Below are 57,671 nucleotides of genomic sequence, written 5' to 3' on the forward strand. Positions count from 1 at the left end.
ATTTGGTAAGTTGTGCTGTGATTTATTGATAATTTGTATTTTCATTTTTATTTTAAAATTTTAAGGATTACTTTTTATTCATAATTCCTTTGATTGTGTCTTTTTCATTATAATAAACAAAATACATAAAGCCTAATAATAACGGAACTCCGACAAAATAATTTTCTCTAAACCAATAAAAAGAAATAGCTGAAAATACGATAGAAATTCCTAAATAAGCTCCAATTTTGTTCATATCATAAGGTATCGGATAATATTTGTTTCCTAAAACATACGAAATAAGCATCATGCTCCCGTAAGCTGAAATCGTTGCAATTGCTGATCCGTAATAACTGTATTTTGGAATTAATAAATAATTTAAAAGCAATGTTACAACAGCACCAATGATAGAAATGTATGCCCCTATTCTTGTTTTGTCTGTCAGTTTATACCACACAGATAAATTGTTATAAATTCCTAAGAAAAAATTAGCCAGAATAATCAAAGGAACAACTTTCATCGCTTCCCAATATGATTTATTATCTAAAAGGAGAAACTTTAGAATATCTGCAAAAACAATTACACCTAATAAAATTAAAGATCCCAGGATTACAAAATATTTAGTGATTACAGCATAGGTTTGTGGAGCATTCTCATTTTTTGCATGACTGAAAAAGAAAGGCTCTATACCCAGTCTGAAGGCCGTAGCAAACAGCACCATAAACAATCCTAATTTATAGCAGGCCGAATAAGCTCCTACTTCTGATTTAGCCAAATTTTCAGGCAATAAATACCCTAATAAAATTTTATCAAAATGCTCGTTAACGGCAAATGCAATTCCGGCAACAAGAATTGGCAAACCATATTTCATCATTTTTTTCCATAAAACAGGATCGAATTTTCTACCAAGCGAAAGATAATTTGGTGAAAGAACAATGAATGTAGCCAGACTCGCCAGAAGATTGGCTATGAAAATATAGGCAATCTGGAAATTTTCGATATATAAATTGTCCCAGACAGAATTGGGATTATCAGCTGCAAGTTTTGGTAAACAGAGTAAGAAAAAAATATTCAGTAAAAGATTTATAATTACATTTCCAATTTTAATGGCTGCATATACCATTGGGCGCTGATTGGCTCTCAGTTTAGAAAAAGGTATTAAAACCAAAGCATCCAATACCAAAATCCAAACTGAATAGGTGACATATTGGGTATCAACTTCTGCCCAGTTTGCCAGTGTATTTCTAAAAATTAACGCGGCGAACAAAAATCCAATTGAAGTCCAAAATACTGATATCGTTGCGGTTGCAATTACATTTTTTTTATCACTTTCGGCACTGTAGAATCTAAAAAACGCTGTTTCCATACCGTAGGAAAGAACCACATTAAAGAAAACCATCCACGACAAAACAATTGAAACTTCGCCATATTCTGCCGTTGGTAAAATACCTGTATACAGTCTCACTAATAAAAAACTGAGCATTCTAGGTAATACAGTGGCTAATCCATAAATAGCAGTCTGTTTGAATAGATTTTTATATAATCCCAAAATATTTTTTGTATAAGTTTATAAAACAAAAATAACCATTTCTTTGGTTAAATATTGCTTTGTTCTTCTAATAAAAGTACAATTATCAAATTAAAGACCGATTAATTTTTGATATTAAAGAAGTGAAAAGACTTTAATCTAAATTGCTGATTTTTAATGAATAATATCGATACATCTGCTCTGAAATTACATATTCCATCAAAAAAATTTAATCTTTCTCTGTTTGTCATTAATACAGTTTAATGTATAAACATGTGAAATATGTAAATAATTATGAAAAATTATGTAAGATTTTTTTCTTACACTGTTCATAAATTTGCTTCACAGGGATTGAGAAAGCTAAATACAACCCTTATAAAAAAGGAAGCACTGGGACTGATAAAGCTTGTTTGTTCCCATAAAAGACAAAGCAAAAAGGGATTGATTCTGCTGTATTGTAACCCTAAAAAAACAGAGCACTGGGACTGATAAAGCTAGTTTGTTCCCATAAAAGACAAAGCACAGGGATTGATTCTGCTGAAATGTAACCCTTTAAAAAACAGAGCACTGGGACTAATAAAGCTAGTTTGTTCCCATAAAAGACAAAGCATTGCAGATTCATCTAATAAGTCTGTTTAACAATTTTATAAAATGGTATTGATTCTCAATTTTTTGGGGAAGTTGAGGATCACCATTTTATAAGTTTAATTTCTAAAAATATCTACACTATATAAAAAATGCCGGCATATTGTTGGCATTTTTGGTTTTTATAGAAATTTTATATTTCGAAAATCCTGAATAAAGTTATTAGCATAACTTATGCCTGAATCAGAATTTTAATGTAATATAAAATTTAAGAAATCATTAATTTAAATAATTTAAAGAAATTAATCACCTGTATATCTTTAACTTAGCTTTTATAACTTTTCTTAATTACATAAATAAAATGAAATATCACTAAATATGGGTATTGTGGTTCTCATGTTATTTATAAATATTTGCAATAACAAAACAGAATGATTCTATATAATACAAGGGATTAATTTAGCTGACAGTGACCCTTAAAAAAAACAAAGCATTGGGTATTATTAAGCTATTTTGTTCCCATAAAAAACAAAGCATTAGGATGAGAGCTGATAACCTACTAAAAAAATAAAGCATTGGGATTTATGAAGCTAATTTGTTCCCATAAAAAACAAAGCATTAGGATGAGAGCTGATAACCTACTAAAAAAATAAAGCATTGGGATTTATAAAGCTAATTTGTTCCCATAAAAAACAAAGCATAATAGGATTAACCAGCTGTGTAACCTAATTAAAAACAAAGCATAACAGGTATTTAGCTATTTGTGCCTAAAAACAAAGCAAGGGATTAAATCAGCTGTGTAACCCTAACAAAAAAAAACAAAGCAATGGGATTAATAAAGCTAGTTTGTTCCCATAAAAAACAAAGCAAAGGGATTGATTAAAGCTAAAATGTAACCCTATAAAAGACAGAGCATTGGGATTAATAAAGCTAGTTTGTTCCCATAAAAAACAAAGCAATTGGGATATTTCCACCAAAATCTTTAAAATGGGACTGATTCTTGGGAAAAGAATTCTCAGGAATCACCATTTTAAAATCTAATTTAAGAATAATGGGGAATTCTTAAATACAAAAAGAGCCTGCAAGTAATTGCAGGCTCTTTTGTATTTACTTTTAAAACTCTATCCGTTCAATGCTTCTGCTCCACCAACAATTTCTAAAATCTCGTTAGTAATAGCTGCCTGACGTGCTTTATTATAAGTCAGTTTCAATTGGTTTCTTAATTCAGTTGCGTTGTCAGTTGCTTTGTGCATTGCTGTCATACGCGCTCCATGTTCTGAAGCAAACGAATCACGAATACCTTTATATAATTGTGTCTTTAATGATTTTGGAATCAAAGTCAAAACAATTTCTTCTTTTGAAGGTTCGAAAATATAATCTCCGACAGAAACTGATTTGTCAGCTTTAATTGGAGCTAAAGGCAAAAACTGCTCAACCTGAACAATTTGAGTCGCAGCATTTTTAAACTGATTATAAACCAATTCAATTCTGTCGTACTCTCCAGATAAAAATCTTTCAGTCAGATTATCAGCAATTGCAGCAACATTATCAAAAGTCAAATGATCAAAAATTGCATTATGATGACCGTGAACTTTATGAGTTTTAGCCAAAACATCGTTACCCTTTTTACCAATAGGAAAAACATCAACCTGTTTTCCTGCGTAAAATTCAGTACGGTTTTTGATTTCTTTGATTACGTTTGAATTGAATGCACCGCATAAACCTCTGTTAGAAGTTATTGCTACAAGCAATACTTTTTTTACTTCACGTTGTGTTGTGTAAGCCCCTCCTACTTCACCTTCAAGTGTAGCAGAAAGATTTTGCAGCAACTCTGTTAATTTCTCGGCATAAGGGCGCATTGCAGTGATTGCATCTTGTGCTTTCTTAAGCTTTGCAGCAGAAACCATTTTCATAGCCGATGTGATTTGCATCGTCGATGAAACGGAAGTAATTCTATTACGGATTTCCTTTAAATTTGCCATCTATTAATTAGAAAATGCGACAATTTGAAAATTAGATAATTAAAAAATGCAGAAACATTCTCTAATTATCTAATTTACGAATTATCTAATTAGTTATATTTTGCTGAAACTTCTTTTGCTGCTTTTTCAATAACATCAGTAATGTTGTCATCTAGTTTACCAGCTTTCAATGCGTTAAGCGTATCTTTATGTTTACTGTTTAAGTAAGAAATGAAATCAGCTTCAAATTCTTTTACTTTATTTACAGGAACGTTTCTTAATAAGTTTTTAGATCCGGCGTAAATAATTGCAACTTGGTTTTCAACAGGATAAGGATCATTTAAACCTTGTTTTAAGATTTCAACGTTTCTTTTTCCTTTTTCGATTACGTTTAAAGTAACAGAATCCAGGTCTGAACCAAATTTAGCAAAAGCTTCTAATTCACGGAATTGAGCCTGGTCTAATTTTAAAGTTCCGGAAACTTTTTTCATTGATTTAATCTGTGCATTACCTCCAACACGAGATACAGAGATACCTACGTTGATTGCAGGACGAACTCCAGAGTTGAACAAATCTCCATCAAGGAAAATCTGACCATCTGTAATCGAAATTACGTTTGTTGGGATATAGGCAGAAACGTCACCAGCCTGAGTTTCGATAATTGGCAAAGCAGTTAATGAACCACCACCTTTTACGATAGACTTGATAGAATCTGGTAAATCGTTCATGTTTTTAGCAATACCATCATCAGCGATTACTTTACAAGCACGCTCTAATAAACGAGAGTGTAAGTAGAAAACGTCTCCAGGATATGCCTCACGTCCCGGTGGTCTTCTTAATAAAAGAGAAACCTCACGGTAAGCAACAGCTTGTTTAGATAAATCATCATACACAATAAGTGCAGGACGGCCAGAATCTCTAAAGTACTCTCCAATTGCAGCACCTGCGAAAGGAGCATAAACCTGCATTGGAGCTGGATCAGAAGCATTTGCAGCAACAATAACTGTATAAGCCATTGCACCTTTTTCTTCTAACATTTTTGCGATTCCTGCTACAGTTGAAGCTTTTTGTCCAATTGCAACATATATACAGAATACAGGTTTTCCTGCATCGTAAAATTCTTTTTGATTTAAGATTGTATCGATACAAACAGTTGATTTACCTGTCTGACGGTCACCGATTACAAGCTCACGCTGACCACGACCTACAGGGATCATAGCATCTACTGCTTTTACTCCTGTTTGTAATGGTTCAGTTACCGGCTGACGGAAAATAACACCAGGTGCTTTTCTTTCCAAAGGCATTTCGTATAAGTCTCCACCAATTGGTCCTTTTCCATCAATTGGAAAACCAAGAGTATTTACTACACGACCTACCATTTGCTCACCTACTTTAAGAGAAGCAATACGTTGAGTTCTTTTTGCTGTTGATCCTTCTTTGATACCAGTTGATGGTCCTAAAAGTACCACACCTACATTGTCTTCTTCAAGGTTCAGTACAATAGCTTCAAGTCCGTTTTCAAATTCAACTAACTCACCATATTGTACATTAGACAGCCCGTAAACACGAGCAATACCATCCCCTACCTGAAGTACCGTTCCTACTTCCTCTAGCGTAGCACCAGATTCAAAACCTTCTACTTGCTTTCTTAATATTGCTGAAATTTCAGCAGGTTTGATTTCCGCCATCTTAATTTATAATTTAGACACTTTTTGTGTTATAAAAACTAATTACTTAACTCTCTCTTTAATACTTGTAATCTGTTTGCAACTGAAGCGTTATATTGCTGATCACCTATTCTTAAAATAAATCCTCCAATAATTGCCGGATCTACTACATTTTCAATTGTAATTTTCTTATCTGATAAAGTTGCAATTTTAGCTAAAACTTTAGCTTCTAAAGCAGCGTCCATTGGGATTGCTGTCGTCACTTTTGCTACTTGTATTCCGTTGCCTTCATCAAATACTTTGCTGTATTCTACTGCAATTGCTTCTAAAATTTCAAATCTTTTGTTTTCGAATAATAAATGAAATAAACCTTTTGTTACACCATTTACATTTGCAAAAACTTCCAAAAGAGCACTCTCTTTAACTTCAACTGTTGTTGTTGGGTTTTGAATAAAGTTACTCAATTCAGTATTTGTTTCAATTGCCTCAGCAATTGATTTCATATCGTTATTAACAGCTTCGGCAACACCTTTAGAGTTTGCTAAGTCCAGAATTGCTTTTGCATAACGAATTGCTGCTCTTGTACTTGCCATAATCTTAGTTTAGCTTTACGTCACCTAACATTTTCTCAACTAATTTAGTTTGAGATTCTTTGTTAGATAATTCTTCTTTCAATAATTTCTCAGCAATGCTTAATGATAAAGTCGAAACCTGAGATTTCAATTCAGCCATAGCAGCATTTTTTTCACTTTCGATAGCCGCTTTAGCCTGCTCGATCATTTTTTGACCCTGAGCCTGAGCTTCGTTTTTAGAATCAGCAATCATCTTCTCTCTCATTTCGCGAGCTTCTTTTAACATAGCATCACGTTCTGCACGAGCTTCGTTTAATATTCTTTGATTATCTGCCTGAAGATTTTCCATTTCTTTTCTTGCATTTTCAGCAGAAAGTAATGCATCTTTAATACCTTGCTCCCTAGTATTAACAGCATCTAGAATTGGTTTCCAAGCGAATTTTTTCAACAAAAATATTAATCCAACAAATATCAATATTTGCCAAAAGAACAAACCGAACTCAAACTGATTTATTAACTTATCCATTATATATGATTATAAATTTTAATTGATGTTTTTTTAAATTGCATTTCTGAAAAGCAATTTTTAATGTTTTAATTTAAACAATAGTTACAACCAACCGTTGCAACTATTGCTTTTGTGTTTTAATTAAGCAGCGAATAATGCAGCGAAACCAATACCTTCAATAAGTGCAGCAGCGATAAGCATAGCTGTTTGGATTTTTCCAGAAGCTTCAGGCTGACGAGCGATAGCGTCCATTGCTGAACCACCGATTCTACCAATTCCTAATGCTGCTCCGATTACGATTAATCCTGCTCCAACGATATTTGGAATTTCCATAATATATATAATTAAAAATTAAACATTCAATTTGATTTTTAGACTTTAGATTTAGACTTTAGATTTTTGCAAATCTGAAATCCGGATTCTGAAATCTAATTTTTAGTGGTGTCCCTCCTCTTCGTGGTGGTGCTCCTCTACTGCTGAACCAAAATATAGTGCAGACAGCATTGTGAAAATATAGGCTTGTAAAAATGCTACCAGAATTTCAAGTATAGAAAGTACAAATGATAATCCGAATGATAATGTACTTCCGATCCAGCTTTTAAAAATGAACATTAAACCAATGATACTCATTAATACGATGTGACCAGCAAAAATGTTTGCATACAAACGAATCATTAACGAGAATGGTTTAATAAAAACCCCCAACAACTCAATCGGTGCTAAAATAATTCGCATTGGTTTTGGAACTCCCGGCATCCAGAAAATGTGACCCCAGTAATTTTTATTTGCTGAAAAGTTTGTTATTAAGAAAGTAAGGATTGCTAAAGCAAACGTAACTGTAAAGTTTCCTGTTGCGTTAATTCCCAGTGGCGTTAATCCGAAGATATTTAAAAACAATACAAAGAAGAAAATTGTTAACAAATAGCTCATGTATTTTTTATAATGTTTTTCTCCAATGTTTGGAATTGCAACATCATCACGAATAAAAAGCACTAAAGGTTCAAAAATTCTACCAACTCCAGAAGCAATTCCTCCGTTTTTAGCATATGATTTTGCCAAGCTTGTAAATAACCAGAACATTAACAAAGCGGCAACCATAATAGAAAGTACCGTTTTTGTAATTGAAAAGTCTAAAGGACGAACATTTGTTGGGTGACCTGTTTTTTCATCTTCTGAAATTGTTCCCGTAGCATCTGTTCTGTAAATTTTTCCATCGTGGTGATTTATCGCGTAATAGTTACCATTTGATTCCGCTACTGAATGACCATGATTAAATTTTGAAGAAGAAAAAATATGAAGGCCATTATCCCAAATTATAACCGGTAATGGAAAACCATAATATTTACCAGTTTCATCATCCTGAGTTAAAGTAAAATCATGAGAGTCCAGAACGTGGTGACCAATAAATGCCTTAATCTTAGATTTAACATCTGTCGGTTCTGTATGATGTCCTTCTGAAACGGCTCCATGAGCTTCTTCAGTTTGAACATGCGCTGAGTCTTTTTCAGTATTTGAAAAGCTCATTAGTGGAAGACAAGCTATTAAAGCTGCAAGAATAAATCTGAGTGGTTTGTGTGAAATCACCATATCGTGGAAAATCTTATTTTTTACGTTTCTAAAATTTGGTGCAAAGGTACATTTTTTATTAATATTAAAAAGGATATAAAAAATTATTTTTGAACCTTATTATACAGAATCACTGTTTTATAGCTTTTTATTTAATAATCCGACAGTTAAAAGCGTCTCAAATAACAAAAACAAAATAAATGTTACAAAAAAGTTAGTTTTTTCAACAGATACGTTATGAATTTTATCGGATAAAATTGGCTTTAATATTAAATAGGACAAAAACATTTGAATAAAAGTTCCCAACATAAAAAACATTCCTATGCTGTCAAATTTATCCTTTTCAAGCTTTAATAGTACCACTAATAAAATTGTCGCAAATACTGAAAAGATTAAATACAAAATTTCCAGGCTGTAATGAAAATTACTGTCGTTGACTTTTAAAAAATAAAAAGCTACCTTATGTATTATATAGGTAAAGAAGATGATAAAAAATAAATATAAAAGAGGTTTGTAATTTTTTAAAGGCATTTTAAAATAATTTTATGCAAAGATGCAATATTTATTTAAAGCTCTTTAAAAGTAAAATTACTTTGTTTTATTGATTTCGTTCACCTGTCGAATAACGTTATACAGAGCAAGACCTACACCAACCATAACTAAAATCTTATTATAGTAAATTTTTGGACTCGGATGGTTTTCGTCCAGCCACGTTCCTAAATATGAAAACAAAAAAATAATAACACCCATTTGAATCGGAATATTGATGAGTGCAATCCATTTATTCCTTTGTTTTTTATTCGGTTCCTTTTCCATCTTCTAATAGTATCACCGGATTGGAATTTAGCATTGTACATGTAGCCGTAAACTCAGCTCCTGGCTCGATAGACAATTTTCCTACTGCCACTTCACCGTGAATACGTGCGGTTGCTTTTATATTAAGAACTTCTAAAACTTTTAGTTTTCCCTGAAATTCTCCTTCAATATCTGCATTGTGGCAAATAATTTCTCCTTTTAAAACGCCTGATGGTCCGATAACTAATTTTCCCTGTGAAGTAAAATTTCCGATCAGCTCTCCATCCAGTCTGAAATCAGCTTTAGAAACTATATCACCAATGATAGAAGTTCCTTCAACAATTCGGTTGGTTTTTCCTAAAAGTTCTGTTCCGCTTTTTTTTGCTTTTTCAAACATGATTATGGAGTTTTTGGCGCTAAGTATGTCTGAAGATTTTTCTTCATCTGAACTATTTTATAATTCTCACTTGAAATAATAATGAACGGATATGAGATTTTATATTTTTCATCATCTCTTAAAACTCCTGCAACATCTCTTGCGTAAGCTTCAGATTTTATACCGTGAATTGCAAAAAAGCTTTCGGTTCTATTGTATTTGTCAAAAGAAGTGGTTAATCTTTCAAAGTTCTCAATTAGTAAAAAAACCTTAATCGCTTCTTCAATTTTCTTAGCTGTTTTCGTATCGTTTTTATCAACTAAATATAAAATTTTCCAGCTTTTCCCATCGACATTAGTAAAATCAAGTTTTTCGAGTGTTGGAATCTGTTTTTCTAAAAGTTCACGTGCGCTTTTACCCTCTTCACTGTTTGGATAATTATCAGCAACTTCTTCCATGGCTTTTTTATAGGCTGCCAAACCATTCACTTTTCCTAACGTATTGGCTTTTAACAATTCAAATTTGGAAACAATCTCATCTCCTGAATATTGATTTATTAAGTTGTCGATATTGTCCAATACTACGTCAAACTGTTCATCCAGAAATAATTTATACCATTTTTCATATTCCTTTTCAGGTGACAAATTTGAACCGTTTTCTGGATTTGTATTGTTTAAAATCTGGGCATATCTCGAATTTGGGTAATTGGCTGTAATATCAGACTTTATCCTTTCTGCTCTTGCCGGATTGGTAATCTGATACATTTTATACAAATTGTACATGGATGGCAAAATCCATTTTTCTTCCGGATTATTACGAAGCAATTGCTCAAATTTACCACTGGCCAGATCGTATTCCTTAAATTTTTCTTTATAAATTAAACCTAACTGATAGTAAGCAAAATTGCGTTCCTTACCAATACTATCCATGGCAATCTGAGTAGTTGGAAGTTGTTTTTCGTAAAAATCTGTTGTATATTTTTCGATAACAATTAAATCTTTCAAAGCATTTATAGAATCCTGTTTTATACTTATTGAATCTGTCAATGCTGTATTTGCATTAGACCTTGAAGCTGATAATCTCCAGTTTCCTGTTAAGGCTCTGTTGCCCCACATTTTTTTAAACTGTAATTTACCGTAAGCAACCGTTGATGGATTATAAAAATAAAAAGTACTTGCAGCATCGTTTCCTGATGGAGGATTGAATGCTCCGGTTGCACCTACAGGGGAACCATTTCCTGCTGACTGAGGATTAACAGCTTCCGGTGCATTGTTTGAATTTGTGTTTAGTTCGATATTTGCTAATCGTTCTTTCTCTTTTTCTTCTAAGATTCGTTTAGCTTCGTCTTTCTTTTTTAATTCTGCGATATAATTTTCGAAATAGGCTTTTCTTTCTGAATCCGGTAAGCCTTTTACCTTAATAATACTATCATTGCGTTTTGCAATTCCTTCGTATTTAATAACGTTGTCTAAGTTTTTTCGGTTTTTTTCGATAAAAGCAAACTCCCTTGTTTTGGGATTCAATTTTGCTAATGTACTGTCGTAATATTTGGCAGCCATAGTATAATCTGTATTTTTAAAATACATGTTACCGATATTTCTATAAGTCGAAGCCTCCAGATAAGAATCTTTTGAATTTCTGTCTAATGATTTATTATAAAATTCTAACGCATTCTCCTGTTGTTTCCTTTTATCATAAAAGACGCCCATTTCATAAAACAGAATATCATAATAGGGTCTGTTTTCACGATCCTTTACCAGCTTATTATACGTTTCTAAAAATATAGTATCATTGTCGCTTTCATAGTCAAACAGTTGTGCTTTTTTGGCATAAGCCTGCATCATATATTTTCGATCGGCTTTACGGTTCATATCGATTACACCGTCATAAAAATATGTAGCACTGTCAATTTTTCCTGCTTCCTGATACATTTGCCCCAGAATAAAACGATATCGGGCTTTGTCTTCGTTTATTTTTGAAAATTTTTCAGCAATCTTAAGTCTGCTAACAGCACTGTCTTTTTGCTCCAGATTTAAAAAAGCCTCAGCCAGCAAAGCATTTGCATCAGAAAATGTTTGATGTTTTAAATCTGTATTTTTTAATAAAAGTTTTATATTCTTTATTACAATTGCATCATTTCCTAAACGCATGTTGGTTTTTTCACGCCAGATTTTAGCGGTGTAAATATTACTGCTGTTTGGATATTTGTATAAAATATAATTGAATGCTTCAAGTGCGGGAATAAAACGCTGGTCGTAATATCGTGCTTTTCCGAGCATTAAATAAGCCTCATCAATCTGGGTATTTTTCTCTCTCCCGCCAATATTCATCGAATGTTTCTGAATTGCTTTTGTTGCTTTGGTTTCAGCCAGTTCAAAATCAGGATTTTTGGTTTTTTCCTTTTCAGAAACATCATCATCGATTTGCATTTTTTCAATCGGAAGCATTTCCCAGAAATTGTCCTGATCATTTCCTTTTATCGTTGCTAACCCTTTATCCAAAGCAATTCCACCGTTGTACAAAATGTTATACTTTGTACTTAAAGCATGAGAATTCCTTGCCAAAAAAGTGTCTCTTTTGGTAGAACAGGCTATCAAAAAAAATATAAAAACAAATGGAAAACTATATTTCAGCGCATTCTTTTTCAATAGAAAAGAGTTTAAATCAATTAACTTCTAAAAAGGTTTTTTAGTATATGACCGGTAAAAATACGCTTCTTTTTGAAATATAGAAATTTAAACCGCAAAAAACGATTCCAGCTCCTGTAAGGTCTCTTTTGAGGTTTGAATATCTTTTACAACTTCCCCTTTATTCAAAGCTACAATTCTTTCGCAAACCTCGACTGTATGCTGCAAATCATGACTCGAAACCAGAACGGTAATATTTGGATTTTCGGCCAGTTCTTTTATGATTTTTTTTAACCGGCTTACTGTGGTTGGATCTAAATTGGCAAAAGGCTCATCGAGAATAATCACTTCAGGATTACCAATAAGTGTGGCAATGATTCCAACTTTTTTCTGATTCCCTTTTGATAAATCACGCAGGTATTTTTTGTTCTTTAAAATTTCACCATTAAAAAATTCTTCATGCTGCGCTAATAAAGCGTCAACATCTGCTTTATTCTGATGACGCAAATCTCCGATAAAATAGAAATATTCCTCTGGAGTTAAATAACCGATCAGGAAGCTTTCATCTAAAAATGAGCCTGTAAAAGATTTCCAGTTTTCGTTTGTATTGACCTGAATATTATTGCTTGTAATATTTCCTGTTGAAGGCTGAATCAGATCCAGCAATAAACTGAAAAAAGTAGTTTTTCCAGCACCATTATTTCCTACTAAGCCAAAACTTTGTCCTTTTGGAATTTCAAGATTATTTATGTTTAAAACTGTAGTTCCGTTATATATTTTTGAAAGTTGGTTTACTTGTATCATTACTTTTGGTTTAATTGTTAATTTGTTTAATTGATTTTCAATCGGATAAAAATTATCAAATTGCCACATTTCTAATTACTAACTCTTCTGTTTGTAAGCGCTGATCGTGCTGTATTTCTCGATTTTGTATCTTTTTTCAATTATAGAAAAAACGGTATTTCTAAATACAAAACCTAAAACCCCTGCTCCTGCAACCAGCAATAATCCAAGGGTTTTGTCTCCCAAATAAAGCCCGGTTCCATAAAGTCCTAATGGCAATAATAATTTTGGCAGTGTTAATAGCATAGCACTTAAATTGAATGCTTTTTTATCTCCAAAAGCACCTCCGGCATTACTTAAATCAATTGGTGTTTTGGTAAATGCTCCGCCAAGAAGTACCAAATGTGAGTTGACTCCAATATTGTAAATTGCACCAACCACAATCGTCAGGTAAACTTCCCATCCGTAAAAAAGATAAAATGATGCTAAGATTGTAGAAATAAAAGTTGCAATAACAATCAGCCACCATTTTGAAGTGATGTATCCCCGATACGGAATATTCTGGGTCATCATGAGTTGATAATACGAACTGTCCCAGCTTGGTACAAACTGCCCGAAAACAAATAAAAAACCGCCTGAAACGAATATTCCGGCAAAAATGTACATGATTTCAGGCTGATGCGAATTACCAAAAAAGATCAATCCGTAAAACAAAAAGAGAATACTCATAAAAATTGTCGTTTTGGATCTTTTGTTTCTTTTAATCAGCTTAATATCATTTTTAAGAAATGTGCCTAAAGTACCGAATTGATTTAACCATACAAGGTTTTCAGTTGTCGCAATATCTTCTTTTTTAGAAAGGCCTGCGTCTAAAAATAAATTGTTTTTAAAATATTTGAATGTAAAAATATATAAGCCAATTAATGCCAGAAGCGGAATTAAGAATAATCCTTTAGAAGCATAAAATGACTGAAAAACCGGTCCTGTGAAAGAAGTAATATCAAATAATTTATAATATTGTGCAACACCTAAAGCCAAAGCAATTCCGACAAAAACAACAAATAATTTATCAATATTACTCAAAATAATATTCAAAAAGTTGTTGATATATACTATTGAAAAAGCAGCTATCAGCCAAAAAAGAATTCCCAAAACATCATAGCCTTCAACAAATAATACGATCGAAAAAGGAACAAAAAACAGAGCATGCGCCCAGTTAAAAAACGATATTGCTGTTTTGCCCAAAGAGAAATGTACAATTGCAGGTTTCTTAAGAGGCAGTACCAATAACGGTTTAATATTTAATACCGGAATGGCCTGCATTAACAAACGAATCACTAAATCAAATAAAAAATAATAAATCAAAAATTTGTTGATGGTAACCAAAGGTTCTAGATTCATTTTTTTGAGTATGTAGAACGATCCCACTCCCATTCCGATAAAAATAAGGGAGAAATACACCATCAAAAAACCTATTAAAATTTTCATTGCCAGATTTGCACCAAATGATGCTGATCTGGTAAAGGCTTTCCATTCGAGATAAATAAACTTTTTAATCATGGTTCTTTGGTTTTCAGTTTTGTAGTAAGAGATCAAATTTAGCGAAACGTTACAAAAAAAGTTAAAAAAAATAGTTTGGTGCCTTTCAATTAGCTGCTGTTTGCTACTTTTGCATAAAATATCATATCATGCCTTCATTCTTAAAACTCATAATTAAAGAGGTAAAACGCGAAACTACAGATGCTGTTTCCATCCTTTTTAATGTTCCTGAAGAACTAAAACCGGACTATAAATTCATTGCCGGACAATATATAAACTTAAAATTAACTCTTGACAATCAGGAAATCCGTCGCGCTTATTCCATTTGCTCAGGCCCTGAAAGCGGAGAATTGCGAATTGCTGTAAAAGCAGTTAAAAATGGTCTTTTCTCCCAATTTGCAAATACAAAATTAAAGGCCGGAGATGTTCTTGAAGTTGGTCAGCCGGAAGGCAAATTTACTTTTGAACCGGATGCTGAAAGACAAAAAAACTACGCAGCTTTTGTTGCCGGAAGCGGAATTACGCCGGTTCTCTCTATTATAAAATCGGTTTTAAAAAGTGAACCAAAAAGTACTTTTGTATTGGTTTACGGAAACAAAACTCCTGAAGAAACTATTTTTCATCAGGAATTACATGACCTTCAGCTACAATATGTAGGACGCTTATTTGTACATTATGTATTTAGCCAGGCCAAAGCCGAAAATGCTTTGTTTGGAAGAATCGACAAATCGGCTGTAAATTTTGTATTGAACAACAAGCACAAAGAATTAGAATTTGATAAGTTTTATTTGTGTGGTCCTGAAGAAATGATCAATACAGTTTCCGGAATTTTAAAAGAAAAGAACGTAAAAGATTCCGCTATCAAATTTGAGCTTTTTACCTCTTCATCTCAGGAACAGGAAATCAAGGCGTCACTAGAAGGACATACAAAAATTACTGTTTTGGTTGATGATGACGAAGTTACTTTTGAAATGTCCCAAAAACAGACTATTCTGGACGCAGCCTTAAAACAAGGCATCGACGCTCCATATTCCTGCCAGGGCGGAATCTGCAGCAGCTGTCTCTGCCGTATCACTCAGGGAAGTGCAGAAATGACGAAAAACTCAATCTTAACCGATAAAGAAATTGCTGATGGTTTGGTACTTAGCTGTCAGGCACATCCAACATCTGAAACTATTTATGTAGATTTTGATGATGTATAATCATTGAAATTTCTAAAAAATAAAAAATTTCCAAATCCCAATTTTTATGTTGGAATTTGGAAATTTTTTTTCACCGTTTAATAACAAATTTTAAATTTTATTCGAAACAAAATTATAAAGTGATTTCATACATTTACGGCTCTAAATAATTAACTTATGAAATACTTTTCGTTTTTGTTTTTGTTTATCTACTCTACAATTACTTTTTCTCAAAACGAATATGAGACGTTTATCAATAAATATGAGGAATTTGCTTTTTATGCAAAACCTGATAAAAACAATATACTTTCTAAATATTTTTCAAAAAGAATTCATTCTGATTTACTTAGCCATTATAAAATTAACGATACAATAAAAACCAAAAAATTCGTTTATCTGACTTTTAAAATTGACCCACAAAACAAAATAACCAATATTATTGTCAATTCGCCATACTCAGAATTAAACAAAAATATTCGTGAAGCCTTTATAAATTATAATATTGAAGATTTAAATATTCCCGAAAAAAATCAACTGAACACTTATACGCTACAGATTCTTTCCACAGAAGGAGATAAAATGATTATTAATTGCAGCACAAATGTTGTCTTTGATAAACTTCCTGTTTTTGAAGGATGTGAATCTGCTGTAAATAAAACGAAACTATCCAATTGCCTTCTGAACAAAATTTCTGAACATGTAGCAAATAATATTTCATCTGTCGAAATTAAAAAAGCAAAGGTATTAGGATCATTAAATTTACGTGTAAAATTCTCAGTAAACGAACAAGGGGAAATTGAACAGGTAAATTGTAAAGCGCCAACAGATAGTTTGACCAAAGAATTAAATCGGGTAGTAGCAATCTTTCCAAAAGCCAAAATTCCAGCTACCCGTAATGGTAATCCAACCAGCTTTGTTTATGAAAAAACCATTTCTCTTGAAATAGAATCTGACAATGAAAAATATAAAGAGGAAGTGAATCAATATCAAGAAAGTTTTTTAAATGTAAGTGACGAATTTCTAAACCAAAATACCGAATTGGCACTTCATTTTAAAAAATATATAAGTGTCGAAGAACTTGATAAAATTCTTCTCCTAAAAGCCCCGATTAGTATCTATTTTAATATTGACAAAAAAGGCAAACCAATAAATTTTAGAACCAATGCTTATACATCAGAACTTAATGATAAACTTATTGGGGTTTTTAAAAAATTTCCATTTGAAAAATTAAATATAAAACCTGTAAATTCAATAGATTCTTACGGCTATCCTATAATAATTAATAGATTTAACAAAAATATAATTGTGTCTAGCGATAAACCGTCTGTTCATACACCACCTGTTTTTGATAAGGATTGTGAATCATCAAATTCAAAAGAGTTATACGATTGCATGAATCAAAGCATTAAAAATCTTGTAGTTAATAATTTTAAAAGAACTATCCGAAATAAAACAAAACTTGTTGGTGTCATCAATATCCGTTTTTCGTTTCAAATAGATGATAAAGGTAAAATCATAAATGTAAAAGCATTTGCGCCTAATGCAGAAATTTGCAACGAGCTCGAACAAATAATAAAAAACATTCCTGATGTTTATAAACCTGCTTATCTAAACGGAAATGCTATAATTACAACCCGTAAATATTCTTTTGGTTTTAATGTTGGAAATAATATTATTGATGATTTTAAAAATCTGAGAAAAACTCATGGGCCAAAATCCCATTTTTGAAATTATACAAAAATTCCAATTATAATAAGGATTGGATTTTTTGTATCACTGCTGATGGCAAAATCGTCCTCATTGCATCTTCGTAACCTTCAACTATTTTATTTCCGTAGACAGAAGTTGGCAGTTTAGGATATTGCTTTCTGTCTGAAGTTAAAGCATTTTCTAAACTTTGGTTAAATGGCAAAAATCCGGCGTATGGATGTGTTGCGCCCCAAAGCGTTACCACTTTTACACCCAGCATTGCAGCTATATGTGCGTTCCCGGAATCCATAGAAAGCATAACGTCCAGATTGCTTATCAGTTTTAATTCCTGTTGGAATTTAATTTTACCGGCTACATTAATTACATTTTCAAACGGTTCTGAAAGTGAATCTAAAATCGCAATTTCTTTTTTTCCTCCGCCAAAAAGTAATATTTCATAATTTGGATTTTGTGCCAGAATCGAAATAACTTCTGCCATTAAATCTATCGGATAAACCTTAGAATCATATTGTGCAAAAGGTGCAATTCCGATTAATTTTTGATAATTCCCTCCAATTAAATCTGTAATTTCAGCGCTTAAAATGGCTTTTTCAGGAAACTCAGGATTTGATAAATCTAAGGGAAAACCCAGTTCTTCAAATACTTTTGCGTGCCTTTCAAACATGGTTGGTAATTGTTTGAAGATTTTGTTTTCAGCACGGGTCAATTCTTTTTTCCCTTCTCTTCCTTTATCAACAATTGCTCTTTTTTTTCCGCTTAAAGCGAAAAGTAAACTCACAACCTTAGATCGCAAAACATTATGAAGATCTGCAAAAGCATCAATTTTAAGTTTTTTCAGATCACCGAATAATCGCAAGAGTCCGGAAAATCCTTTGTGTCTTTCTTTTTCATCAAAAGCAAAAAACTCTAAGTTAGGAATTCCGTTAAAGAAAGGTTTAAAAAACGGACGCGAAATGACAGTCAGTTTAACTGTTGGATATTGTTTTACAAAAGCCCGTAAAACAGGAACCGTCATGGCGACATCTCCCATTGCGGATAGTCTCATGACGGCTATGTGCTTGATTTTGGTGGACAAGTCTGCCAAATTATTTTTTATTTTGATATAAAACCGGATTCAGTTCATCGTCATTGTACATTTTCATTTGTTTGTACACTTTCATGAATTTATCCCCATTTTCGATATCAGTCAGTAATTCTTCAATTGCTGTAGATAAATCTGTTCTCTGCTCTAAAAGGACGTTTAATTTTTCCTGACATTTATCTCTGTGTTCCTCAGTCGCTTCAGCACGTGTAGCTTCTTCCTGCATGTGATAAATTTTTAATGCCAGAATCGACAATCTGTCAAATGCCCAGGCGGGACTTTCAGAATTTATTTTTGCTCCGTCCTTAGCTTTTATATGGCTGTATTTTTGCAAAAAGTAGCTGTCAATATATTCTACCATATCAGTTCTTTCCTGATTTGAAGCATCGATTTTTCTTTTTAAAGTTAAAGCTGCCACAGGATCAATTTGCGGATCACGAATAATATCCTCGTAATGCCACTGAACAGTATCAATCCAGTTTTTCAAATACAATAAATGTTCAAATTTATCCTTTGGGAAAGGATTATTTATCGGTTGGTCAACACTATCAAACTGATGATAATCCCTGATGCTTTGTTCGAAAACTGAATATGCTAATTTTGAAAACATGTATTTATTTTTTAGAGTTACAAAGATACTTTTTATACTTTTATAGTAGGTAAAAAACCTTTAATTTTTCATTTCCAGTCATAGCGATCGATAATTCTAAAAAAAATATTATGAAAATCCATTATATCTCTGAAAATAATAGCGTGCTAAATCATTTTTTAGGACAAATCCGAAACATAAATATTCAGAATGATAGTATGCGTTTTCGAAGAAATATAGAACGAATCGGTGAAATTATGGCTTACGAGCTGAGTAAAGTTTTATCTTATAAAAATGTCGAAATCCAAACTCCGCTTGGCATAAAAAGAACAACTGAAATCGAAACTGATTTGGTTTTATGTCCCATTTTAAGAGCCGGATTACCACTTCATAATGGTTTTTTAAACTATTTTGACCATGCAGAAAACAGCTTTGTTTCCGCCTGCAGGCATCATCCGAATAATGATGATAATTTTGAAATTTTAGTCGAATATCAGGCAATTTCAAATCTAAACGATAAAACAGTTTTGCTTCTTGATCCGATGCTGGCAACTGGTCAGTCGATAGTGGCTGTTCATAAAAAATTAGTTCAGAGTGCTGTTCCAAAGGAAATTCATATTGCTGTTGTTATTGCCGCACCTGAAGGAGTTGCTTATCTTGAAAAAAATCTGCCAGACAACTGTCATTTATGGGTTGCTGCCTTAGATGAAAATTTAAACGAAAAAAATTATATCGTTCCCGGACTTGGAGATGCCGGCGATCTTGCTTACGGAAACAAATTATAGCTGAGAAAAAAAAGTAAAGAGACTACAGCAAATAAGGACATAAAATACAATCTCTTTATTTAGTTTTTGCTGCATATATTCTATAGTACTCGAGGCCATAATTGTTAATGGCGTAATGCTAAACAATAATAAATCATTGCTTTTGTCTGCCGAAATAAGAAAAACAAATATCGCTATAAAAAAACAGGCTACTACTTTTTTGTATGAAGTATGAACAATTTGTGGTCTGTTTGATAGTGTTGTTACCATTGAAACTACAAAAAATAAAACTACTGCAACATAGATTGAAAATGCTCCATTTTCGTAATTGTTTTTAAAATACTCAATCCTTAAATCAATAACTGCCCTGTCCTGTATAAATTTTATCGCGTCAAAATTGAAAATTAGAGAGATCATTAAAAATAATAATGCAACTGCTAAAAGGGCAATAAAAGGCAATACCCAATTTCTGTAATCACTTGAAACGTGAAAAATAATGGATATAAAAACTAATATCAGGAAAAGAATACACCAAAACTGAAACAAGGAAGCCACTAAAATCCAAAAAGAAGCATCAAATATTTTCTCTTTTGAAGCTTTTAAAGATTGTAAAGAAATTAATCTACGAAGCGCTAATAACAGAAAAAAATTAGCATATATGACATTTGGATTATTGAATATTGTTGGAAAAAACAATAGCAGCAGTAAATAGGATAATATCGCATACCCGTTGTCTTTACTGAGTCCATTTTTTTTCACAATAAAATTTATCAGAAAAAAAGAAGCCAGTACAAAGCAAAATAAACTTATTTTTTGAAACACCAAAAAATAAGAACTCATCCATGAGGGTTCCTGAATTTGATACAAAAAAAAGAAAACCAGTATTAAAATTACAACCAAAGAATAATTTAATGGTGTAGATTTTTTAAAAACACTTGTTATCATAAGGATATTTTATACTTTTGCGTTTGTAAAGATACTACTTGTTTAAAAGGTAAGAACTAACAAGTTGAAAAAAGATTCTAATAATCGAATTTTATCTTCAAAGCATTACACAACAATAAATAACATATAATTTTTAAAATTATGACAGCATTTTTCGAAGGAATTCAATACTTATTCGTTAACATTTTGTTTGCTCCTCTTGACTTTTTACGTCGTTTGGAATTGGTTACATGGTTTGGTGCAAACACGATCAACTGGATTTTCATGATTATCTGTTCTGCAGCAATCGTGTATTGGATTAAACAATTACGCATTTTTGATAATGCAGGAACAGAAAACCAGGATACAACAGCCCATTCATTTTTAAAATAAAAACCAAACCCTTTAATTAAAAAGGGCTGGTGAGTAATTTAAATTAAATCGAAGCCGATATCTTTTCTAAAATACATCTTATCAAAGCTTAGTTTATCTATGTTTTGATAAGATTTTTTTATGGCCTCCTGGAAATTATCTCCGTATGATGTTATTGCAATTACACGTCCTCCATTAGTAACGACATTTTCGCCATCTAATTTTGTCCCTGCGTGAAAAACTATTGAATCAGTAACGTTTTCTAATCCAGAAATTACTTTCCCTTTTTGAAAATCTTCAGGATAGCCGCCAGAAACTACCATTACAGTTGTTGCGCTTCTTGGATCAACTTCTAAATTAAAATCTCCTAATTTCTGATCTGCAACAGACAAAAACAATTCAACCAAGTCAGATTTCAATCTGGGAACCACAACTTCTGTTTCAGGATCTCCCATTCTTACGTTATATTCAATAACGATTGGTTCGCCTTTTACATTAATAAGACCAATAAATACAAATCCTTTATATTCGATTCCGTCTTTTTGGAAACCTTCGATTGTTGGTTTTACGATACGGGTTTCAATTTTTTCCATTAAAACTGCATCTACATAAGGAACTGGAGAAACCGCTCCCATTCCGCCTGTGTTTAAGCCTGTATCTCCTTCTCCGATTCTTTTGTAATCTTTTGCTGTTGGAAGAATTTTATAGCTTTTTCCGTCTGTCAAAACGAAACAGCTTAATTCGATTCCGTCTAAAAATTCTTCGATAACCACTTTTGAACTTGCTGTTCCAAATTTTGCATGAACCAGCATATTTCGTAATTCTGTTTTCGCTTCCTCAAGATCCTGAATAATCAAAACTCCTTTTCCGGCTGCTAATCCGTCTGCTTTTAAAACGTACGGAGGCTGTAAAGTTTCTAAAAACTCACATCCTTTTTCAACTGTTTCGGCAGTAAAACTGTCGTAAGCTGCAGTTGGAATATTATGTTTCATCAGGAATTCTTTTGCGAATTCTTTACTTCCCTCTAATTGAGCACCTAATTGAGATGGTCCGATAACCGGAATATGTTTTAAACTTTCGTCATTTTTAAAATAATCATAAATACCCTTTACCAACGGATCTTCAGGACCTACGATTACTAAACTTATATTTTCTTTCAGCACTAAAGCTTTCACCGCTTCAAAATCTGTTGCAGATATGGCAACGTTTTCAGCAATAGCAGCAGTTCCTGCATTTCCCGGTACTACAAAAAGTTTTTCGCAAAGCGGACTCTGAGTCATTTTCCATGCAAATGCATGTTCTCTTCCGCCCGAACCCAATAGTAAAATTGTCATGGTGTTGTTTATTTAGTTGTGGTGCAAAAATAATCGCTTTTAACGTTAAATAATAATTTATTTTACTTACTTTTGACGTTAGTAATGCGAAAGGTATGATAATTTCATTTGGATCAAAAGAAACTGAAAAAATTTGGAATGGTATTGTTGTCAAAAAACCTTCAATTGAAATACAGCAAATTGGAAGAAGAAAACTTAGAATGCTTAATAACTCACAAAATTTAACCGATTTAAGAATCCTTCCTTCTAACCGTTTAGAAAAATTAAGCGGAAATTTAAAAGATTTCTACAGCATTAGAATTAACAATCAGTGGCGTATCATTTTTTGCTGGGAAAATGTAAATGCATCAAATGTTGAAATTGTTGATTATCATTAAAAGATTTAAAAATGGAAAAATTAAAAAACATACATCCGGGAGAGATTTTATCCGAAGAATTTTTGATTCCTCTGAATATTACTCCTTATCGCTTGTCTAAAGATTTGAAAATCCCACAAACCAGAATTTCTGAAATAATAAAAGGTAACCGAAGAATTACGGCTGATACTGCTTTGCGTTTAAGTCAGTATTTTGGAAATTCAGCTAAGTTTTGGCTAGGACTTCAGGACGATTTTGATATTGAAGAAGAAGAATCAAATAAAAGTCAGGAACTAAAATCAATAAAACGTTACGATTTAAAAGAAGCCGTTTAAATGATTTCTCTCTTCGATATTACACTTCGTATAAATGGTTTTCCTATCAGGGAAGCTAAAACCGAATTGAATAAAATTGTTCATTTTTCTGAAGAGGAATTTGCTGTTTTTCTTCAAAATAAAAAAAAAGAAATTGTTGATTTTCATCTCAAAAACAATTCATTTTACGCAGCATTAGCCGGAAATACAACTTTTGAAAACTGGGAAAATCTTCCTATCCTGAACAAGCAAAACTTGCAGAAACCCCTTGAAGAAAGACTTTCAAAAGGTTATTCTAAAAAAAACTTCTACCTCAACAAAACATCCGGATCTAGCGGAACTCCTTTTATTTTTGCCAAAGATAAATATTCGCATGCTTTAACGTGGGCTTCCAATATGATGCGTTTTGGCTGGTTTGGCATTGATTTTAACCATTCGTACCAAGCACGTTTTTACGGCATTCCGATGGATTTTATTGGATATCAAAAAGAACGTTTTAAAGATTTCCTTACGCATCGTTTTCGTTTTCCAGTCTTTGATTTATCTGATGAAGTTCTGGAAAAATTTCTGGAAAAATTCAAAACTAAAAAATTCGATTACATCAATGGCTATACAAGTTCTATTGTTTTGTTTGCCAAATATTTAGAACAAAATAACATTGTTTTAAAAGAAATCTGCCCGACATTAAAAGCTTGTTTTGTTACTTCGGAAATGCTTTTTGAATCAGATAAAAAATTGCTGGAAAAGCAGTTTGGTCTTCCGATAATCAGTGAATACGGCGCTTCTGAACTGGATTTGATAGCTTTTGAAAATCCGCAGGGTGAATGGCAGGTCAATGCTGAAACGCTTTTTGTTGAAATTTTAGATGAAAACAATAATCCTGTCCCAAACGGAACCGAAGGCAAAATTGTGATTACATCTTTATTTAACAAAGCAAATCCCTTCATTCGATATGAAATTGGCGACATTGGAATTCTGGATGAAAAAAGCACACCACAAAAACCAATTCTGAAAAAACTAATTGGAAGAACCAATGACGTAGCAATTTTGCCTAGTGGTAAAAAATCGCCTGGCTTGACATTTTATTATGTAACCAAAAGTATAATTGAAGATGACGGAAATGTAAAAGAATTCATTATCAAACAAACCAAATTAGACACCTTTGAAATTGAGTATGTTTCTGAAAAAGAATTAGTTTCAGAACAAATTCAAAAAATAAAAGAAGCAATAAATTTATATTTAGAACCAAATCTAAATTTCACTTTTACCCGAAAAACCGTTTTAGAAAGAACCAATCGCGGTAAACTAAAACAGTTTAAATCAAATATTAAATAAATAAAATCTTACATTTGTTTTTTAATTAAAAACTTATGCACAATCAATCGTTACTTCTGAAGAAACAATTTCTAATAAAATATATTTTATCCGCGGTCAAAAAGTGATGCTTGATCGTGATTTGGCTTCCCTTTATGAAATAGAAACTAAAGTTTTAAAGCAATCTATTAAAAGAAATATCTCCAGATTTCCAGAAGATTTTATGTTTGAACTTACTAAATCAGAGTTTGAAAATTGGAGGTCACAATTTGTGACCTCCAATTCCGATAAGATGGGCTTGCGTCACATTCCAATGGCATTTACAGAACATGGCGTTCTAATGCTTTCAAGCGTCCTAAAAAGCGACAAAGCAATCCAAACGAATATCCAAATTATGAGGATATTTACGAAAGTGAGACAAATGCTTTTGGATACAACTGAAATTAAAGTCGATATACTTCAGATTCAAAAGAAGTTAGAGAATCATGATAAAAATATAGAATTGGTTTTTTCTTATTTGGATGAATTAACTGAGAAAAAAGAAAATGACAAGCAAAGAGTAAAAATTGGATATAAAAAATAATACTTCAAAGTCAGTTTGCGATCTTAGGTGGATTTAAATCTTCTTTATATATTGTTGTTTTACAATCAACTGTGTATACAAAAACCGAATCATGAGCAAAACCGAAAACACAAAATTATGCCCGTGGAATTCTCTGTAAACACCAAAATTGTGTTTAATGAGTTTGAATTTTGAAGAAGAAACTGAATTCTTTCTGATTCTGTAAAACGCTAAAGATTCCGGGACAGGTTTTGCCGTTTTTATTTGTTCTAAAATGGTAAGCCAAATTCTCCAATCCTGGCGTTTTTGCGACGTTTCCAGAATAATTTTTCCAAAATAATCCGCATCGTAAATGGCAGTTAAATTACCTACATAATTACAGAAAAATACTTGTTTATAAGTTAACGGATTGGGTGATTCAACTCTTCTGTTTAAAGCATTTCCTTCTTCATCAATAGAATCGTAAAAACTAAAAGTAAAGTGCAAATTATTCGTTTTTAAAAACTGAATCTGCTTTTCTAATTTCTCGCGAAACCATAAATCATCAGCATCTAAGTAGGCAATATATTTTCCTGAGGCTTTTTCTAAAGCAGCATTTCTCGCAAAACCATTTCCGTTATTTTCCGGTAATTTAAAGAGTCTTATTCTGTTGTCTTTTTGAGCAAACTCTTCAATTATTGCAACTGTAGTATCAGTTGAAGCGTCGTCGGCCAGAATCATTTCCCAGTTTTGATAACTTTGATTTAATACTGACTGCAGGGTTTCCCGAATGTATTTTTCGGCATTATATGTGGGTGTTATGATAGAAACTAACTCACTCATCAATATGCTTTTTCATCACCTTTAATAATGTGGTAAATCGTAATTACAATAATTTTCAAGTCTAATAAAATCGACCAGTTTTCGATATAAAAAATATCATATTTGACCCGGTTTATAATATCGTAATCGGTTTCGATTTCTCCCCGAAAACCTTTTACCTGAGCCAGACCTGTAATACCGGGTTTTATAAAATGGCGCACCATAAACTTATCAACTTTAAGTATATATTCCTGATTATAACTTACAATATGTGGTCTAGGCCCGACTACAGACATTTCCCCAATCAAAACATTAAAAAACTGAGGCAGTTCATCGATGCTGGTTTTTCGAATAAACCTCCCGATTTTCGTGACTCTCGGATCGTTTTTAGAAACCTGATTCATAACCGTTTCATTACTCACTTCCATTGAACGAAATTTATAACAATTGAATTCCTCATTATTAAGTCCATTGCGTTTTTGTCTGATTAAGATGGGTCCCTTTGATTCCAGTTTTATTAAAATTGCTAAAATTGGAAAAATCCACGAAAGAACTCCCAGAATGATAATTATTGAAAAAACGACATCGAAAGTTCGTTTCATTATCTTGTACAAATGTTCATCCAGACGAATACTTCTGAGAGCAATTACCGGAATATAGTCATAATATTCTAAGATGGAATTTCTGAAAAATATCTGATTCCCTTCCGGAATGAATTTCAATGTTTTTAAATTGCTATCAGCAAAATCAATAATCTCGTTCATTTGATCCTGTGATAAACCAATAATAGAACAATACATTTCATCCATATTTCTATTCAGAACAAATTCGAACATTTGCTCAATATGCTCTGTTTTTACTTCTTCAAATTCAAAAACATGAATCAGTTCATATCCATAATCCGGATTCTCAGTAAAAAAATGTCTTAAAGGTGAAATACTTTCTTTATTGCCTAACAGTACAACTTTTCTGAGATTGCCTCTAAAAACAACACGGTATGTCTGCAGGAAATAGTAAATTGAAAACTTGATGAATAAGATAAGAATAAATATAAACCATAAATAAAACAACAACGTTCTAAAACTGGTTTGCTTAGCAAAAAAGAATGCAAGGGCAAAAACTACAAAACCAAATAAGCAGGCTTGTTTTAAAGCACAATTTAAAATTGCGATAACTTTAGTATAACGATATACTTCGTAAAAACCTAAATCGGATGCAATACCGATCCAGCCAATATTAAGTACAGCTAAAAATAAAATTTGATCTACAGGAAAATGCGCAATATAAACCGCAAAAAAATTGATAATTATTAAATCAATTAAATAGGAGAACGGACGGATATAGCCTGAATATTTTCCTGTTTTTGTCCGCATTTATTTTATATAGTTTGAAAAATCTTTATGCTCTTCTTTCGAAAGTTCTTCTTTTGAAAGCGATTTAAAATAATCATACGTGATTTTCATTCCTTCTGCCCGGTTTACTCTGGCTTCCCATCCCAATAATTCTTTTGCTTTTGTCGTATCGGGCTGACGCTGAAGCGGATCGTTTATTGGTAACGGATGATACACCACTTTTTGACTGGTTCCGGTAAGTTTTATGATTTCTTCTGCAAAATCTTTGATGGTAATTTCGTCGGGATTTCCAATATTTACCGGATACACATAATCAGAATGGAGTAATCTGTAAATTCCCTCAACCTGATCGTCAACATAACAGAAAGAACGCGTCTGCATTCCGTCTCCAAAAATGGTCAGATCTTCTCCACGAAGCGCCTGCCCTATAAAAGCCGGAATGACACGACCGTCATTAAGGCGCATTCTTGGTCCGTAGGTGTTAAAAATACGTACAATTCTGGTTTCTACACCATGAAAAGTATGGTACGCCATGGTTATGGATTCCTGAAAACGTTTGGCCTCATCATAAACCCCGCGTGGCCCAATGGTGTTTACGTTTCCGTAATATTCTTCTGTCTGCGGATGAACCAGAGGATCTCCATACACTTCTGAAGTTGAAGCTATTAAAATCCTTGCTTTTTTTACTCGGGCCAATCCTAATAAATTGTGTGTTCCCAAAGAACCAACTTTTAAAGTCTGAATCGGGATTTTTAAATAATCAATTGGACTTGCCGGTGAAGCAAAATGCAAAATATAATCTAATTTGCCCGGAATATGAACAAATTTGGTGATGTCATGATGGTAAAACTCAAAATGTTCTAATTTGAACAAATGTTCAATATTTTTCAGATCGCCCGTAATCAGATTATCCATTCCGATAACATAATAGCCCTCTTTGATAAATCTGTCACACAAATGTGATCCTAAAAATCCTGCAGCACCTGTAATAAGTATTCTTTTCATATTAATTTGTTTCCTGGAGCAAATTTACTTTTTCAATTTTATAAAATATATTTAAAGTTTATCTTTTTCTGTGCTTATTAAATTTACTCCCAGCTGATTGTTTAGATTTAAAATTTGTTCCAGGATTTTAATAGTAATTAAATATGTTGGTTTTACCCCTGTAGTTCCTAAACCTCCTGAAGCCAGAGTGCTTCCGGTTTCTAAAGGGTTGTCTGAAGCATAATAAGCATATCGGACTTTAATATCCTGAGGCACGCTTTTTCTGATTTTTGATGCCGACTGAATTGCCTTTTGATAATAAGAACCTTCCATTTCAAGACCGATTACGCCCCAGGTCGATTCGTGAAAAAATTTCAACAAATCCCTGTTTTGCAATGAAGTCCCTAAAACCGTTACCATTGCTCCTTCGTAAACTGCAATATCATTTCCTTCGAACATGGCACCAGTAAGTTCGTTTTCGAAGAAATAATTATCTGCGGTTCCTTCGTTTATATGAGCTGACGGAATCATAATATCTCCTTTTCCACCTTCCAGAATCCCTGCCTTGCCCATTATTGAAACCGATTTTACATTCAATAAAGTATCTTTTTTATACGGCTTCAAAAGTTCATCTATGGTTTCATAGGCCTGTTCCCCAAAAGCATAATCCATTACAATTATAACCGGCTTTTCTTCCCCTACATTTGCATAGGTAAAGGCTGTTTTGTTCCAGTCAATTTTGGCCGTATCAAAAATCTGGACATCTATATTAGTTCCGGATGTGTCAGGCAAAAAAATCATTCCGTTTTTCAAAGCTAATTCCTCAACTAAACTTCTGATTTCCTTGGCGGCAGATTTGCTCAATTCTTCATAAATAAAGAAATCTGATTTGTTTTTAAACTTTGTTTTCAGGAGTGGTGTTGCAAAAATTGAGTTCATCACACTATGCATGTTCGCACTAATGATATGAATTGGTCTTTTTAAAAGATTATTGGCTTTCAGAACTTCCTTAATGTTGGTTGCCCAGATTTCTCCATGAATGTGATGTCCTAAACGCTCTCTTAAAACGGGACTAAAAGTGATGGTTCTTTTGTTGTTCTCCATCATTTCTTCAATGGCTAATTTTCCAAGCCAATAGATGACATGCAGAAAACGATCCGGCGCATTTTCTGAACCAAAAGCATCATAAATATCTAAAACTTCTTCAAATGTTCTGGCTAGAATATTAGCTGCGTGCGAAATTGCTTTTTCTTTTTCTATCTGGGACAGTTTTTTGGTTTGCAGTATGGCTTGTTCCAGTTTAAGCCAGTCACGCGAAACTTCTCCTCCATCATCTAATAAAACCCTGTTTTTGATTTTATGCGATTCGATGAAAATAAAAGTCAAATGTGTCAGGATATCGTAAATGTCTGAACGTCCGCGTGTGATCTCAACATTCATTTGTTCCTCATCAATTCTATAACAGTTTCTTCTTCTTTTTGGAGGAACAATAGGCTGAAAATGTGATTTGGAATAGCCTTCATCTGAGGTTAAATTGATAAAACGGCATTGTTCTATTCCTATCGGAAGACGCTCAATAACGTATAAAAGTCCGTTTAGTTCTACTTTTTCCTCGGCAATATTTCCGTAGATTTCAGGACGCAACGCCAATAATGATTCTCTTAAACTATCGCCCGAAACTCCCATTGGTTTGTAGAAACCGCGGTTGAATAAATGGCGCATGGTGATGTACATTTTTTCAATCGCTGCGGATGACTCCTGTGCTCTTGATCTCGATATATGTTTGGTTTCTTTCATGTTTTCTTATTTTGAAATCTTCTGGAAAAAAAAGAGGATTTCGTTCTTTCCAATAAACGAAAGTAGGAATTATATATGTTATTTTTATCCGATTCTGTAAATGTCATATAATTATAACATTTATTTTAAACTGCTATTTATAATTTGAATGACCTCACATTCTGCCGCCTTTTTTATGACCTTCCATAAAAAAGCTTTTAATCCAATTTTAATTCGTCCTTTATGAAGTTCTATAAGGGCTTCATTTAATATCCACATTTTTGCCTTTCCTGAAGTAGGAACTCGTAATGATTTATCTAAAATGATATTATCTTCATCATCCAAAAATTCTGGCCAGATCATCCATTGTTGTCTGATTTTTTCATCACCAGAATACATAAAATCCGAACGGTATCCCTGAACTGGATTTCCATTTGGCCTTCCGCCTTCTTCTGGAGAAAAAAAGCGATATTGAACTATAAAATCACAGTCTCTATTTCTATTTTGTTTATAAGGTATGTGAAAATCCAAATTCTGACTTATCTCAAATTATCTGCAATCTTTCGATCATTTGACAACCTCGGAATTTTATTCTGACCGCCCAATTTCCCTTGTGATTTCATGTATTGCTGAAATCCGTTTTTTGAAACTTTGGTAATGACTACCTTCTGTAAAACATTTCCGGTAATTAAATCGTCGTAATAAATGTTTTGTTTTCTCATCGAATTGTCAATTGCTTCGGCGAAAGCCTGTATATTTTCAGGTTCTTTTTCAAATTCAATCAGCCATTCGTGATAGGGTAATCCGCTGGCTGGCGTTATTTGTGGAGCAACAGTAAATTCATTGATTACAATATTCGTATCGGCAGTTGCTTCTTTCATGGCATTTTCTACTTCATTTGCAATCACGTGCTCTCCAAAAGCCGAAATATAATGCTTGATACGCCCGGAAACGATAACACGATACGGAGCCAAGGAAGTAAACTGAACGGTATCCCCAATGTTGTAACGCCAGAGCCCTGCATTTGTAGAAACAATTAAAGCATAGTTTACTCCTTTTTCTACTTCACCAATAGTATAGCTTTTTGGATTTTCGGTAAAAAATTCATCTGCTTTTATAAACTCGTAGAAAATACCTGAGTTCAGCAGCAGGAGCATTCCTTTTTCTTTTTGGGAATCCTGATAGGCGAAAAATCCTTCTGAAGCCGGAAACAACTCAATGCTGTCCACTTTTTTACCAATCATCTGCTCAAATTTTGCACGGTAAGGCTCATAATTAACACCACCGTAAATAAACAAATTGAAGTTTTTGAATATCTCGCTAATCTTTTTTCCACCGCTTTTTTCCTGCAGTTTTTCAAAATACATCTGGACCCAGGACGGAATTCCTGAAATTACAGACATATCTTCCTTAATCGTTTCATCAACAATTGCATTTACTTTGGTTTCCCAGTCTTCGATGCAATTTGTTTCCCAGGATGGCATTCTGTTTCTCTGCAGATATTTTGGAACAAAGTGCGCTACTATTCCGGAAAGTCTGCCAAAATTTATTCCGTGTTTTTCAGTCAAAATTGGGCTTCCCTGCAAAAAAATCATTTTACCATCAACAAAATCAGCATTTCCTGTTTCGTGTATATAATGAAGGATTGCATTACGCGCTGCATTAATATGATACGGCATTGAATCTTTGGTAAGCGGAATATATTTCGCTCCGGATGTTGTTCCGGAAGTCTTGGCAAAATAAATGGGTTTTCCTCTCCACAGAATATTTTCCTGACCTGATTTTACTTTTTCTATGTACGATTTTAAATCTTCATAATCCCGAACAGGAACATTTTTTTTAAAATCTTCAATTGTTGTTATTGCGCCAAAATGATGGTCTTTTCCAAATTCAGTTGCTTTGGCACTCTCGATCAGATTCTTAAAAACCCTGAGCTGAGTTTCAACAGGTTTATCTGACCAGGAAAGTGTTTGTTTGTATATTTTTCGGGCAAAAATTTTTGCTGCTATTGACTTGATCGACATTTTGTGTGGTATTATTTCTTTTTGTTTGCTTTAGTTCCACTCGACTCATTTTCTATTTCGGCAACCCTTTCCCTGAGTTTAATTTCCTCTTCTGTGGCATTCATATTAGTTTTGGGAATTTCTTCAGACTCAGCCAGAATTGAATCTTTATTGAATTTCGAATATTCTAATTCTCCATTCAGCACTTTCTGAATAGACTTGATATAAGCTTCATTTTTTTTAAGGGAAGTTGTCAATGAATCCGATTTTATAGCCAGTTCCAAAGCATTCTTTTTTAACTCAGAAGAAGAATATCCTGGAATAAATTCCCGCAGGGGTGTAAATGCAATTATATAAGTAGTAATAAGAATTAAGAAAATTCCGCCAAATGAAAGAACGACAAAAACATTCATAAGGTTAAGTTTGAATGAAAAAATTTCCTCAAATGTATCTTCGTTCAAAATAACCAATCGGTTTTTGTTGAATAATTTTTTCCTGAAGTTATGTTTTTTCCCTGACATTACGGTTATTTATACCCGCAAATATAGCAATTAATGATTTTAAATATTGCTGAAGAAATTTGCACAAAATTATTTAATTTATTATTTTATAAAATATTTAACGCAGCTCCATACAAATATTTTAAACCAAAAACTATTCTTCTCCGTATATTTCTATACCTTTGCTTAAAATTTAGAAACAATTTGCTTCGGCATTAAATATACAATCATGGGAAGATTAGGTCTTACAGAAATCCTTGTTATAGTAGGTATTGTTTTATTACTTTTTGGAGGTAAAAAAATTCCGGAATTAATGAAAGGTTTGGGAAGCGGAATTAAGGAATTTAAAAATGCTGCCAAAGACGATCAGTCTGCTGTTAAAAAGCAGGAAGAAGAAGTTAAATAAGACGCTGTAAAGTAGTCTTTTTAGAATCCCAACTGGAATCCGAACGATTTTAGTTGGGATTTTTTGTGCCTCATTTTTGAAGAAATATTCAACTGTGTTTCCTGCTGTGCTTCTGAATTTTTTTATTTATATAAAAAATCTTACTTTTATCATCCCTAAATTTATATAAGTATGAAAAACCTATTTCTATTAGTGAGTATTTTTCTATGTATCGAAAATCATTCACAAACAAAACCCTTCCCTGTCAATATTGTTTTTAATAACGGCTTAATGGCAACCTCAAAAAACAGCCAGGATGCTAAAGCCAATTACGATACATGGAAATCTAATTTTACTGAAACCTGTAACAACGGCAGATACAGAGTAAAATTCAATTCCTCGCAAACAGTTTCTGAAGGTATTGCTTATGGTATGCTTTTAAGCGTTTATTCTGCTGATAAAACTCTTTTTGACGGACTGTGGCTGTATTATAAAGATAATGCTAACAGTAATGGTGTTATGAACTGGCGAATTAACGGCTGTTCCGGAGTTGATGGTCAAAATGGTGCTACTGATGCAGAACTCGACGCTGCTTTTGCCTTAATCGTTGCCGATTATCAGTGGGGAAGCACCGGGACAATCAATTATAAAAATGATGCTAAAACTTTAATTACTGCCATTAAAACCCATGAAATTGAAGCTAACACTTTTGTGCTAAAACCGGGAGATGCTTTTGGCGGAAGCCAGATAACAAATCCGTCTTACTTCTCTCCTGCTTATTACCGCGCTTTTGGTGCTTTTACCAATGATACTGTTTTTTGGAATACTGTTGCTTCAAAATCTTATGTTATTATCAACAATAATTTAACTGTTAATAATGCTGTTGGCGGTTTAGTATCTGACTGGTGTGAAGCTTCAGGAAATTATTCAGCAGAAGCTAATGGATACGCAAATGCCGGTAAGACCTACAGTTACGATGCAGCCAGAACTCCATGGAGAATAGCAGTTGACTACTTATGGTATGGAACTCCGGAGGCTAAAACGTATTGTAAAAAATCATCCGACTTTGTACGTATAAATTTGGGAGGATCCGCCAATATTAAAAGCGGCTATAACCAAAACGGAACAGTTACCGAACAATGGAACAATGCTCCTTTTGTGGGTGCTTTTGCCTGCGCAGCAATGGCGGGTGAAAATCAGGCTCATTTAGATGCTTCTTATGCTGATTTAAAAAATATAAATGAACCAGGCAATTATTTCAATCACACATTAAAAACATTGTATTCGTTTTTATTAACAGGAAATTTTTATCTGCCACCAAGTGCAACTTTATCTAATGATGATTTTGATATGGAAAAATCTACCGTTTTGCTTTACCCAAATCCTAGTGCTGATAAATTTACTGTCTTTGCTCCTGAAAATTCAGTAATTACGGTTTTATCTCCGCAGGGAAACCTTATTTCAGAACGAAAAACATCTTCTGAAAACACTGAAATTAATTTGACTAATCAATCCTCAGGTTTGTATCTCATAAAAATTACAAACGGAACTAAAACTGTCACCAAAAAAGTGATTTTAAAATAAATTAAAAACGCCCAAACTACGAATTGTAATTTGGGCGTTTTTGCATTTAATTGATGCTATTACTTACATTTATTTCTTTCAAAAATACCAATCAGCTGATGCAATGCTGTTTTAGTTTTAAAATCTTCTTTTTCAATAGCGGCAATCAGTTTCGGGCATCCTGCAAAAGCTTCTTTGGACATTTTTTTGATATTGGATTCTGTCTGCGTATGCACGGCTATACCTGCGCTTGATTTTAAAAACCCAAAATACAGTTCATCTCCTTTTTTCTTTCCAAAATAATAGGTTGTACCTCCAAATTGCCCTGAAGTTTTACCTTTTGAAGGATTGTATTGCATAGTTCCCGCAAAATCTACACAGCCTACTTTTATATCTCTGTCATAAATAATGTAAAACCATTTTTTCTCTTTTGATTTCGAAAATTTTCCGGTAAAAGCATTCGCAGAAGTTAAATAAAATTTTTCGGCCAGAAACTCATTTCTGTCGTCATCTGTGAATTCTATTTTTTTGATATCTGCACTTGCAATCTTTTCTTTTTTAGCTTTTTCGTCAGTTTTGAAAGCTACTTTAGAGTCACCACTTTCAACCAATTCGGCAAAACCTGTTCTTTTAGTACCGTCTTCCATGTACAAAACGGCCTTAATAAATTTAGCATGACCAATAGTCGAAAATAAAACTGCAAATGCAATTAAAATAATTTTTTTCATGATTTGGGGATTTAATGATTTCTTACAAATATATAGTATTGGGAAGAATTATTTTTAAAAGAAAACTCCCAAACTATGAATTAAGTAGTTTGGGAGTTTTTATCTATTGATTCTAATAATTTTTGGATTCTGTTATTTTAGAAATGGAATTTTACAATATCATCGTCAATTGAATTCTCTTTCTATCCTCATCCACTTTTTTGTAATATTTGATTAATATCAAAAACTAAATCCAAATAAAGTTCCTTCCTCGTTTTTATCATTCAATTGTAAAACAATTTCTTTCTCTTTAAAGTAAATTATTTCGTCTTTTTCATCAACAGGTAAGTCAGATTTTATCACTGATAAAATGTACTGAATATTATATTCTTTTGCTAACTTATCTATCAGTTCGAGAAGTCTCAACTTAATCCCATTATCCTGAGTTGAGAGTACATCATCATGATAAATAAATCTAAAAAATGATTGATTATTATAACTTGCCAAAATTGCTAAATCAAAAACCACACACAATATTTTTTTATAAGTAGTTCCTTCATCTTTTGCAGTACTTTTATTAGTATTATCCAATACTTTCGGTGGTGGAAATTCAATGTTATTATTTGCATTTAAATACCAAGAAATATTAGCGCTTTCATTCATTATTTCTTTATAATATAAATGAAACTTTTTCCTTATATCATCATACTTTTCATTTTCTTCGGTATGTCTATGCAAAAATTTTAACTTATCTATAGTGCTTTCAATATCGCTTTTCTTGGCTTCAATTTCATCTTCTTTAGAAAAGATTAAATCAATATAACTAATTTTAGAATTTACCTCGTTAAGTTCTTCTTCCTTTTTTGCTAAAGCTTTTTGATACGTTTTAAACTTTTTGAAAGTATCAGTATCTTGTAAAACAGATAATAGATTTTCTTTTTTTGAATTTAATTCAATTAAACTCGAATTTATTAGCTTTAATTCCTTTTCCTTTTTTGCTAAAATACCTTTTATTAATTTGTTTCTCTCTACTGTAATTTTAGAATTAAATTCTAATAACTCTTGATAATCCTTTTTAATTTGATCTCCAAAATAGATTCCTGTTTCCTCAAAAACTTTCTCAACTTTATTTATCTCAAAAGCAAAGTCATTTTGGATTGATTTTTTTAACTTATCAATTTCATAGTTAAGATTATATGATAATGAATTATACTCACTTATTGAATTTTCAATATCTGATATTCCATTTTGGATTAGTTTTTTATCTTGTTCATAAAAGTTAAAAGCATCTATTTTCTTTTCAATCTCTAAATTATTCTCTTCAATTGATCTCTTTTCCGCAATTAATGAATCCCTATCTTTCTTATCTATTTTATATTCTCTTTTAAGAGTTCCGATAAAACCTTTTAGTTCTTCAATTTCATCATCATTTTCATATTTTTTTAGTAGCAAATCACCATCAAAACCTAATAAATCAAATATAAAGGGCTTCCAATATTTGTGTTTACCATTTGAAAACTTAGATAACTGAAAAACATCTTTATAATCGTCTGGAGGAGTTCTTAAATTATAACTTAATGCCTTTCTATAATCATAATTTTTATCGAAAAAAAAGTCATAGTTTAAATATTCTGCTAAAACATCTTTTGCTTTATCAATTGAAATATTTTCAATAGTAAACTTTAAAGGAGGAGAAAAACCCATTTCTCTCTTTTCAGAAATGTTAAATGCTATTTTTGTATTATTTTCAATGCCTCTTTTTATTGTCAAAAATTTCCCGTTATTGAGCTCAATTTCTAAATAAAAAATATAATCATTGAAAATAGATTTTTTATTAATATCTGTCAACTTTAAAAGAAAATCCTTTTTATCAATTTTTTTTAATAACAAAAAATCAATTAACTCTGCTACTTTTGTTTTACCTAAATCATGAGAATTTTTTCGCTCTTTCAATTTAGTTTGCACATCAGCATATATTACATTTAATCCATTCAAATTGAATAAAATGTTTTTAAAGTTTTCCTTGTTACTATATAATTTACTTAGCTTCATTAAAAGTAAAGGTATCTGTTAGTTCCTGATATTTAATCTTATTTAATAAAAACAAAAAATTTAAAGCATAAGGATAATTTTCCTTTGCTTTATCTCCCAATTCATTAATAACCTTTCCTAGTAATTTATCATATTCAATGTTAGAATGTGCTTTTAATAATTTTATAATGAATGCACTAATATTTATAACTGAATAATCTGGGTTTGTATGTCTATTCGGTTTTATCATTTTAATCCTATTTCACAATTCATATACATATAATGAAGAAGCGTTGAAATATGTCTTTTTCCGCCTTTTAGATTATTGTTGTTGTCAGCCAATTTTTGATAAATAAAAACTAAAACTTCATCAAACATATCAAAATTATCTCTTTTCAAGGTAATCAAAGCACTTAATTCTGAAGTAATATCAAAGTAGTAATCTCTAAACTCAGAATTTTTATCATCTTCTAAAAAAATTTGAATCTTTGTAAATTCTAATAGTGACCTAGATAAGATTTCATTTTCAAAATAATCTTTACTCAATAAATTTTTCTTGTTTTTCTCCTCTATTTCAATTTTGTCAAAATCATATTTAACTTCTTCAACTTTTGTTTTAATATCTTCTGAAATCTTTGATAATTGTTTTTTAAACTCTAAAATAATATCTTTAATTTCTTCTTCAGAAAAATCAAAAGGAATATGGTGTTTGTTTAGTTCAAATAACTTAACAATATTTTTGTTTTGATTTAAATATCGATTAATTGTTTCTTTTCCAATTATTTCGACATTTTGTAAAGCTGTTTCATTTTTTATTTTTTTTAGAAGTCTTTCACCTTTTATTCCAGTATATTTTCTGTTTGTAAAGATCAAATAATTATCAACCTCTCCATTTTCTTTTAATTTCTTTATACTTTGAATTTCAAGATTCATCAATTTTTCAAACTCACTATCAGAACAAGATGCTTGGGAGTTTGTTGTAAACTTTGCTTGAATTATAAACTTTCCTTTCCAAGAATCTATACTAGATGGAAAATTAGTTGCTGTTCCTGTAAATTTTCCATCTCTTCCTCCATCTTTACCTTCTGAAAATTCAATAACACCTGTACCTAGTATTTTTTCACAAATTGTATTTACTAATCTTTCGAATTTTTTATCGTCATCAAGTAATTCTAGCTTATAATCCATTGAAACTCCATGTTTTTTACAAATCTACAAAATAATTAAATTACCATCGTCAACTGAATCCTCTTCCTATCCTCATCAACCTCAGTAACCTTCACATCAACATGCTGATGCAGTTTTACTACTTCATTTACATCATTTACAAAACCAGCTTTTAATTGCGAAATATGAACCAATCCGCTTTCTTTGATTCCGATGTCAACAAAACAGCCAAAGTTGGTAATGTTGTTCACAATTCCGGGAAGAATCATTCCGTTTTTCAAATCTTTAATCGATTTCACATTCGCATCAAACTCAAAAACCTTCGCGGATTTTCTTGGGTCTAATCCGGGTTTTTCAAGCTCTTTTATGATGTCTTTTAGTGTTAGTAAACCTACTTCATGTGTAATATAGTTTTCGGCCTTAATAAGCGCTGTTTTCTCTTTGTTTGCGATTAAGTCGTTTACCGAAAGTTTTAAATCTTTTGCCATTTTCTCTACAACCGGATAAGCTTCCGGATGTACCGCTGAATTGTCTAACGGATTTTTAGCATTTGTAATTCTAATAAAAGCTGCCCCTTGTTGATACGCTTTATCTCCCAGACGAGGTACTTTTTTCAGTTGTTTTCTGTCTTCAAATGGTCCGTTTTCAGAGCGGTATTGTACAATGTTTTCGGCAAGCTTCTCTCCTATTCCACTCACATAACTCAACAGATGTTTACTGGCCGTGTTGATGTTAATTCCAACCGAGTTTACGCAACGGATTACGGTATTATCTAATTCTTCTTTTAACTTTGTCTGGTCAACGTCGTGCTGGTACTGCCCTACTCCAATGGCTTTCGGATCAATTTTTACCAATTCTGCCAAAGGATCTGAAAGTCTTCGCCCGATAGAAACCGAACCACGAACGGTTACATCATAATTAGGGAATTCTTCTCTGGCAATTTTCGAAGCCGAATAAACCGATGCGCCGGCTTCTGAAACTACAAATACCTGAACCGGTTTGTCGAACGCAATTTTTTTGATAAAAAATTCGGTTTCGCGGGAAGCTGTTCCGTTTCCAATTGAAATCGCATCAATTTTATACGAATTGACCATCGAACGAATTTTTTTCATTGCCATGGTTTCTTCGTTTTGAGGAGCATGGGGATAAATGGTTTCATTGTATAATAAATCGCCTTTTTCGTCCAGACAAACTACTTTACACCCGCTTCTGAATCCCGGATCGATTGCCAGAATTCGTTTTTCCCCCAATGGCGGCGCCAATAACAACTGACCCAAATTGTTCGCAAAAACCTGAATCGAATTGGCATCTGCTTTTGCCTTGGCTTCCTGAAGGGTTTCATTTCCAATTGCCGGATTAAGCAAACGTTTGTAACTGTCTTCGATCGATAATTGTAAATGAGCTGTGGTATTGTTTTGTTTTTTAATGATGATTTCGTCAATAATATCGTAAGCTTCATCTATATCAACATCAATTTTTATTTTGATAAAACCTTCATTTTCTGCACGAAGCATAGCCAGTAAACGGTGTGCCGGAGCTTTTGTCAAAGATTCTTCCCAGTCAAAATACTGACTGAATTTTTGCGCTCCTTCTTCCTCCGCTTTCTTTTTAACGACTTTTGTTGCAATGGTAGCTTTTCGCTGAAACAATCTACGAAGCTGTTTACGGACATATATATTCTCATTGATCCATTCGGCTACAATATCTCTTGCACCCTGCATGGCTGCCTCTTCATTAATTACATTTTCATTGATGTATTGTGTCGAAACAAAATCGACATCAACATCACTTTCTGACATGATAATTTTTGCCAGAGGTTCCAGTCCAAATTCACGGGCAACATCAGCTTTTGTTTTTTTCTTCTTTTTGTACGGAAGGTAAAAATCTTCAATTTCCTGTAAATCAAAACTGTCTTCAATTTTTTTCTTCAATTCCGGCGTAAGTGCTTTTTGCTCTTCGATAGATTTTAAAACGGCCTCTTTACGTTTTATCAGCGTATCGTATTCTTTTTGCAGTTTCGCAATCTGTTCAATAACAGTTTCGTCAAGGTTTCCGGTAGCATCTTTTCGGTAACGGGAAATAAACGGGATTGTACAGTCTTCTTCTAATAACTTTACTGTGTTTTGAATGTTAATCGCTGCTGTTTGGACAGTCTTGGCAATGAATTGTATGTTTGTCATTGTATGAATGAGATAATGTGTCAAATTGAAAATTAGATAATTATATGCCTTTGTTGCATTTGTATAAATGAAATAATTATATCGCTAAAATAATATCTTTGTTTATAATTTTAAGCGGATGGAAGTTTTATTACTGTATTTTTTAATTATAAATTTTGCTGTGTTTGTTATGGCGGGATATGACAAATACCCGGCTACTAAAAATAAACGCAGAGTTCCTGAAAACACTCTTTTTTCAATGGCTTTTTTGGGAGGTTCCTTTGGTTTATTATTTGCTATGTTATTATTCAGACATAAAACGAGTAAATCGTCTTTTATTATGAAGTTTGTGGCGATTATTTTAGTGCAAATTGTACTGATTCATTTCAGACTAACTAATAAAATCTAAGTAATTCTTTTTATTAATAACATTGAAACTTGCTTCTGGATAAGCTTTTGCAAACGCTGTTGGAATCTTTGCTTTTTTGTTTTCATTCCATTTGAATTCATATCCTCGTAATACACCATTTTCTTCCTCTAACCAATCCAGTTCTTGTTGGTCATAAGTACGCCAAAAATAGTTTAAGATTGTTTTTTGTGTATAATTTTGAAATTTAACACGTTCTGATGCTATATAATTTTCCCATAATTCTCCTACATCGTTTCTGTAATCCAATTGGCTGAAATTGGCTATAATTGCATTTCTAATGCCGTTATCATAAAAATACCACCTGTTGGATTTTGTTACCTCTTTTCTTAAATTTCGGCTGAAACCTGTCACTTTATAAATTACGAAAACCTTGGAAAGTAAATCTAAATAACTTTCGACTGTATTTTTTGAAATACCTAATTGTTTGGCCAATTCCTGTAAGGAAACTTCTTTTCCTACTTGGAAAGCAATCAACTTCAATAAATCTAAAATTTTATTAGATTGTTTAATACCTTCGTAAACTAAAATATCTTTTAATAAATATGAGTTGACTATCTCTTTTAAATAATTGATTTTATCATTCCAGTCCTCATACTGCTCCAGTTCAGGGTAACTTCCAAAAAGTAATCGTTCTTCCAATTTTTGAGTAGTTTCCTTGAAATTCTCATATTTTTCAAATTCCATTTGAGCCATTGGAAATAAATATATTGTATTCTTTCTTCCCACTAAAGGTTCACCTAATTTGTTAGACAAATCAAAAACCGATGAGCCTGTTGCAATAACTTTTATTCCTTCAACTGAATCTACAATCAATTTTAAAATCAATCCAATTTCAGGAATATTTTGAGCTTCATCAATTACTAATAATTTTATGTTTGCTAAAAGGCGCTTATAATTACTCACTGATCGTTCTTTTAACAAAAAAGCATCCTGAATATCTTCTCCATTTAATTGTAAATAATCTTCTTTGGGGATTGTAGATATATAATTTTTTATAAATGCCGTTTTTCCAACGCGCCTTGCCCCCAATAAAATCAAAACTTTATTTGGTAGCACCTTTTTGCTGAAATGATCTAAAATCGCTCTTTTTAAATAACTTTCCATTTCATTATTTATTAAAATGAATATCAAAGTTAAAATAAAAAATGTAAATTCAGTCAGTAAATTGATTAAATTAATGTAAATTCAGTCAGTACATTGACTGTATTAATGTAAATTCGATTTTTAACCTAATTAAAAATAAAAAAACCGGACAAATATAAATCGGTCCGGTTTGTCTATGTACAGGTGCGGAGCACCGAATTTTTTACTTTTACGAACAAGCAATTTTGTTCACTCTGTTTTGATGTCTTCCACCTTCAAATTCAGTATTCAGAAAAGTTTCAACCATTTCTACTGCCTGAGGGATTGAAGTAAAACGTGCCGGAATACTGATAATGTTAGCATCATTATGTAAACGAATTAAAACCGCAATTTCTTTCGTCCAGCATAGTCCGGCTCTCACTTTGGGATGTTTATTAACAGTCATGGCTATTCCGTTTCCGCTTCCGCAGATTACGATTCCAAAATCAGCTTTTCCTTCAGATACATCTTTGGCTACCGGATGTCCAAAATCAGGATAATCAACAGAATCTTCAGAATCTGTTCCGTAATTGGTTACTTCATATCCTCTCGCTTTAAGCATTTCTACAATTGCTTTTTTATACTCTGGTCCAGCGTGATCGTTTCCTATCGAGATTTTCATTTTTAAATACTATTAAGTTCTGTTTTGCAAATTTACTCATTTAATATATGTTTGCTACTGATTACACCAATTTTCACTAATTTCTTTAAAATCAATAAGTTTTAAAACATTATTAATAATCATAAACGTAGGGAGTGGAATGTAATACGTTATATATACTATAAAAATTTACAACTATCTAATTTTTAAATATTTACAGGGTTATTAACAATCTTGATAACTTCATAAGTGTCTCACAATCAATAAAGAATAAACATACTATTTGTTAAAATTTTGAGGTGTTAATAGTAGTTCGTAATTCATTGATATTCAGTTAACTTTAAATTAACAGAAAATGTTAATAAGTTCGAAAAGAAAATTAGAAGTTTTTTTTGGTTGTTTTCAAAAATTTCATAATCCAAAACCAAAATTAAATATGCAAGAAAAGTTTCATGAATTTTTAGAAAAGTTATGAATATCAAAAACACTATTTTCAACAGAAATTAACATATCAACTTATCTACAAAATCAATTCAAATTTGGTTGTCAACCGTTGTTAATTAAAATACAAAAAGTCTTATAAATTAATCATTTAACCAAAAATAACTATGTTGATAACTCACAATAAATAAGTAAAACGAGATTTCAATGACTTTAAAAATAAATTTATTCGACATATTAACACACTATAATAACCATCAAATTTTTTTAAATTTTTAAAAATCTTTTTTGTTGTATTTAATATATGTTGAAAACTAAAAAAGTTGGAAAGTAAAAATTTTATTTTTTGAAATGAATTTTATTGTGATTTGAAATTGAAGTTTTATTTCAAACGATTTTAAGCGGATTGTTGAGATTATCGAGAATTTCCTGAACTTGCTCGAAATCGTTTGGATGAACTTTGAGTTTGATTCCGCCCAATGCCGTTGTGTACAAAGGAACTACTGAGAGTGTGATTTCGTTTTCGAAGAAATAGGGTATTTCTTCTTGTTCCAGTAAATGTTTGAGAACCACTGTTTCGTGATGATAATTGAATACGGCGATGGTCTTAAAGCTTTCCATATAAGGTGTTTTTGTAAATGTACGAAAAGTTATAATTTTAATAATTCTAATTGTTAAAATCTATAATCTGATTTCTTATTTGTAATTTTAAACTTTATAAGAAAAGATATATGAGTAAGAAAATTAGAAAGCCGATAAAAAAAGAGAAGGATTTCTCCGGAAAAATAGTGAAGATTTTATCGCAAAGTGCTAATAAAGCATTTAATTATAAACAGATAGCAGCCACACTTGAACTTGACGATACAAAAAGCAGAAACCAGATTATAAAAGATTTAAAAATTCTGGCAGCTTCCAAAAAAATTACAGAAACAGAACCCGGTAAGTATTTAATCAAAGCGATCAGCCAGGATTATTACGAAGGCACAATCGATATGACGAGCAGAAAAACGGCATATTTCATCTGTGACGAATTTGAAGAAGATGTTTTTATTCCGACCAATAATCTCAATCGTGCTTTAGACAAGGACAAAGTAAAAGTTTACGTTTACAACCGTAGAAAAGGAAAAAGACCTGAAGGAGAAGTAATTGAAGTATTAGAAAGAGAGAAAACAGAGTTTGTTGGCGTTATAGATATACAACCAAATTTTGCTTTTGTTGCTACTGCAAATCCTAAAATGTACACCGATATTTTTATTCCAAAAGATAAAATTGGAGAAGCAGAAAATGGTGATGTTGTTTTGGTAAAGATTGAAGACTGGCCAAAAAAAGCTGATAGTCCGTTTGGATCTGTAATTCGTGTATTAGGAAAACCGGGTGAGCATAATACTGAGATTCATGCCATTTTAGCTGAGTACGGTCTTCCATCTGATTTTCCGGTAGAAGTAGAGGTTTTTGCACAAAAACTGGATACTTCGATTCAGGAATCTGAGATTGCAAAACGTCGTGATATGCGTGATACGCTTACGTTTACCATAGATCCAAAAGATGCAAAAGATTTTGATGATGCATTGTCTTTCAAAAAGTTAGAAAACGGAAACTTCGAAATCGGAATTCATATTGCCGATGTTTCGTATTATTTAGAAGAAGGAACAATTCTGGATGATGAGGCCTATCAACGAGCCACTTCGGTTTATTTAGTGGATAGGGTAGTGCCAATGCTTCCTGAAGTATTATCGAATTTTGCCTGTTCGCTTCGCCCAAATGAAGAGAAATATACTTTCTCTGCAGTTTTTGAAGTTTCTCCATCAGCCCAGGTTATCAGTCAGTGGTTTGGCAGAACTGTAATTTATTCGGATCAGCGTTTTGCATACGAAGAAGCGCAATATATCATTGAAACAAAAGACAATACCATTCCATTGGAAACTTCCATCACAGGAGAATCTTATGTTGTTTCAGATGAGATGGTTGAAGCTACTTTAAAATTAGATGAATTAGCGAAGATTTTAAGAAAGAAAAGAATGCAGAATGGCGCTATTTCTTTTGACAAAGTAGAAGTAAAATTTAATTTAGATGCAGAAGGAGAACCGGAAGGAGTTTACTTCAAAATCTCTAAAGATGCCAATCATCTTATTGAAGAATTTATGCTTTTAGCCAATAGAAAAGTGGCAGAATATATTGGTAAACAAAAGAAAACTTTTGTATATCGTATTCACGACGAACCAAACGAAGACAAATTAATTGCAATGGCAGCTGTAATTGCTAAATTTGGTTATAAGTTAGATTTCAGAAATAAAGGTGATATTTCAAAATCCCTGAATTCCTTAATGGAAGAAGTAAATGGCAAAAAGGAGCAAAATCTTATTGATACTCTTGCTATTAGAAGTATGAGCAAAGCCAAATATTCGACAGATAACATTGGTCATTACGGTTTGGCTTTTGATTATTACAGCCATTTTACATCTCCGATTCGTCGTTATCCGGATGTAATGGTACACCGTTTATTGCAGTATTATCTGGATGGAGGAGCTTCTGTAGACGAAGAAACATATGAGACCAAATGTCTGCATTGTTCCAACATGGAAAGCTTAGCCACTAATGCTGAAAGAGACAGTATCAAATACATGCAGGTTAAATACATGCAGGATCATCAGGATGAGGAATTCCTTGGCGTTATTTCCGGTGTTACCGAATGGGGAATTTATGTAGAAATTGTTTCTAATAAATGCGAAGGAATGGTGAGAATCAGAGAGATCAAGGATGACTATTATACTTTCGATGAAAAACAATATGCACTGGTTGGAGCTACTTCAGACAGTATATTGCAATTAGGTGACGAAATTTACGTTAAAGTAAAAAATGCCGATTTAGTTAAAAAACAACTGGATTTTCATTTTTTAAGAAGAGCTGAATAAGTGGTTAAATTTTAAAATTAAAAAATGAAAAAGTTAATTATTGTAGTTATAATTTTGTTTATACAAATGTCTTTTGGACAGGTTACCAAAGAATTAGGAGATTTTGATACCGTTAAAGTTTACGATAAACTGAATGTAAAATTAGTTCAGTCGTCTGAAAATAAAATTGTTATAAAAGGCGCAAGGGAATCAGAACTGGAAGCTGTCAATAAAAACGGTATTTTAAAAATCAGAATGCCTTTTCCTAAGCTTTTATCTGGTGATGATTTAGATGTTACTTTGTACTACAAACATATCGAACTGATTGATGTTAATGAAGGGGCAGAGGTTACAAGTGATGAAACTATAAAAGCTACTTCGTTTAAGGTAAGTGCTCAGGAAGGCGGAAAAATAAATGTAGATTTGGATGTTGATAAGCTTAAAGTAAGTTCTGTTTCCGGAGGAGAAATCACTGCAACCGGTAAAGCAGATCACCTTGATGCTGGCCTGGGAGCAGGAGGATATTTCCTTGGAAGTAAATTAGCCACATCCCAGACAAAAGTAAGCGTTTCTGCTGGTGGAAAAGCAGATGTTAATGCTTCAACCCTTGTTGATGCAAAAGTAAGCGCAGGAGGCTCTATTTACATTTATGGAAAACCTAAACAAATTAACCAAAAAACAGTTTTTGGAGGTAAAATAGAAGAAGTAAAATAATATTTAATGATAAATGATATTCTGGCTGGGCTGCCATGGGGACTTGTTCTGAGCTTTATGGTAGGTCCGGTATTTTTTGTTTTATTGGAAACCAGTATTACCAAAGGTTTCAGATCAGCAATTGTCTTTGATTTTGGAGTTGTATTAGGAGACATTTTTTTTATAGCTATTGCTTATCTGGGAAGCTACAGACTGATTTCTAGTCTAAAAGACAAACCCGCTCTTTTTATTTTTGGCGGCATTATAATGCTGTCTTACGGTATTATTTCATTCGTAAAACTGAAAAAAGGAGAAAAAATAAATGATGAAGAAATTGATCGTGATATTCTAAAAAGAAATTACGGTAGTTTGTTTGTAAAAGGCTTTTTACTGAACGTTATTAACATTGGAGTTCTTGGTTTCTGGCTTGCCGTTATTATTTCAGTCGGTCCAAAATTGCAGATGCAGACTCCAAGAATGATGACTTTTTTTACTTCTGTCATTGTCACTTATTTATTGGTTGATTGTCTTAAAATAGTATTAGCAAAACAATTAAAATCTAAAATGACACCTGTCAATATTCTAAAAATTAAAAAAGGAATCAGTATTGTTTTGATGGTATTTGGAGTAGTTTTAATGATTCAGGGCTGGTTTCCAAAAGAAAAAGAAATGGTTAAAAATGCTTTTGAAAGAATAGAAAAGTAGTTTGTTAATAACTCAAAGATATAAAATTAAACCTCTGAATTTCAGAGGTTTTTTTGTTTTTATAAGTTTATCAAAGTTATTCACGTATAGTTTGTCATTTCTCCCTTCGGTCGAAATGACACTCGGGATTCGACAAGATTGGAACCACACTTTATGGAGTTTCTCGTGTGATTTCTCCCTTCGGTCGAAATGACAAAAATCGAAAAAATTATCCATAAAAAAAACCTTCAAATTGCTTTGCAGGTTTTGAGGGAACGTGCGTATTCGAACCGATATCTTAAACTAATTTTTCCTAAAAATTATCCATAAAAAAAAACTTCAAATTGATTTGAAGATTTGGAAACATCGTGCGTATTCGAACCGATATCTTAAACTAATTTTTCCTAAAAATTATCCATAAAAAAAAACCTTCAAATTGCTTTGAAGATTTGGAAACATCGTGCGTATTCGAACCGATATCTTAAACTAATTTTTCCTAAAAATTATCCATAAAAAAACCTTCAAATTGCTTTGAAGGTTTTGAGGCATCGTCCGGATTCGAACCGGAGTAGGAGCTTTTGCAGAGCCCAGCCTAGCCGCTCGGCCACGACGCCATTGCTTGAACGGTTGGCAAAAGTAACTAAAATCTTTAAATTTCAAAAGTTTCAAAGAAAGTATTTTAAAATTTTAAATATTAGATTAAATAAATTACTTTCTGATTTCCTTCATTTTTATGGTAACTGATTCAACATCACCACCAATAGGAGGATTTATTTTAGAAACCCAAACTGTCGTTTTTTCTACAGTTTCAATCTCATCAAGAATACGATTATTGATTCTTTTGGCTACATGCTCTAATAAATGTGAACGAATTGCCATTTCTTCAGTGACAATTTTGTTCAAATGTACGTAATCAACCGTATCAGCTAAGTGATCTGTTTGTGCAGATTGCTGTAAATTGGTTTTTATTTTTAAATCAATAGTGTAATCAGATCCTATTTTTCCTTCTTCAATCATACATCCGTGATATGAAAAAGTACGAATGTTTTTAAGTTTTATAATACCCATTTTTATAGTTTTATTCTAGTATTTTCTGGATTTTGATAGTTGGATGTTACAGCTTGAATCGAAACATTTTTTTCGTCTTCATCGACCGTAAAATGAATTATATAAGGAAATTTTTTTAAGGGTAACGTACCAACAATGTTGTATTTTTCTTCAAAAAAAGGCAATGTATTTAATGTTAGAGCATAGTTTTTAAACTCTTTATAAAATAATTTGCCCAAGCCTTTTCTTATAGATTCATAATAAAAAGCTGTTTCATCTACTTCTAGTTTTGCTCTCGGAAGAATTATAGTTTTATAATTTCCTTCTAAAGCCATTTTTTATCTAACTCTTTTAATGCATCTTCTAGCGAAATATAATCTTCAGGTTTAGCGTTTTTTATACGTTCCAAAACCATTTCTTGCTGCCATAAAGGAATTTCATTTTCCACCTTTTCATCTATAGAAACTTCAGGAACATGCTTGAAAAAACTAACAAAAGTTTCATAAAAATCGTCCGGAATTGTAACAGTTAATTGTCTCATAATTCTCAATACTTATACAAAAATACTAAATAAATTAATCTCAGGTTTTAGCTTTAGCGTTTGAGGTTTACGCCACTTAAATAACTTTAAACCTAAAACCTGAAACCTTTTTTTTATCTTTGCTAAAATTACTATAAATAATGGCATCAGAAGATAAATCACTTAATTTTATTGAACAAATTGTAGAGGAAGATTTAAAATCAGGTCTTTCAAATTCTAAGTTACGTTTTCGTTTCCCACCTGAACCAAACGGTTATTTACACATTGGACATGCAAGTTCTATTGCTTTAAACTTTGGTTTAGGGATTGATTACCAGTCCCCTGTAAATTTGCGTTTTGACGATACAAATCCCGAAAAAGAAGAACAGGAATTTGTTGATGCTATTAAAAGAGATGTGGAATGGCTGGGCTATAAATGGGCCGAAGAATGTTATGCATCAGATTATTTTCAGCAATTATACGAGTGGGCTGTTTTATTGATTAAAAAAGATAAAGCGTATGTTGACAGTCAGACTTCTGAAGAAATGGCAATCCAGAAAGGGACGCCTACTACAGTTGGAACTGACAGTCCATATAGAAATCGTTCTGTAGAAGAAAACCTTGATTTATTCGAAAGAATGAAAAACGGTGAATTTGAGGCCGGTACGCATATTCTTCGTGCCAAAATTGATATGAAATCTACAAACATGTTAATGCGTGATCCCATCATTTACAGAATTTTACACAAACATCATCACAGAACAGGAGATACCTGGAAAATCTATCCGATGTACGATTGGGCACACGGACAAAGCGATTATTTAGAAGCGATTTCACATTCATTTTGTACATTAGAATTTTTACCTCACCGCGAATTATACGATTGGTTTTTAGATCAGATTATAGACGAAAACAGAATACGTCCCAAACAAAGAGAATTTGCCAGACGTAACTTATCACATACGGTTGTTAGTAAAAGAAAATTACAGCAACTTGTGAAGGAAAAGCATGTTAACGGCTGGGATGATCCAAGAATGTCAACGATTTCAGGGTTACGAAGACGTGGTTATACCGCTGCATCTTTACGAAATTTTGCCAATACAATTGGTATTGCAAAACGTGATAATCTGATCAATGTTTCGGTTTTAGAATTCTGTATTCGTGAAGATCTGAACAAAATTGCACCTCGTGTAATGGCTGTTTTAGATCCTGTAAAACTGGTAATTACAAATTATCCGGAAGGAAAAGAGGAGTGGCTGGAAGCTGAAAACAATCAGGAAGATGAAAATGCAGGATTCAGAAAAGTACCTTTTTCCCGTGAATTATACATTGAAAGAGAAGACTTTTTAGAAGAAGCTCCTGCTAAATTTTTCCGTTTGACTTTAGGAAAAGAAGTTCGTCTTAAAAATGCTTATATTATTAAAGGTGAATCTGTTATAAAAGGTGAAAACGGAAATATTACAGAAATTCATGTAACGTATGATACAGATTCTTTAAGTGGAAGTGGTACTGAAGCCAGCCAGAGAAAAGTATCCGGAACATTACATTGGGTTTCTATCAAACATGCATTGGAAGCAGAGGTACGTTTGTACGACCGTTTGTTTACAGATGAAGCTCCTGACAGTTATAAAGAGAAAAATTTCTTAGATTTTGTGAATCCAAATTCATTAGAAATTGTTACTGGTTATGTTGAACCAAGTTTGGCAACAGCTCAAAATGAAGACAAGTTTCAGTTTCAGCGTTTAGGATATTTTACTGTTGATAAAGATTCAACTACTTCAAAATTAGTGTTTAACAAAACGGTTGGATTGAAAGATGCGTGGGAAGAAAAAGGTAAAAAAGAAGAAAACAGCATCAACAATTCTTTGAAAGATATCAACAAATATTTCAAAGTTGAGACTAAACCAGAAAGAATTGCAATTGAAAATGCAATAGGGGAGAGCATAAAAAATGTTTCCAGTTTTTCATTATTACAAAATTCTTTAAAAAAGAATATAAACAATAATAAAGCTTCATTGTTGTTTTCTCAGTTTTTATTGAAATATTCAAACTGGAAATCTTCGGATTTTGAAGATGAGGATATTAAAAAATTATATGTGATGTCTCTCAGAAGTGAATCGACTTATGTAAGGTCGAAAGCACTTTTGAATTTAAGAGATCTTGAAAGTGAAAGTTTGAGAAATCAATTTTCAGAAGAAATTTTGAAATTATATTCAAATCCACCAAAAAATGCTTCGGAAAGAGAAATTGAAATTCTCGCTGAAATGACGAAGAAGTAATATCAATATTATTTATTAAAAGCGCTTTCATTAGCGCTTTTTTTTATTATTTATTTTTTCTATTATATGTTTAAAATTATAATTTTAATAAATAAAAAGTAACCTTCATAAAACGATTTTAAGACATTTTCTAATTACTTTCGATTCATTTATCATCTTTCTAAAAATAGTTAAATAGGAAGCTTTATTTTGATTTTATGATCCATTTCATGCTCTTTTAATGCTTATCAACATTGAATTGTTGATAAAGTTAAAAAGAGATTTTATTTTCATTTAATTCAGCAAATAAACTTCAAAAATTCTATTTTCTACAAGCATCAATTTTATTTATCAACTAATTTAAATTTTAATATTTTAATTATTATTTATAAAAACTATCATTTTTTAAAAATTTATAGCTTATTATAATTAAAATTAACCTCCATAAATTAATTTTAAGACCACTTTTAATTTCTTTTATGTCATTAATCATCTTTTGAATTATTATTGATTTAATAGCCTTATTTTAATTTCTAACCTCAATTTTGTCAGTTTAACGGGTTGTTAACATTCAATTGTTTATAAAGTCCGTATTTTTATCTAAAGGTCAAATATGAAATTTTATAATTCAGAAAAGAGTATCTTTATTAATCACTTTTAAATTTTAATATTATGTCAAACAATACAAATACGATTGCAGCAATTTTAGCCGGTGCAGCAGTAGGAGCGGCGATAGGAATTTTGTTAGCTCCGGACAAAGGTTCAAACACAAGAGCAAAAATTAAAGAAAATCTGGGAGATACTGCCCACAATTTAAAAGATTCCTTTGAAGCAAGTTCAGAATTTTTACGTGAAAAATTCACAAGTGCTACACAAAATCTTGATGGAACTTTTGATGAGTTACTATCAAAAGTTAGTCATAAAACAGAAGAAGTTATTTCTTTTTTAGAATCTAAATTAGCTGATTTAAAAACTCAAAACGCTAAATACCAGAAATAAAAAAGAGGCAATTAAGCCTCTTTTTCTTTTTAAAACTATTATTTAATTTCTGGTGTTATGTCATCTTCGTATCCGGATTGTGGTTGAATCGGTTTTGGTTTCTCTACTTTTTTATTTGTTTTTTTCATCATTTCACCAACCTGATTAGAAGCTGTAAACGATGCAACCATATTGTTTAACATGTCACTTCCGGCTTGTGGAGAGTTTGGTAACAAGATCAAATTAGAATTGGCATCAGCTCCAATTGCCTGTAGTGTATCATAATGCTGCGTTACTACAATCAGGGCAGAAGCTTCCTGAGAATTGATTCCCACATTGTTCAGAACTTCAACACTTTCTACTAATCCTCGTGCAATTTCACGACGCTGATCTGCAATACCCTGACCTTGTAAACGTTTACTTTCTGCTTCAGCTTTTGCTTTTGCGACGATTCTGATTCTTGAACTTTCAGCTTCAAATTCTGCTGCCGTTTTTTCTCTGTCTGCAGCGTTGATTCTGTTCATTGCATTTTTTACCTGGATATCCGGATCAATATCGGTAACCAAAGTATTGATGATATCATATCCATATGTTGACATTGCTTCGTTTAACTCACGTTTTACTGCAACTGCAATATCATCTTTTCTTTCAAAAACATCATCTAATTTTAGTTTAGGAACTTCGGCACGAACCACATCAAATACATATGAAGTAATCTGATCATGTGGATATTCAAGCTTGTAAAAAGCTTCATAAACCTTTTCCTGAATTACTTTAAACTGAACCGAAACTTTCATTTTGATAAAAACGTTGTCTCTGGTTTTGGTTTCGATGATTACATCTAACTGTTGAATCTTAAGATTTACGCGCCCTGCAATTCTGTCAACTACCGGAATTTTAAGTTGCAACCCGGAATTTCTAACACTTTGAAATTTTCCAAATCTTTCAATAATTACAGAGGATTGTTGTTTTACTGTAAAGAATGATGATAGGAAAATAAAGAATGCAATTACAAAAATGATAATGAAAGGGATACTCATAATGATATTGATTTAAGTTTTTATTGGTTGCTCAAATTACGAAATTTCTTCTTATTTATTTTTTTAAAGCATAAAAAAACGTCAGGCTCATTTCTCAATGTTTCCTGACGTTTCTATTTTTATTATTAAAATTATTTATAAAGTAGCAATCGCTTTCTGAATTCTCGAAATAGTTTCTTCTTTTCCGATGATTTCCACAATGTCAAATAGGTGAGGACCTTTTAATGCTCCAACTAAACTAAGTCTGAAAGGCTGCATCACTTTACCCATTCCAATTTCGTTTTTAGTTAACCAATCTTTTACGATTGCTTCGATATTTGCTGAATCAAAACCATCAATATATTCAAGTGTTGAAATCAATTCCTGCATTAAAACTGGAGTTTCTTCTTTCCAGTTTTTACTTGCTTTTTCATCATAAGTTGTTGGCGTCTGGAAAAAGAAATCTGTTAAATCCCAAAAATCTGAAACGAAATTTGCTCTTTCTTTAATCAAAGAAACAATTCTTGTAACGTCATATTTAGAAACATCAACACCTTTTTCAACTAAAATAGGAGTGAAGTCCTTCGCTAAATCAGCATCATTTTGTTTGATTAAATATTGGTGATTAAACCATTTGTTCTTTTCAGGATCAAATTTAGCTCCGGCTTTGTGAACTCGGTTTAAGTCAAAAGCTTCAACTAATTCATCAAGAGAAAATAATTCTTTATCAGTTCCGTCATTCCAACCTAAAAGAGCAAGGAAGTTTACAACAGCTTCCGGGAAAAATCCGTTTTCTCTGTAACCAGATGAGATGCCTTCTTCTGTTTTCCATTCTAATGGGAATACCGGGAAACCTAATTTATCACCATCTCTTTTAGATAATTTACCATTTCCAACAGGTTTTAAAATCAAAGGTAAATGTGCAAATTCCGGAGCATCCCAGCCAAATGCTCTGTATAATAAAACGTGAAGTGGCATAGAAGGCAGCCATTCTTCACCACGAATTACATGTGAAGTTTCCATCAAATGATCATCCACAATATTGGCTAAGTGATACGTTGGCATTCCGTCACTTTTGAACAAAACTTTATCATCAAGTAAATTGGTTTCGAATTTAACATCGCCACGAATAATGTCTTTTAAATGTAAAGTTTCATCAACCGGAGTTTTAAAACGGATTACATAATGCTCTCCATTTGCAATTCTTTTAGCAGTTTCTTCTGCAGAAATTACTAACGAAGTATCTAATTTTTCACGGTTGTGATGATTGTAAATAAATGTTTTTCCTTCTGCTTCGTGCTGCTTTCTGTGAGCATCTAAAGCTTCCGGAGTATCAAAAGCATAATATGCCCAACCCGAATTGATCAGTTGATCTGCATATTTTTGGTATAATTCTTTACGATCGCTTTGTCTGTATGGACCAAATTTTTCGTTCTTTCCAACAGTTTCTTCAGGAGCAATTCCTAACCATTCCAATGCTTCCATTATATATTCTTCAGCACCTGGAACAAAACGAGTCTGATCTGTATCTTCAATTCTTAAGTAGAATACACCATTATTTTTTTTGGCAAATAAATAATTAAACAGGGCAGTACGAACTCCGCCAATATGTAATGGTCCTGTTGGACTTGGTGCAAAACGCACACGAACTTGCTTTGACATTTGTATAAATTTTGATGCAAAGATACAACTCTGAATTAGAAAATTAGAAAATGTGTTTAATGAGATAATGTCTTGTCTGAAGCTTAATTGACTAATTTTCTAATTAATCATTATCTAATTAAAATTACTACTTTTATAGGTTATAAATTAAACAGATTCATTTTGAAAACAACATCTGCCATATATCAAAAGCTGGAAGCTTTTATTAAAAAATATTACACCAATGAATTGATAAAAGGAGCACTTCTTTTTATTGGTTTTGGTCTTTTGTATTTTTTGTTTACGCTTTTTATTGAATACTTTCTTTGGTTAAAACCTCTTGGAAGAACACTTTTATTCTGGCTTTTTATCGGGGTAGAAGTTTTTCTTTTGTTTCGTTTTATTATGTTTCCAATTTTTAAACTATTCAAACTTCAAAAAGGAATAGATTATAATCAGGCTTCGGCAATTATTGGAAACCATTTTACGGAAGTAAGTGATAAGCTGACGAACTTTTTGCAGCTTTCGTCTTCTGAGAATTCAGCTGAAAGTTCAGAATTGATGTTAGCTTCAATTGAGCAAAAAGCAAATTCATTGCAACCAATTCCGTTTGGAAATGCAATCAATTTTAATTCAAACAGAAAATATTTACCATTGGCACTTGTTCCGGTTTTGCTTTTTGCGGTGTTTTATATTTCCGGAAACAGTAATATTATTTCTCAAAGTTTAAATAGGGTAGTACATTTTAATGCGACGTTTTTACCTCCGGCACCATTCAAATTTGTAGTGCTGAATCAAAATTTACAGACAGAACAGAATAAAGATTTTATTATAAAAATGGAATCAATAGGAAACGTTGTACCCGAAAATGTAATGATTCATATTGGTGATGAAAGTTATTTTATGGAATCTTCTCAACCGGGAAAGTTTGAATTCAAAATAGAAAAACCGGTTGAAAATCTTTCATTTTCTTTTGAAGGAAATTCAGTTTCATCTGAAGAATACGAATTAAAAGTAATCACTGTTCCATCAATTGCCAACTTCGAAATGGTTCTGAATTTTCCATCATACTTAAAAAAGAAATCAGAAACAATTCAGGGAACCGGAAATGCTATCGTTCCCGAAGGTACTTTGGTAACCTGGAAAATGCACACTCAGGCGACTCAGGAAATTATTTGGAAGAATGAAAACTCAGTTTTTAAGTTTAACAAGTCAGAATATGAGTTTAAATTGAGTAAAAATATAGCTCAAAATACAGAATATCAAATTCTTACTTCGAATAATAAGATTAAAAACTACGAGAAATTAGACTATCAGCTGTCTGTTATCAAAGATCAGCATCCAACAATTACTGTAGCACCTGCGCCAGACAGTTTGAAGCTAGATAAGAATTATGTTTTAGGAAGACTTGGTGATGACTATGGTTTATCTAAATTACAGATTGTTTATTATGAGCGTAACAAACCACATACTGCAAAACGCGGAACCATTCCTGTAAAGCAAGCAATATTCGATCAGTTCGTTTTTAACTTCCCGAGCAATCTTGCAGTAGAAGAAGGAGTATCTTATGAATACTATTTTGAGATTTTTGATAACGATGCGCCACATGGTTTTAAGAGAACAAAGTCTTCTGTTTTTTCAGACAGAGTTGCTACAACGGATGAAATTCAGGATGCAGAATTGCAACAGCAAAATCAAAATATCAATAGTTTAGAGAAATCGTTAAAGAATCAGGAAAAACAGTTTTCTGAAATGGATAAAATCCAGAACACAGGAAAAGAAAAAAATAATCTGGAGTTTAAAGATCAGCAAAAAGTAAATGATTTTATCAAACGTCAGAAACAACAAGACGAAATGATGAAGCAGTTTGCTGAGAAAATGAACAAGAATTTAGACAAATTCAAAGACGACAAAAAGGATAAAACGGCTGAAGATTTACAAAAGCGTTTAGAGAATGCAGATAAAGATTTAGAGAAAAATCAAAAATTATTGGATGAATTAAAGAATCTAAATGATAAATTAAACAGCGAAGAGTTGTTTGATAAAATGGAAAAGTTTAAGCAAATCAGCAAAAATCAATCCAGAAATTTAGAACAATTAGTTGAATTAACCAAAAGATTTTATGTAGAAAAGAAAGCTGAACAAGTTGCAGAAAAGTTAGATAAGCTTGCAGAAAAACAAGAACAGCTTTCTAATAAAGATAAAGAAAACACTTCTGAAAAACAGGAAGAGATCAATAAAACATTTGATAAAATTCAGGAGGATTTAAAAGAACTGAAAGAAGAAAACAACAGTTTAAAATCGCCTTTGGATATTCCGAAAGATGCTTCCAAAGAAAAAGATGTAGAAAATGATTTGAATAAAGCTTCAGAAGAATTAAATAAGAAGAATACTTCTTCGGCTAAGCCAAAACAAAAAAGTGCTTCAAAGAAAATGAAGTCTATGGCAGAGCAAATGAGTTCAAGTATGGAAGGCGGAGAGCAAGAACAATTAGAAGAAGATGTTGCAATGCTTCGTCAGATACTGGATAATCTTCTGGCTTATTCTTTATCCCAGGAGAATGTAATGAAGCAATTTAAGTCTATGAAATTAGGTTCTTCTATATATACTAAAAATATAAAAATACAGCAAAATTTAAAACAACAGTTCAGACATGTTGATGATAGTTTGTTTGCATTGTCCCTACGTAACCCAAAAGTAGCAGAAGATGTAACCAAAGAAATTGGAAATGTTCAATATAATGTTGACAAAGCTATTGAATCTTTGACAGATGTACAGGTTCCAAAAGGAGTTTCGCATCAGCAATACGCTGTTTCATCTGCAAACAAATTAGCCGATTTTTTGAGTGATCTTTTGAATAACATGCAGATGCAGATGTCTAAACCGGGAATGGGAAAACCAAAACCAGGAAACGGTCAAGGAATGCAGTTA

The 57,671-nt window shown here is 32.2% G+C and carries 55 protein-coding genes and 1 tRNA gene (2 of these 56 cut by a window edge); 17 read left to right on the top strand and 39 right to left on the bottom strand.

The features are described from left to right. From dut to GXM17_RS07250, 14 genes are all read right to left on the bottom strand, one after another. On the bottom strand, positions 1 to 45 hold the 5' end (the start) of the coding sequence (gene dut / locus GXM17_RS07185) for a dUTP diphosphatase (protein WP_163398617.1). The gene continues 390 nt to the left of window position 1, outside the view; only the first 45 of its 435 coding nucleotides appear in the window; the start codon lies at positions 43 to 45; the stop codon falls past the left edge of the window. A gap of 22 nt (positions 46 to 67) precedes the next feature. Beyond that, positions 68 to 1,528: a lipopolysaccharide biosynthesis protein gene (locus GXM17_RS07190; RefSeq protein WP_163398618.1), complete on the bottom strand. Its 1,461-nt coding sequence runs from the start codon at positions 1,526 to 1,528 to the stop codon at positions 68 to 70. Positions 1,529 to 3,213: 1,685 nt separating this feature from the next. Continuing rightward, complete coding sequence (gene atpG, locus GXM17_RS07195) at positions 3,214 to 4,074, bottom strand: ATP synthase F1 subunit gamma (protein ID WP_163398619.1); 861 nt, start codon at positions 4,072 to 4,074, stop codon at positions 3,214 to 3,216. A gap of 89 nt (positions 4,075 to 4,163) precedes the next feature. Continuing rightward, the gene (atpA, locus tag GXM17_RS07200) at positions 4,164 to 5,741 is read right to left on the bottom strand and encodes a F0F1 ATP synthase subunit alpha (RefSeq protein WP_163398620.1); all 1,578 of its coding nucleotides are present in this window, start codon (positions 5,739 to 5,741) and stop codon (positions 4,164 to 4,166) included. A 38-nt stretch (positions 5,742 to 5,779) separates the two neighbouring features. Then, positions 5,780 to 6,313: an ATP synthase F1 subunit delta gene (gene atpH / locus GXM17_RS07205; RefSeq protein WP_163398621.1), complete on the bottom strand. Its 534-nt coding sequence runs from the start codon at positions 6,311 to 6,313 to the stop codon at positions 5,780 to 5,782. Positions 6,314 to 6,317: 4 nt separating this feature from the next. Further along, positions 6,318 to 6,818, bottom strand: a complete 501-nt coding sequence (locus GXM17_RS07210; RefSeq protein ID WP_163398622.1) for a F0F1 ATP synthase subunit B — start codon at positions 6,816 to 6,818, stop codon at positions 6,318 to 6,320. A gap of 123 nt (positions 6,819 to 6,941) precedes the next feature. Beyond that, positions 6,942 to 7,133, bottom strand: coding sequence for an ATP synthase F0 subunit C (atpE, locus tag GXM17_RS07215; RefSeq protein WP_163396160.1), 192 nt, complete (start codon positions 7,131 to 7,133; stop codon positions 6,942 to 6,944). A 102-nt stretch (positions 7,134 to 7,235) separates the two neighbouring features. After that, the gene (gene atpB / locus GXM17_RS07220; protein WP_163398623.1) at positions 7,236 to 8,387 is read right to left on the bottom strand and encodes a F0F1 ATP synthase subunit A; all 1,152 of its coding nucleotides are present in this window, start codon (positions 8,385 to 8,387) and stop codon (positions 7,236 to 7,238) included. A gap of 117 nt (positions 8,388 to 8,504) precedes the next feature. Further along, positions 8,505 to 8,897, bottom strand: coding sequence for a hypothetical protein (locus GXM17_RS07225; RefSeq protein ID WP_163398624.1), 393 nt, complete (start codon positions 8,895 to 8,897; stop codon positions 8,505 to 8,507). A 57-nt stretch (positions 8,898 to 8,954) separates the two neighbouring features. Next, on the bottom strand, positions 8,955 to 9,182 hold the full coding sequence (locus GXM17_RS07230) for an AtpZ/AtpI family protein (protein ID WP_163398625.1): 228 nt from the start codon (positions 9,180 to 9,182) through the stop codon (positions 8,955 to 8,957). Further along, positions 9,163 to 9,558, bottom strand: a complete 396-nt coding sequence (locus GXM17_RS07235) for a bactofilin family protein (protein WP_163398626.1) — start codon at positions 9,556 to 9,558, stop codon at positions 9,163 to 9,165. Before GXM17_RS07235 ends, GXM17_RS07230 begins: the two co-directional genes overlap by 20 nt. A 2-nt stretch (positions 9,559 to 9,560) precedes the next feature. After that, a complete protein-coding gene (porW, locus tag GXM17_RS07240; RefSeq protein WP_163398627.1) occupies positions 9,561 to 12,185 on the bottom strand; it encodes a type IX secretion system periplasmic lipoprotein PorW/SprE in 2,625 nt (874 codons plus the stop codon). Between the two features lie 87 nt (positions 12,186 to 12,272). Beyond that, positions 12,273 to 12,968, bottom strand: a complete 696-nt coding sequence (locus GXM17_RS07245) for an ABC transporter ATP-binding protein (RefSeq protein ID WP_163398628.1) — start codon at positions 12,966 to 12,968, stop codon at positions 12,273 to 12,275. A 78-nt stretch (positions 12,969 to 13,046) separates the two neighbouring features. Continuing rightward, complete coding sequence (locus GXM17_RS07250; RefSeq protein WP_163398629.1) at positions 13,047 to 14,507, bottom strand: DUF5687 family protein; 1,461 nt, start codon at positions 14,505 to 14,507, stop codon at positions 13,047 to 13,049. A 128-nt stretch (positions 14,508 to 14,635) separates the two neighbouring features. Between GXM17_RS07250 and GXM17_RS07255 the strand changes: the two genes are divergently transcribed. Then, a complete protein-coding gene (locus GXM17_RS07255) occupies positions 14,636 to 15,688 on the top strand; it encodes a ferredoxin--NADP reductase (RefSeq protein ID WP_163398630.1) in 1,053 nt (350 codons plus the stop codon). A 156-nt stretch (positions 15,689 to 15,844) separates the two neighbouring features. After that, positions 15,845 to 17,395, top strand: a complete 1,551-nt coding sequence (locus GXM17_RS07260) for a hypothetical protein (RefSeq protein WP_163398631.1) — start codon at positions 15,845 to 15,847, stop codon at positions 17,393 to 17,395. Between the two features lie 19 nt (positions 17,396 to 17,414). Here the strand turns inward: GXM17_RS07260 and GXM17_RS07265 are convergent, their stop codons facing one another. Together GXM17_RS07265 and GXM17_RS07270 are read right to left on the bottom strand one after the other, a co-directional pair. After that, positions 17,415 to 18,422, bottom strand: a complete 1,008-nt coding sequence (locus GXM17_RS07265) for a glycosyltransferase family 9 protein (protein ID WP_163398632.1) — start codon at positions 18,420 to 18,422, stop codon at positions 17,415 to 17,417. Between the two features lie 40 nt (positions 18,423 to 18,462). Continuing rightward, positions 18,463 to 19,068 carry a DUF4254 domain-containing protein gene (locus GXM17_RS07270; protein ID WP_163398633.1) on the bottom strand — a complete coding sequence of 202 codons (606 nt, stop codon included), beginning with the start codon at positions 19,066 to 19,068 and terminating at the stop codon, positions 18,463 to 18,465. 110 nt (positions 19,069 to 19,178) lie between these two features. Here GXM17_RS07270 and upp point away from each other — a divergent pair, with 110 nt between their 5' ends. Continuing rightward, positions 19,179 to 19,832, top strand: coding sequence for a uracil phosphoribosyltransferase (gene upp, locus GXM17_RS07275; RefSeq protein ID WP_163398634.1), 654 nt, complete (start codon positions 19,179 to 19,181; stop codon positions 19,830 to 19,832). On the opposite strand, the gene GXM17_RS07280 is transcribed toward upp, so the two are convergent. Then, positions 19,827 to 20,756 (bottom strand): DUF6427 family protein, encoded by a 930-nt coding sequence (locus tag GXM17_RS07280; protein WP_163398635.1) that lies wholly within the window; start codon positions 20,754 to 20,756, stop codon positions 19,827 to 19,829. The genes upp and GXM17_RS07280 overlap by 6 nt on opposite strands. Positions 20,757 to 20,897: 141 nt before the next feature. On the opposite strand from GXM17_RS07280, the gene GXM17_RS07285 reads away from it, so the two are divergent. Next, positions 20,898 to 21,128 (top strand): DUF6341 family protein, encoded by a 231-nt coding sequence (locus tag GXM17_RS07285; RefSeq protein ID WP_163398636.1) that lies wholly within the window; start codon positions 20,898 to 20,900, stop codon positions 21,126 to 21,128. Positions 21,129 to 21,166: 38 nt separating this feature from the next. On the opposite strand, the gene purD is transcribed toward GXM17_RS07285, so the two are convergent. Then, positions 21,167 to 22,441 carry a phosphoribosylamine--glycine ligase gene (purD, locus tag GXM17_RS07290; protein WP_163398637.1) on the bottom strand — a complete coding sequence of 425 codons (1,275 nt, stop codon included), beginning with the start codon at positions 22,439 to 22,441 and terminating at the stop codon, positions 21,167 to 21,169. Positions 22,442 to 22,536: 95 nt separating this feature from the next. Here purD and GXM17_RS07295 point away from each other — a divergent pair, with 95 nt between their 5' ends. The 4 genes from GXM17_RS07295 to GXM17_RS07310 all read left to right on the top strand — a co-directional run bounded on the left by GXM17_RS07295 (position 22,537) and on the right by GXM17_RS07310 (position 25,008). After that, complete coding sequence (locus tag GXM17_RS07295) at positions 22,537 to 22,818, top strand: type II toxin-antitoxin system RelE/ParE family toxin (protein ID WP_163398638.1); 282 nt, start codon at positions 22,537 to 22,539, stop codon at positions 22,816 to 22,818. Positions 22,819 to 22,829: 11 nt separating this feature from the next. Continuing rightward, complete coding sequence (locus GXM17_RS07300; RefSeq protein ID WP_163398639.1) at positions 22,830 to 23,132, top strand: HigA family addiction module antitoxin; 303 nt, start codon at positions 22,830 to 22,832, stop codon at positions 23,130 to 23,132. Next, on the top strand, positions 23,133 to 24,446 hold the full coding sequence (locus GXM17_RS07305) for a phenylacetate--CoA ligase family protein (RefSeq protein WP_163398640.1): 1,314 nt from the start codon (positions 23,133 to 23,135) through the stop codon (positions 24,444 to 24,446). A 106-nt stretch (positions 24,447 to 24,552) separates the two neighbouring features. Then, positions 24,553 to 25,008 carry an ORF6N domain-containing protein gene (locus GXM17_RS07310; RefSeq protein WP_244307352.1) on the top strand — a complete coding sequence of 152 codons (456 nt, stop codon included), beginning with the start codon at positions 24,553 to 24,555 and terminating at the stop codon, positions 25,006 to 25,008. 33 nt (positions 25,009 to 25,041) lie between these two features. Here GXM17_RS07310 and GXM17_RS07315 read toward each other — a convergent pair whose 3' ends face one another. The 7 genes from GXM17_RS07315 to GXM17_RS07345 all read right to left on the bottom strand — a co-directional run bounded on the left by GXM17_RS07315 (position 25,042) and on the right by GXM17_RS07345 (position 32,424). Beyond that, a complete protein-coding gene (locus GXM17_RS07315; RefSeq protein ID WP_163398641.1) occupies positions 25,042 to 25,809 on the bottom strand; it encodes a glycosyltransferase family 2 protein in 768 nt (255 codons plus the stop codon). Next, positions 25,809 to 27,161: an exopolysaccharide biosynthesis polyprenyl glycosylphosphotransferase gene (locus GXM17_RS07320; protein WP_163398642.1), complete on the bottom strand. Its 1,353-nt coding sequence runs from the start codon at positions 27,159 to 27,161 to the stop codon at positions 25,809 to 25,811. The genes GXM17_RS07315 and GXM17_RS07320 overlap by 1 nt, the downstream gene beginning before the upstream one ends. Continuing rightward, complete coding sequence (locus tag GXM17_RS07325; protein ID WP_163398643.1) at positions 27,162 to 28,145, bottom strand: UDP-glucuronic acid decarboxylase family protein; 984 nt, start codon at positions 28,143 to 28,145, stop codon at positions 27,162 to 27,164. A 51-nt stretch (positions 28,146 to 28,196) separates the two neighbouring features. Then, positions 28,197 to 29,921, bottom strand: a complete 1,725-nt coding sequence (locus GXM17_RS07330; RefSeq protein WP_163398644.1) for a DUF6909 family protein — start codon at positions 29,919 to 29,921, stop codon at positions 28,197 to 28,199. A gap of 120 nt (positions 29,922 to 30,041) precedes the next feature. Continuing rightward, on the bottom strand, positions 30,042 to 30,431 hold the full coding sequence (locus tag GXM17_RS07335; RefSeq protein ID WP_163398645.1) for a hypothetical protein: 390 nt from the start codon (positions 30,429 to 30,431) through the stop codon (positions 30,042 to 30,044). An 8-nt stretch (positions 30,432 to 30,439) separates the two neighbouring features. After that, on the bottom strand, positions 30,440 to 31,924 hold the full coding sequence (locus GXM17_RS07340; protein ID WP_163398646.1) for a GH3 auxin-responsive promoter family protein: 1,485 nt from the start codon (positions 31,922 to 31,924) through the stop codon (positions 30,440 to 30,442). 11 nt (positions 31,925 to 31,935) lie between these two features. Then, the gene (locus GXM17_RS07345; protein WP_163398647.1) at positions 31,936 to 32,424 is read right to left on the bottom strand and encodes a peptidase; all 489 of its coding nucleotides are present in this window, start codon (positions 32,422 to 32,424) and stop codon (positions 31,936 to 31,938) included. Between the two features lie 208 nt (positions 32,425 to 32,632). Here GXM17_RS07345 and GXM17_RS07350 point away from each other — a divergent pair, with 208 nt between their 5' ends. Beyond that, the gene (locus GXM17_RS07350; RefSeq protein WP_163396186.1) at positions 32,633 to 32,809 is read left to right on the top strand and encodes a Sec-independent protein translocase subunit TatA/TatB; all 177 of its coding nucleotides are present in this window, start codon (positions 32,633 to 32,635) and stop codon (positions 32,807 to 32,809) included. A 171-nt stretch (positions 32,810 to 32,980) separates the two neighbouring features. Continuing rightward, on the top strand, positions 32,981 to 34,372 hold the full coding sequence (locus GXM17_RS07355) for a glycosyl hydrolase family 8 (protein ID WP_163398648.1): 1,392 nt from the start codon (positions 32,981 to 32,983) through the stop codon (positions 34,370 to 34,372). Between the two features lie 59 nt (positions 34,373 to 34,431). Here the strand turns inward: GXM17_RS07355 and GXM17_RS07360 are convergent, their stop codons facing one another. The 5 genes from GXM17_RS07360 to GXM17_RS07380 form a co-directional block, all read right to left on the bottom strand. Continuing rightward, the gene (locus GXM17_RS07360) at positions 34,432 to 35,079 is read right to left on the bottom strand and encodes a hypothetical protein (RefSeq protein ID WP_163398649.1); all 648 of its coding nucleotides are present in this window, start codon (positions 35,077 to 35,079) and stop codon (positions 34,432 to 34,434) included. Positions 35,080 to 35,298: 219 nt separating this feature from the next. Further along, the gene (locus GXM17_RS07365) at positions 35,299 to 37,110 is read right to left on the bottom strand and encodes a DUF2326 domain-containing protein (RefSeq protein ID WP_163398650.1); all 1,812 of its coding nucleotides are present in this window, start codon (positions 37,108 to 37,110) and stop codon (positions 35,299 to 35,301) included. Next, positions 37,097 to 37,339, bottom strand: a complete 243-nt coding sequence (locus tag GXM17_RS07370; protein WP_163398651.1) for an ABC-three component system middle component 8 — start codon at positions 37,337 to 37,339, stop codon at positions 37,097 to 37,099. The genes GXM17_RS07365 and GXM17_RS07370 overlap by 14 nt, the downstream gene beginning before the upstream one ends. Further along, a complete protein-coding gene (locus tag GXM17_RS07375) occupies positions 37,336 to 38,277 on the bottom strand; it encodes an ABC-three component system protein (RefSeq protein ID WP_163398652.1) in 942 nt (313 codons plus the stop codon). The genes GXM17_RS07370 and GXM17_RS07375 overlap by 4 nt, the downstream gene beginning before the upstream one ends. Positions 38,278 to 38,312: 35 nt before the next feature. Beyond that, positions 38,313 to 40,436 carry a Tex family protein gene (locus tag GXM17_RS07380; RefSeq protein WP_163398653.1) on the bottom strand — a complete coding sequence of 708 codons (2,124 nt, stop codon included), beginning with the start codon at positions 40,434 to 40,436 and terminating at the stop codon, positions 38,313 to 38,315. Between the two features lie 118 nt (positions 40,437 to 40,554). On the opposite strand from GXM17_RS07380, the gene GXM17_RS07385 reads away from it, so the two are divergent. Next, positions 40,555 to 40,824 (top strand): DUF1294 domain-containing protein, encoded by a 270-nt coding sequence (locus GXM17_RS07385; protein ID WP_163398654.1) that lies wholly within the window; start codon positions 40,555 to 40,557, stop codon positions 40,822 to 40,824. Here GXM17_RS07385 and GXM17_RS07390 read toward each other — a convergent pair. From GXM17_RS07390 to GXM17_RS07400, 3 genes are all read right to left on the bottom strand, one after another. Continuing rightward, a complete protein-coding gene (locus tag GXM17_RS07390; protein WP_163398655.1) occupies positions 40,807 to 41,949 on the bottom strand; it encodes an ATP-binding protein in 1,143 nt (380 codons plus the stop codon). The genes GXM17_RS07385 and GXM17_RS07390 overlap by 18 nt on opposite strands. 208 nt (positions 41,950 to 42,157) lie before the next feature. Beyond that, positions 42,158 to 42,589 carry a ribose 5-phosphate isomerase B gene (gene rpiB, locus GXM17_RS07395; RefSeq protein ID WP_163398656.1) on the bottom strand — a complete coding sequence of 144 codons (432 nt, stop codon included), beginning with the start codon at positions 42,587 to 42,589 and terminating at the stop codon, positions 42,158 to 42,160. Positions 42,590 to 43,396: 807 nt separating this feature from the next. After that, the gene (locus GXM17_RS07400; protein ID WP_163398657.1) at positions 43,397 to 43,630 is read right to left on the bottom strand and encodes a putative signal transducing protein; all 234 of its coding nucleotides are present in this window, start codon (positions 43,628 to 43,630) and stop codon (positions 43,397 to 43,399) included. Between the two features lie 110 nt (positions 43,631 to 43,740). Here GXM17_RS07400 and rnr point away from each other — a divergent pair, with 110 nt between their 5' ends. Genes rnr through GXM17_RS07415 form a run of 3 tightly spaced genes read left to right on the top strand, consistent with a single transcriptional unit; the run spans position 43,741 to position 47,298 of the window. Further along, positions 43,741 to 45,921 carry a ribonuclease R gene (gene rnr / locus GXM17_RS07405; RefSeq protein WP_163398658.1) on the top strand — a complete coding sequence of 727 codons (2,181 nt, stop codon included), beginning with the start codon at positions 43,741 to 43,743 and terminating at the stop codon, positions 45,919 to 45,921. A 24-nt stretch (positions 45,922 to 45,945) separates the two neighbouring features. Further along, entirely contained in the window at positions 45,946 to 46,614 is a 669-nt protein-coding gene (locus tag GXM17_RS07410) for a head GIN domain-containing protein (RefSeq protein ID WP_163398659.1), read from the top strand. A 6-nt stretch (positions 46,615 to 46,620) separates the two neighbouring features. Then, the gene (locus GXM17_RS07415) at positions 46,621 to 47,298 is read left to right on the top strand and encodes a LysE family translocator (RefSeq protein WP_163398660.1); all 678 of its coding nucleotides are present in this window, start codon (positions 46,621 to 46,623) and stop codon (positions 47,296 to 47,298) included. A gap of 522 nt (positions 47,299 to 47,820) precedes the next feature. Here GXM17_RS07415 and GXM17_RS07420 read toward each other — a convergent pair. The 4 genes from GXM17_RS07420 to GXM17_RS07435 form a co-directional block, all read right to left on the bottom strand. After that, positions 47,821 to 47,891: transfer RNA gene (locus GXM17_RS07420), tRNA-Cys, on the bottom strand. 94 nt (positions 47,892 to 47,985) lie between these two features. Continuing rightward, on the bottom strand, positions 47,986 to 48,345 hold the full coding sequence (gene folB, locus GXM17_RS07425) for a dihydroneopterin aldolase (protein ID WP_163398661.1): 360 nt from the start codon (positions 48,343 to 48,345) through the stop codon (positions 47,986 to 47,988). 2 nt (positions 48,346 to 48,347) lie between these two features. After that, complete coding sequence (locus GXM17_RS07430; protein ID WP_163398662.1) at positions 48,348 to 48,659, bottom strand: hypothetical protein; 312 nt, start codon at positions 48,657 to 48,659, stop codon at positions 48,348 to 48,350. Beyond that, positions 48,650 to 48,865, bottom strand: coding sequence for a hypothetical protein (locus tag GXM17_RS07435; RefSeq protein ID WP_163398663.1), 216 nt, complete (start codon positions 48,863 to 48,865; stop codon positions 48,650 to 48,652). Before GXM17_RS07435 ends, GXM17_RS07430 begins: the two co-directional genes overlap by 10 nt. A 140-nt stretch (positions 48,866 to 49,005) precedes the next feature. Here GXM17_RS07435 and GXM17_RS07440 point away from each other — a divergent pair, with 140 nt between their 5' ends. Next, positions 49,006 to 51,123, top strand: a complete 2,118-nt coding sequence (locus GXM17_RS07440) for a glutamine--tRNA ligase/YqeY domain fusion protein (protein ID WP_163398664.1) — start codon at positions 49,006 to 49,008, stop codon at positions 51,121 to 51,123. Positions 51,124 to 51,774: 651 nt separating this feature from the next. After that, positions 51,775 to 52,101: a YtxH domain-containing protein gene (locus tag GXM17_RS07445; protein ID WP_163398665.1), complete on the top strand. Its 327-nt coding sequence runs from the start codon at positions 51,775 to 51,777 to the stop codon at positions 52,099 to 52,101. Between the two features lie 38 nt (positions 52,102 to 52,139). On the opposite strand, the gene GXM17_RS07450 is transcribed toward GXM17_RS07445, so the two are convergent. Together GXM17_RS07450 and gltX are read right to left on the bottom strand one after the other, a co-directional pair. Continuing rightward, a complete protein-coding gene (locus tag GXM17_RS07450) occupies positions 52,140 to 53,120 on the bottom strand; it encodes an SPFH domain-containing protein (protein WP_163398666.1) in 981 nt (326 codons plus the stop codon). A gap of 135 nt (positions 53,121 to 53,255) precedes the next feature. After that, complete coding sequence (gltX, locus tag GXM17_RS07455) at positions 53,256 to 54,761, bottom strand: glutamate--tRNA ligase (protein ID WP_163398667.1); 1,506 nt, start codon at positions 54,759 to 54,761, stop codon at positions 53,256 to 53,258. 162 nt (positions 54,762 to 54,923) lie between these two features. On the opposite strand from gltX, the gene GXM17_RS07460 reads away from it, so the two are divergent. Further along, positions 54,924 to 57,671, top strand: partial view of a DUF4175 family protein gene (locus GXM17_RS07460; protein WP_163398668.1) — the 5' portion only. It continues 648 nt past the right edge of the window; only the first 2,748 of its 3,396 coding nucleotides appear in the window; the start codon lies at positions 54,924 to 54,926; its stop codon lies beyond the right edge, outside the window.

Origin of the sequence: Flavobacterium fluviatile, from assembly GCF_010645065.1 — a bacterium.
Classification (GTDB): Bacteria; Bacteroidota; Bacteroidia; order Flavobacteriales; family Flavobacteriaceae; genus Flavobacterium; species Flavobacterium fluviatile.

Bases quoted from the DNA above. Each gene is read 5' to 3' on its own strand.
- atpG (WP_163398619.1), bottom strand. From the start codon at position 4,074: ATGGCAAATTTAAAGGAAATCCGTAATAGAATTACTTCCGTTTCATCG.
- atpA (WP_163398620.1), bottom strand. From the start codon at position 5,741: ATGGCGGAAATCAAACCTGCTGAAATTTCAGCAATATTAAGAAAGCAA.
- atpH (WP_163398621.1), bottom strand. From the start codon at position 6,313: ATGGCAAGTACAAGAGCAGCAATTCGTTATGCAAAAGCAATTCTGGAC.
- GXM17_RS07210 (WP_163398622.1), bottom strand. From the start codon at position 6,818: ATGGATAAGTTAATAAATCAGTTTGAGTTCGGTTTGTTCTTTTGGCAA.
- atpE (WP_163396160.1), bottom strand. From the start codon at position 7,133: ATGGAAATTCCAAATATCGTTGGAGCAGGATTAATCGTAATCGGAGCA.
- atpB (WP_163398623.1), bottom strand. From the start codon at position 8,387: ATGGTGATTTCACACAAACCACTCAGATTTATTCTTGCAGCTTTAATA.
- GXM17_RS07225 (WP_163398624.1), bottom strand. From the start codon at position 8,897: ATGCCTTTAAAAAATTACAAACCTCTTTTATATTTATTTTTTATCATC.
- GXM17_RS07230 (WP_163398625.1), bottom strand. From the start codon at position 9,182: ATGGAAAAGGAACCGAATAAAAAACAAAGGAATAAATGGATTGCACTC.
- GXM17_RS07235 (WP_163398626.1), bottom strand. From the start codon at position 9,558: ATGTTTGAAAAAGCAAAAAAAAGCGGAACAGAACTTTTAGGAAAAACC.
- GXM17_RS07245 (WP_163398628.1), bottom strand. From the start codon at position 12,968: ATGATACAAGTAAACCAACTTTCAAAAATATATAACGGAACTACAGTT.
- GXM17_RS07250 (WP_163398629.1), bottom strand. From the start codon at position 14,507: ATGATTAAAAAGTTTATTTATCTCGAATGGAAAGCCTTTACCAGATCA.
- GXM17_RS07255 (WP_163398630.1), top strand. From the start codon at position 14,636: ATGCCTTCATTCTTAAAACTCATAATTAAAGAGGTAAAACGCGAAACT.
- GXM17_RS07260 (WP_163398631.1), top strand. From the start codon at position 15,845: ATGAAATACTTTTCGTTTTTGTTTTTGTTTATCTACTCTACAATTACT.
- GXM17_RS07265 (WP_163398632.1), bottom strand. From the start codon at position 18,422: ATGAGACTATCCGCAATGGGAGATGTCGCCATGACGGTTCCTGTTTTA.
- GXM17_RS07270 (WP_163398633.1), bottom strand. From the start codon at position 19,068: ATGTTTTCAAAATTAGCATATTCAGTTTTCGAACAAAGCATCAGGGAT.
- upp (WP_163398634.1), top strand. From the start codon at position 19,179: ATGAAAATCCATTATATCTCTGAAAATAATAGCGTGCTAAATCATTTT.
- GXM17_RS07280 (WP_163398635.1), bottom strand. From the start codon at position 20,756: ATGATAACAAGTGTTTTTAAAAAATCTACACCATTAAATTATTCTTTG.
- GXM17_RS07285 (WP_163398636.1), top strand. From the start codon at position 20,898: ATGACAGCATTTTTCGAAGGAATTCAATACTTATTCGTTAACATTTTG.
- purD (WP_163398637.1), bottom strand. From the start codon at position 22,441: ATGACAATTTTACTATTGGGTTCGGGCGGAAGAGAACATGCATTTGCA.
- GXM17_RS07295 (WP_163398638.1), top strand. From the start codon at position 22,537: ATGATAATTTCATTTGGATCAAAAGAAACTGAAAAAATTTGGAATGGT.
- GXM17_RS07300 (WP_163398639.1), top strand. From the start codon at position 22,830: ATGGAAAAATTAAAAAACATACATCCGGGAGAGATTTTATCCGAAGAA.
- GXM17_RS07305 (WP_163398640.1), top strand. From the start codon at position 23,133: ATGATTTCTCTCTTCGATATTACACTTCGTATAAATGGTTTTCCTATC.
- GXM17_RS07310 (WP_244307352.1), top strand. From the start codon at position 24,553: ATGCTTGATCGTGATTTGGCTTCCCTTTATGAAATAGAAACTAAAGTT.
- GXM17_RS07315 (WP_163398641.1), bottom strand. From the start codon at position 25,809: ATGAGTGAGTTAGTTTCTATCATAACACCCACATATAATGCCGAAAAA.
- GXM17_RS07320 (WP_163398642.1), bottom strand. From the start codon at position 27,161: ATGCGGACAAAAACAGGAAAATATTCAGGCTATATCCGTCCGTTCTCC.
- GXM17_RS07325 (WP_163398643.1), bottom strand. From the start codon at position 28,145: ATGAAAAGAATACTTATTACAGGTGCTGCAGGATTTTTAGGATCACAT.
- GXM17_RS07330 (WP_163398644.1), bottom strand. From the start codon at position 29,921: ATGAAAGAAACCAAACATATATCGAGATCAAGAGCACAGGAGTCATCC.
- GXM17_RS07340 (WP_163398646.1), bottom strand. From the start codon at position 31,924: ATGTCGATCAAGTCAATAGCAGCAAAAATTTTTGCCCGAAAAATATAC.
- GXM17_RS07345 (WP_163398647.1), bottom strand. From the start codon at position 32,424: ATGTCAGGGAAAAAACATAACTTCAGGAAAAAATTATTCAACAAAAAC.
- GXM17_RS07350 (WP_163396186.1), top strand. From the start codon at position 32,633: ATGGGAAGATTAGGTCTTACAGAAATCCTTGTTATAGTAGGTATTGTT.
- GXM17_RS07355 (WP_163398648.1), top strand. From the start codon at position 32,981: ATGAAAAACCTATTTCTATTAGTGAGTATTTTTCTATGTATCGAAAAT.
- GXM17_RS07360 (WP_163398649.1), bottom strand. From the start codon at position 35,079: ATGAAAAAAATTATTTTAATTGCATTTGCAGTTTTATTTTCGACTATT.
- GXM17_RS07365 (WP_163398650.1), bottom strand. From the start codon at position 37,110: ATGAAGCTAAGTAAATTATATAGTAACAAGGAAAACTTTAAAAACATT.
- GXM17_RS07370 (WP_163398651.1), bottom strand. From the start codon at position 37,339: ATGATAAAACCGAATAGACATACAAACCCAGATTATTCAGTTATAAAT.
- GXM17_RS07375 (WP_163398652.1), bottom strand. From the start codon at position 38,277: ATGGATTATAAGCTAGAATTACTTGATGACGATAAAAAATTCGAAAGA.
- GXM17_RS07380 (WP_163398653.1), bottom strand. From the start codon at position 40,436: ATGACAAACATACAATTCATTGCCAAGACTGTCCAAACAGCAGCGATT.
- GXM17_RS07385 (WP_163398654.1), top strand. From the start codon at position 40,555: ATGGAAGTTTTATTACTGTATTTTTTAATTATAAATTTTGCTGTGTTT.
- GXM17_RS07390 (WP_163398655.1), bottom strand. From the start codon at position 41,949: ATGGAAAGTTATTTAAAAAGAGCGATTTTAGATCATTTCAGCAAAAAG.
- rpiB (WP_163398656.1), bottom strand. From the start codon at position 42,589: ATGAAAATCTCGATAGGAAACGATCACGCTGGACCAGAGTATAAAAAA.
- GXM17_RS07400 (WP_163398657.1), bottom strand. From the start codon at position 43,630: ATGGAAAGCTTTAAGACCATCGCCGTATTCAATTATCATCACGAAACA.
- rnr (WP_163398658.1), top strand. From the start codon at position 43,741: ATGAGTAAGAAAATTAGAAAGCCGATAAAAAAAGAGAAGGATTTCTCC.
- GXM17_RS07410 (WP_163398659.1), top strand. From the start codon at position 45,946: ATGAAAAAGTTAATTATTGTAGTTATAATTTTGTTTATACAAATGTCT.
- GXM17_RS07415 (WP_163398660.1), top strand. From the start codon at position 46,621: ATGATAAATGATATTCTGGCTGGGCTGCCATGGGGACTTGTTCTGAGC.
- folB (WP_163398661.1), bottom strand. From the start codon at position 48,345: ATGGGTATTATAAAACTTAAAAACATTCGTACTTTTTCATATCACGGA.
- GXM17_RS07430 (WP_163398662.1), bottom strand. From the start codon at position 48,659: ATGGCTTTAGAAGGAAATTATAAAACTATAATTCTTCCGAGAGCAAAA.
- GXM17_RS07435 (WP_163398663.1), bottom strand. From the start codon at position 48,865: ATGAGACAATTAACTGTTACAATTCCGGACGATTTTTATGAAACTTTT.
- GXM17_RS07440 (WP_163398664.1), top strand. From the start codon at position 49,006: ATGGCATCAGAAGATAAATCACTTAATTTTATTGAACAAATTGTAGAG.
- GXM17_RS07445 (WP_163398665.1), top strand. From the start codon at position 51,775: ATGTCAAACAATACAAATACGATTGCAGCAATTTTAGCCGGTGCAGCA.
- GXM17_RS07450 (WP_163398666.1), bottom strand. From the start codon at position 53,120: ATGAGTATCCCTTTCATTATCATTTTTGTAATTGCATTCTTTATTTTC.
- gltX (WP_163398667.1), bottom strand. From the start codon at position 54,761: ATGTCAAAGCAAGTTCGTGTGCGTTTTGCACCAAGTCCAACAGGACCA.